This window comes from Streptomyces niveus (genome assembly GCF_001723055.1).
Classification (GTDB): domain Bacteria; phylum Actinomycetota; class Actinomycetes; order Streptomycetales; family Streptomycetaceae; genus Streptomyces; species Streptomyces niveus.
Genome location: NZ_MDCR01000009.1, coordinates 1 through 55,891, shown reverse-complemented (window position 1 = coordinate 55,891; position 55,891 = coordinate 1). Strand labels below are relative to the sequence as shown.

Below are 55,891 nucleotides of genomic sequence, written 5' to 3'. Positions count from 1 at the left end.
GCGGCGAGCGCGCAGGCGACGTTCGACTCGGCGCCGCCGATGGTGCGGGTGAAGGCCGGGACGTCGGCGAGGCGGCCGGGGTGCGAGGGCAGGAAGGTGACCATCGACTCGCCGAGGCAGACAACCTCCGTGGGGCGTGTCGGGTCCGCTGCTACCGGTGCGGGCACTCGGGGCTCCTCGTTCGTCTGTCGGCCGGAGGCGCCGGGGCTCATCATTGACCCGGCAACGGCTCGGATGTTAGACAGCGTCAAGCGATATGCGCAATGGGTGTTGCACATGTTGCAACGGGATCGATGCGAGACAGATGACAGACGGAGGAAGCCCTATGGCGGTCGGCGGACGGCTCGGCGAAGAGCACCTGAGGGACGAACGTCTCGACCACCGTTTCAAGGGGCTGCCCCCCGACGCCGACGGCCGCACCGTCGCCGAGCTGGCCGCCGAGCGCCGCTCCCTGTTCACCGGCGGGTTCACCACCCCGGTGCTCGCCCTCTCCGCCGAGTCCCTGACCCACAACCTCGCGCTCCTGGAGACGTACTCCGAGCGCCACGGCCTGGCGTTCGCCCCGCACGGCAAGACGTCCATGTCCCCGCAGCTCTTCGCGCGCCAACTCGACCACGGGGCCTGGGGGATCACCGCCGCGCTCCCCCACCAGGTGCGTGTCTACCGGGCGTTCGGCATCCAGCGGATCTTCCTCGCCAACGAGGTCGTCGACGCGGTCGCGCTGCGCTGGCTCTCCGCCGAGCTGGACGCGGACCCGGGCTTCCGCTTCATCTGTTACGTCGACTCGGTGCGCGGTGTCGAGCTGATGGACGAGGCGCTGCGCGCCGCGGGCGGCACGCGCCCCGTGGACGTCGTCGTGGAGCTGGGCGCGGGCGACGGCGCGCGGACCGGTGTCCGCAAGGAGGCCGAGTGCGCGCTGGTCGCCGACGCCGTCGCCGCCACCGGGACGCTGCGGCTGGTGGGCGTCGCCGGTTACGAGGGCGAGGTGCCGCACGCCGACAACGACAACGTGCGCGCCTGGCTGCGCCGGCTGACAGCGCTGGCGGCCGAGTTCGACGCGGCGGGCCGGTTCTCCGGCACCGTGGACGAGATCGTGGTGAGCGCGGGCGGCAGCGCGTGGTTCGACGCTGTGGCGGACGTGTTCGCCGAGATCCCGGTGCTGTCCCGCCCCGTACTGAAGCTGCTGCGCTCGGGGGCGTACGTCTCGCACGACGACGGGCACTACAAGCGGCTGACGCCCTTCAACCGGGTCCCGGCCGAGGGCGCCCTTCAGCCGGCCTTCCGGCTCTGGGCGCAGGTGATCTCGCGCCCGTCGCCGGAGCAGGCGTTCGTGAACGCGGGCAAGCGGGACGCGGCGTACGACCTCGACCTGCCGGAGGCGCAGGTGGTGCGCGACGCGCGCACCGGTGAGATCCGTCCGGCGCGCGGCATCACGGTGACCGGTCTCTCCGACCAGCACGGCAAGCTGCACACCTCGCCCGACGCGGTGATCGAGGTCGGTGACTGGGTGGGCTTCGGTCTGTCGCATCCGTGCACGTCGTTCGACAAGTGGCAGCTGATCCCGCTGGTCGACGCGGACGGCACGGTCACCGATCTCATCCGTACGTTCTTCTAGGACCGGTACAGGAGCTGTTGAGCCATGGATCTCGTCATACGGGACGTGAGCGTCGTCGACGGCACGGGGCAGGACTCCTACCGGGCCGACGTCGGCGTCACCGGCGGCCGGATCGACACGATCCGCCGGCACGGGCCGGGCGCGGGCGCGCCGCTCTCCGGGGCGCGCGTCCTGGACGCCGGCGGCCTCGCGCTCGCCCCCGGTTTCATCGACATGCACGCGCACAGCGATCTCGCGCTGCTGCGCGACCCCGACCACTCGGCGAAGGCCGCGCAGGGGGTGACCCTTGAGGTGATCGGGCAGGACGGCCTGTCGTACGCGCCCGTCGACGACACCACGCTCGCCGAGGTCCGCAGGGCGATCACCGGCTGGAACGGGGGCGGGCCGGGCGACACGTCGGTCGACTTCGACTGGCGGACGGTGGGCGAGTATCTGGACCGGCTCGACCACGGCTTCGACGGCCGGGGCATCGCCGTCAACGCGGCGTATCTCGTCCCGCAGGGCACGGTCCGGATGTACGCGGTCGGCCAGGACGACCGCCCGGCGACCCCGGCCGAGCTGGACCGGATGCGCCAACTGGTCGCCGAATCAATGGAGCAGGGCGCCGTCGGCATGTCGTCGGGGCTGACGTACACCCCCGGCATGTACGCGGACGACGCCGAACTCACGGAGCTGTGCCGGGTGGTGGCGCGCCACGACGGCTACTACTGCCCGCACCACCGCAGTTACGGCGCGGGCGCCCTGCGCGCGTACGAGGAGATGGTCGACCTCACGCGGACCGCAGGCTGCGCGCTCCATCTCGCCCACGCCACCATGAACTTCGGCGTGAACAAGGGCAAGGCCCCTGATCTGATCGCCCTGCTGGACAAGGCGCTGGACACCGGCGCGGACATCTCGCTCGACACCTATCCGTACACGCCGGGCTGTACGACGCTGGTGGCGATGCTGCCCAGCTGGGCGAGCGCGGGCGGCCAGGACGCGATCCTGGAGCGGCTGCGGGACGCGTCGACGGCGGAGAAGATCCGGCACCACATGGAGGAGATCGGCGCGGACGGCTGCCACGGGGTGCCCATCGAGTGGGACACCATCGAGATCTCCGGGGTCGCCGACCCCGCTCTCACCGCGTACGTCGGCCGGACGATCGCCGAGACGGCGCGGCTGCGCGGCGAGAGCGGCTGGCTGACCGCCCGCAAGCTGCTGATCGACGACCGGCTCGGCTCGACGATCCTCCAGCATGTCGGGCACGAGGAGAACGTGCGGGAGATCATGCGCCACCGCGTGCACACGGGCGGCAGCGACGGCATCCTCCAGGGCGCGAAGCCGCATCCGCGCGCGTACGGCACGTTCCCCCAGTATCTGGGGCGGTACGTACGGGAGTTGGGCGTCCTGTCGCTGGAGGAGTGCGTGGCCCATCTGACCTCGCGCCCGGCGGCCCGGCTGCGCCTCACGGACCGGGGTCTGGTCCGTGAGGGCTACCGCGCGGACCTGGTGCTCTTCGACCCGGCGACGGTCGCGGCGGGCTCGACCTTCGCGTCCCCGCGCACGCTGCCGGTGGGTGTTCCGCACGTACTGATCGACGGCCGCTTCGTGATCGAGGACGGCCGGCGCACGGACGTACTGGCGGGGCGGTCGGTACGGCGTACCGACCGCCCCTGATCCCCGGCGGCCGGGTGTCTAGCCGACCCGGTAGATCGACGTCGTACCGCTGACCTCGTTGCCGACGACCAGCAGCGCGTCACCCGTCGGGCTGTCCTTCGCCGCGACGAACAGCACGCCCTCCGGGCCCAGGTCACCGGCCGTGCCGGCCTCCGGGTCGCCCTCGAAATCACGGGAGTTGACGTACCCGGCGGCCTTCGGGCGGCGCGGGTCGCTCAGGTCGTACGCGGCGATGCCGCCGATCCGCTCCAGGCCGACGAAGGCGTACGTCGTGCCGCGCACGGATCCGGTGGTGATGCCCTCCGGCTCCGGGCCCTTGTTGTCGCTGCGGCTGTCGGGGGCGTTCTCGGCGTGGTCGGTGTTGAAGTTCTTGCCGAACGCCTTGGCCGTGAGCTGCTCAAGGTCGTCCCCGGAGTCCCAGACGAGCCGGCCGCGCTCGTCGCGTACGGAGATCGAGCGACCGCCCAGCGAGTTCAGCTCGGTGACCCGGCCCTGGCTGTCGGTGGGCGAGGTGGTGGTGATGTTGAGGCGGCCGAGCGCGTCGTCCTTCTGGAGCGCGGCGGCGTCGGGGAACGCCTTCGGGTTCAGCTCGACGTCCTTGACGCGCACCTCCTCCGCGTAGCAGTCCCAGTCGCGGGCGTCGCCCTCGTTGGCGCTGACGGTGTACTCGCCGCCGCGCGCGGTGAAGGCGTGGATCCCGTCGGGCTTGTAGAGGCCCTTGACCGGCCAGGTGCGGATGTTGGCGCCGCCGTCCTTGTCGGAGGCGTCGAGGCCGTTGCCGGGCTTGGAGTGGTCCTTCTTGCCGAGCGGGACGATCTTCTCGACCTCGGCGCGGCGCAGGTCGACGAGCGCGAGCGCGTTGTTCTCCTGGAGCGTGACCCAGGCGGTGCGGCCGTCCTTGGACACCGCCACGTACTCGGGCTCGATGTCCTGGCTGACGGAGGCGTTCGGGCCGTAGATCAGTACGCCGTCCCGTGTCAGCTCGTCCTTCTTGCGGTCCCACTTCTCGAAGCCGGCGGTGCGCGCGGTGGCGCGGCGCAGGTCGCCGCCCCGGCCCCGGTCCAGGTCGATGACGCTGACGGAGCCGACGGGGTCGACACCGGCGGGCTCCTCGCCGCCGGGCGGGCAGTACGAGTCGGGCTCGCCCTCGTTCGCGACGACGACGCGGTCACCCTTGGGGGTGAACGTCACCATGTCGGGCAGGGCGCCGACCCGTACCTCCTTCAGCTTGCGTCCGTCGGAGGCGCGGAAGAACGCGACCGTGCCCCGGTCGGTCTTGGCCTCGGCCTGCTGGGCGACGGCGACCAGGCCGTCGTGGATGCTGACGCTGTTGGCGCCGGGCGTGGCCAGCTGGCCGGTCTTGCGGGGCTTGGCGGGGTTCCGGATGTCGAGGATGTCGACGGTGCCGGCCTGCGCGTTGATCGTGAAGACCTTGCGGGTCTTCGAGTCGTACGCGGTGATCTCCGCACCGCCCTCGTCGTACTTGCCGCTCTCGTAGCGGCCGAGGAAGGTGAGGTCGAGCTTGCCGCCCTGGCCGGGCTTGGTGTGCGAGCCGGTGGCGAGCGCCGACGGCAGCAGAGCGGTGGTGGCGGCCATGACCGTGACGGTGGCCAGGGCGAGGAGTGTGCTGCGCTTCTTCATGAGCGCCCAGCGTTGTGGGAACCTCCGCTGGCCGGGTGAACTGTCCGGGCCTCCGAAGTGAACACTGCCTCAACAAAATGCGCGCGCCGCCGCCGGAATCCCGGGGCCGCCCGTCTCACACTCCGGACGACGTGGTCAAAAACACCAGGCGTCCCGCTGAACCCGGCCGTAAGCTCGCCGTCATGCAGGTCATCCAGTCAACCAAGCTCGCCAATGTCTGTTACGAGATCCGGGGCCCCGTCCTCGACGAGGCGATGCGGCTGGAGGCAGCAGGCCACCGCATCCTCAAGCTCAACACGGGGAATCCGGCGGCGTTCGGCTTCGAGTGCCCGCCCGAGATCCTGGAGGACGTCCTCCGCAATCTCGGCGACGCGCACGGTTACGGCGACGCGAAGGGCCTGCTCTCCGCCCGGCGCGCGGTGATGCAGCACTACCAGACCAAGAACATCGACCTGGACGTCGAGGACATCTACCTCGGCAACGGCGTCTCCGAGCTGATCCAGATGTCGATGCAGGCGCTGCTCGACGACGGCGACGAGGTCCTCGTACCGGCGCCGGACTATCCGCTGTGGACCGCGTCCGTCTCCCTGGCCGGCGGTACGGCCGTGCACTACCGCTGCGACGAGCAGGCGGAGTGGATGCCGGACCTGGCCGACGTCGAGCGCAAGATCACCGACCGCACCAAGGCGATCGTGATCATCAACCCGAACAATCCGACCGGCGCCGTGTACAGCGACGAGATGCTGCGCGGGCTGACCGAGATCGCGCGCCGGCACAGCCTGATCGTCTGCTCGGACGAGATCTACGACCGGATCCTGTACGACGGCGCGACCCACACCCCGACAGCCGCCATCGCGCCGGATCTGCTGACCCTCACGTTCAACGGCCTGTCGAAGAACTACCGCGTCGCGGGCTTCCGCTCCGGCTGGCTGGCGGTCTGCGGCCCGAAGACGCACGCGTCCTCGTACATCGAGGGCCTGACGATCCTGGCCAACATGCGGCTGTGCGCGAACATGCCCTCGCAGCACGCGGTGGCGACGGCGCTGGGCGGCCGGCAGTCGATCCAGGACCTGGTCCTGCCGGGCGGGCGCATCCTGGAGCAGCGGAACACGGCGTACGACCTGCTGACGCGGATCCCGGGTGTCACCTGCGTGAAGCCGAAGGGCGCGCTGTATCTCTTCCCGCGGCTCGACCCGAAGGTCTACAAGATCAAGGACGACCGGCAGCTGGTCCTCGACCTGCTGGCCCGCGAGAAGATCATGGTCGTGCACGGGACGGGCTTCAACTGGCCGGAGCCCGATCACTTCCGCATCGTGACGCTCCCGGCGGCGCAGGAGCTGGCGGACGCGGTGACGCGGATCGGGAACTTCCTGGACGGCTACTCGCAGCCGTAAAGCACAGTTCGACCGGACTCAACTTTAGACTGATTCCAATGTAGGATGGTCTCCTGACGACGGCAGGAGGCCATTCCCATGTACGAGCCGATCCGCACCAAGTCGGTCCACTCCATGGCCGGCGCCGACGCGGACACCGACTTCCCGCACCGCACCCGCGAGGAGGAGCTGGACATCCAGCTCGCCGGGCACCTCGCGGCGCTGCTCGCCGTCACCGACGACCTCGGGCTCGACCACGAGGCGGACCGGATCGCCCACGAGGTGACCCGGCTGCGCGGCAGCGCGCCGCCCCGCACCTCCGCGTCGGCCGACTCCCCCGCGGACCTGCACCGCCGCGCACTCGCCCTGGCGGGCCGGGCGCTGGTCGTCGCCGCCTCGCGGGCGGACACGGCGGCGGCGATCCTCGCGGCCGAACGGATGGACGCGCACACGGCGGCGCTGCACGAGCAGCGGCTCGTGGACGCCGGCTGACGGTCCGCGTGCGTCAGATCGGCAGGTCCCAGCTTGGGCCGTGGTGGGTGCCGAGCCACACTCGCTGACCTGCGGCCGAGACGGTGATGCCGAATTCCCGCTGGTGTGGTTCGCCGGCGTCCTGCCACAGCCGCATGGCCCGCTCGACTCGATCCCACAGGGGGACGGGCCCACGCTGCACGACGCTCCATCCTCCGTTGGTGTCGGGCGCCGTGCGGGCCTGCGAACCGGTGGACACGTCCCAAAGGAAGTACCAGTCACCGCAGGCGGTTACGGCGAAGTCGAACGCGCCATAGATCAAACGAAGTTCAGCGAGGTAGACCATCACCGCACACGCCACTCGGGAACCTCGACCGGTGTGCACGTCATGAGGTTCTGGCGGTGGCGCCAGTCGATGTCGGGGCTGTCGATCCGGACCCCGAACAGCCGGTCGCCCACGGCGGTCACCCGCACGTCGAAAGCCTTGTCCACCTTGGCTTGGAACATGTGGGGGCACACGGACACGGCGTCGGTGATCTCGGGCCCGTACACCTCCCGGACCCAGACGCTGTGCGGTTGGTCGTCAACGCGGTAGGGCGTGTTCCACAACGGCTTGTAGACCACTCCGCCGGGTTGGAACGTAACGAACTCCCGTGCTTCTTGAGGGTCGTTGGTAACCACCGTACTGGGCACCAGGAATCCGCAGCGTTGTGCGGTGAAAAGCTGAGACGGCTTGAACTCGGCAGCCCGGTTGTTCCACGGATGATTGAGATAGCTCGCTCCGGTCAGGGACGCGAGGATGCCCCCAGCGCCCCACAGCGACTGCTCTGCCGCAAACCTGCGGTCTTGGCCGGCCAGCGCGGGTGGACCCCCATACGGCGAGGGCCTGCGCACCCAGACCGACCGAACCCGGGTGGTGTCGAGTTCCCGGCTCGCCGTGCGCAGGGTGCCCCACTGCTTGCCCGCGCGGTACGTGGCGGTGAGCGAAGCACCCGCGTGCAGGTCGGCGCCGGGATCGAGACGGACCGCGGAAAGGCGGCGTTCAGCGAGAAGCCGCAACACCACGTCCGCCGTCACGTCGCAGGGATTGGTCAGCACCAGTACCGACCTGCGGCCCTCCATCAACCGGAACTCCGGTCCTGGTCGTAGGACTCGGTGCTGTCCGCGTCGGTCGCACCCCCGGGGCCGGACCCGTCACCGGGGGTGGTCGTGGTGGGCGTCAGACCGCTGGTGCTGGTGCCGTGACTGCCCAGCTCGACCGTACGACCGTGCTCGTCCTCGATCAGCGCGATCTGTGTGTCGGGGTCAATCACGGGCCTGTACTGCTGGACCGTGGTGGTGGCCGCGTACGACCCCATTCGCCGCGTGCCCCACGGTGCGGGTGTCTGCGTCATTCTTCCTCCTTGGTCTGTTCTGCGGTCCCACGGGGTTCCGCGGGGACTTCGCTCACGCTGACCTGCGCCAACCGCCTTAACCCGGCCTCCAGTTCCCGTAGGACCGCGGCGCTCGGCGTCGCGTATCCGTCGCGGGGGACCCACTCGGGAGCCAGGCGCCAGAATGCGCCCGCGTCGATGAGGGCTTCCATTTCGGCGGTGGTGCCCGATCCCCCCTGCTCACGTGTACGTCGCGGCAGAGTCACCGGTGCGATGAACCGGAGCCGCGTGGGATCCTCGGCGATCCACTCACCGGGACCCTGCACCGGCCGAAGTACGTAGTCGCCTCGGCGGACGTCGGTGAGGATCGCCAGCCGCCCCGAGACTTCGTCGCGTACGTGGTCGCCAACCCAGGGCTTCACCTCCGTCACTCGCCGGCCTCGCACTTCAGGTCGCCCCAGACTCGTTTCCCCTCAGAGAGAAGCTCCGTGCCCCACCGCCAGGTCAGCGCGTCGATGATGGCGAGCCCCCGCCCGGTCTCGTGGTGGTCGCCGGTCGTCGTCCGAAGCGTCGGGATTGTTTTCGAGTTGTCCGCCACCGCGATACGCACGAACGTCTCGCTGGGCCGGGAAACGGTCACGCGGATCGAGTAAGTACGCGTGTGTGCCACAGAGTTGGACACCAACTCCGTCACGACCAGAGCCCCTGTGTCAGCTAGGTGTTTCAGGCCCCAGGCCTCCAGCGTGGTGCGGACGAGCGATCGGGCCGGAAGGGCACTCCTTGCCATGCACGGCAGGATCTGGGTGTAGCCGGGATGCTCGGTGCGTGTGGGGCGAGCGGTAGTGGTCACAGGCATCAGGACCTCGGGTCGGTGAGCGGACAAGTACGGGCGGCCTGACTCAGTGAACGACTCTCCGACACAGAGCGTGAGGAAAAGAGGGTGCTGCGTGAATCGCTCAGAACCGGAAACTTTCGGGGAAGTCGGTTCTCTGCGGGCGAATCGCGTAGCTACGTTGATCCTGTGGAGGACAACCAGAGCCTCAAGCGACGTATGGCAGAAGCGGGCTTCACCCAGGCAGAGTTGGCCGAAGCGGTGAACGCCGATCTGCGAGCGGCGGGCTACGAGGGCTCCGTCAGTGACCGGACGGTCCGCAACTGGCTGACCGGAAAAACCCGGTGGCCGCACCGTCGGCAACGGGCGGCGCTGGAGGCAGTATTCAACTGCCCCGCCGTTGAGCTGGGCTTCGTCCCCCGGAGGGGAGAACCCTCCTCCTCGGGTATGGCATCACCGGAGGATGCAGTGCTTCGCCGCCATTTCATCAGCGTCGCAACCGGCACGGCGCTGGCTTCTGTAGCGCAGAAGCGCGTAGGAGCCAGCGATGTACAGCGGTTGCTGTCCAAGTTCGCGGCCCTGGTCTCCAGCGACGTCCGGTACGGCAGCAGGCTCGCCATCGAGAGCCAGGCGTCCGCTCTCGCCGGACAGGCCCTGGCCCTCCAGGCGCGTGGAGGTGCCAGCCAGCGGGTGCGTGAGGCCCTGTACGGATGTGCCGCGTCGTTCACGTCCAGCGCGATGTGGGCTGCCATCGACTGCCGTCGCTTCGACACCGCCCAGCGCCACTTCGACCGGGCATCGAGCTTGGCGACCATGTCCGGAGATCCGACCATCCAGTTCCGTATCTGGTCCCACGCCGGGAGTCTCTACCGCCACATCGGACGACCGGCGGACGCCCTCGCGGCGAACGACGTCGCGCGCAACCTGCCCCTCGCCCGCCGTGACCCGATGTTCGCGTCCCTCGGGCACGCCCGCCACGCGGCCGTCTTCGCCCTCATCGGCGACTCACGAGCCACCCGCCAGGCTCTCGCCCATGCACGTGACGCGTACGGGCGGGCAGACCCCGACATCCCACGCCCGCTGTGGATGACCGCAGTCTGCGACCAAGCGGAACTCGAAGAGCTGTCCCTTTCCGCGCACCTCAGCCTCGGCAACTACGCTGACGCCGAGGCCCACGCCCACAAGAGCCTGGCCTTCCTCCGCCCGTACATGCAGCGCGACCGCGCCATCGTCACCGCGCGCCTCGCCCACGCGCAGCTCGGGCAGGGCGACGCGGAGGCCGCTGTGGCGACCGCACTGTCGGTTCCCGCCGACCTGACCAGCCGGCATCCGCGCGTCAGCGGCGTACTGCTGGATTTCGGCAAAGCGCTCCGCGCGACGGCTCCGGCCAGCCCGTTCACCCGCAGTTGGGAAGAGCGCAGCAGTAACTCCCAATGCTCTTGAGTGACATCGCGCTCCCAACACCTGCCCGACCAGCCCTACCGTGACATGCCGACGGCCCGGCCCACGCCAATACCAGCTCCACCAGCCCCACAACTCGGTGGAGCGATACGGGGAACGACTGGCCAGACACGGATCCGAACCCGGCTGGGAAGCCGTCATCGGATTCGAAGGCGACAGCCCGGTCGGCTATGCCTACGTCAACACCCTCGCGACGGATGACCGTTGGTGGCAGCGGATGTCGCCACCCCTCGCAGAGACATACACGAACACCCCCACCGTGGCCTTGAAAGAAATCATGCTCCGCGTGCCATGGCGTGGCAGCGGGACCTCCAAGCGCATCCATGACGAACTGCTCTCCATCCGTCAGGAGAAGCAGGTCTCACTCCTGGTGAATCCACTGGCAGGAAACGGCAAGGTCAAAGCGCTGTACGAAGCTTGGGGATACGAGCAAGTCAGCCAGCAGCAACCCACGCCGGACGGCCCGGTACTCGCCGCGATGCTCCGCTCTGTGTGAGCCAGTGAAGGTCATACTCAAATACATGTCGAACCCAGAGCTGGCGGCAGAGATCGAGCACTTCTACTCGCACGTCATCGACGAGGGTGACCGACTGTGCGTGTCGGCGGACGGTCGGCTCGAACTGCTGCGAACGCGGGAACTCCTGCGGCGCTTCCTCCCGCCCGCGCCGGCTCGCGTGCTGGATGTCGGGGGTGGCACGGGCGTCCATGCCCGGTGGCTGGTCGAGGACGGGTATCACGTCGACCTGGTTGATCCAGTCGCCCGGCATGTCGGACAAGCGGCTTCGGTCTGCCCCTCATCGCTGGGTGACGCTCGCGCGCTTGAGGCTGCGGATGCGAGCTACGACGTGGTGCAGGTGCTGGGCCCCCTCTACCACCTTCCCGACCGGGCCGACCGGCGTCAGGCACTGTCCGAAGCGCTGCGTGTGGTGCGGCCCGGCGGGCTCGTGGCCGCCGGGGCCATCAACAGGTATTCCTCGCTCTTCGAGCACACCGCCCTCGCACACCTGCATGCCGACCGGATGCGGACGGCGATCTCCACGATCCTCCGCACGGCTGTTCACGATGGCAAGCGCGGCTTCACCCTGGCTTACTTCCACCGCGCCGAGGAACTCGCCGATGAATTGCGCGACGTCGGCCTTGTGGATGTGGCGGTGTTCGGGATCGAGGGACCGGCGTGGTCCATCCTCAAGGCCGTGGAGCAGCACGCCGGTCCGGAGCCGAGCGAAGATCTCTTCGAGTCCGTTCTGGCAGCGGCGCGTCTGGCCGAGCCCTACCCTGAACTCCTCGCGTCCAGCTCCCACTTGCTGGCAGTCGGGAAGGCGCCCGCGTAACAGAGCGTTGATTCACAGATTGTTCAAGTAGAAGTCGACGAGCCGGTCGACGGCGGCGTCGACGTACTCGGGCTCGTCGTACATCTCGTAGTGGCCCGCGCCGTCGATCACCATGAGGTCGACCGGGTTGGGTGCCAGCTTCCACAACTGCATGCCGGACTCGTAGGAGCCGGTGTTGCCGATTCGTCCGGCGAGGATGACCTGCAGCGGTTGGGTCAAGAGCTGGTCGACCAGGTGGTACGCGTCGTAGCCCAGCAGCAGCGAATCGCCGCGCGAGAGGCGGCGGTTCGTGGAGTGTTCGTTCCCGCCCCGCCCGGTGCGGTAGTAGGTGACCGCCTGAGTCGTGTCGATGTCGGTCAGGCCTGCCTCAGTGGCTTCTTCCAAGGTGTCGGGCAGCCAGTTCACGCGGGTCAGCTCGCCGGAGCGGGATTCTTCGGTGCGTGCGTCGGCCATGGCGTCGAGCGCGGCGACCGCGCCGTCCGGCTGGAAGCCGCGGAAGGACGTGCCCATGTTGCCCGGGACGACCGTGCCGACCGCCTTGATGCGGTGGTCCGTGCGGGCGGTGTGCACCGCGTAGCCTCCGCCGGCGCAGATGCCCAGGACGCCGATGCGGTCCGGGGCGATGCCGGGGATCACGCTGAGCGCGTCGATCGCGTAGGAGATGTCCTCGCCGCGGCGGTAGGGGTCTTCGAGGTCGCGGGGCTCTCCGCCGCTCTGACCTTGATGGGCGGGGTCGAACACGAGCGCCGCGACGCCGCGGGCCGCGAGGCGGGAAGCGTAGTTGGCGCCGATCTGCTCCTTCACGCTGCTGCCGGGCGTGGAGAGCACCACGGCGCGAAGTGGCGCCGCTTGGTCGAAGCTGTCGGGCAGGTGGAGGTCGGCTGCGAGATCGATCGGTCCGCGCGGGATCGTGATGTGCTCAAGCATCAGATGGCGCCTTTCGAGTCGGCGTTTGTTCCATGGTCGGCCAGTACGAAGACCGCTGTGGTACAGTTTGGAACTAATTCAAGACTGTACCACCTGGCTGGACGGAGGGGCTCGCGTGGCGGTTGACGGGGCGCAGCTGTGGACGCTGAACCAGCGTCTGCTCAGCGTCGTCATGGACGCGTGCAGCACCGAACTGGGAGAAATCGGGCTGGAGACGAAGGAGTTCTTCGTGCTGGCCGAGGTGGCCGCGTCGCCGTATCCCGCCGAACTCGCCGCGGCACTGATGATCCCTAAGGCGAGCGTCACGGTCTACGTACGCAACCTCGTCGCAAAGGGGTTCATGCGGCGCGAGATCGACGACGAGGACCTGCGGCGGCATCGGCTCATACTGACCGACGCGGGTGAGGCAGCGCGGGACCGCGCGCTCTCGGCGCTCGCGGCGGAGTTCGACCGCAGGCTGGCGAGGATCACCCCGCAGGACCGCACCGAGCTGCGGCGCATCCTTCTGGAGATGCTCAAGTCGCCGCAATGAGGCCATGATGACGAGCGGTCGGCCTTCGGGAATTACCCCGTCCCGTTCCGCAACGGGACGGCCCCTTCACCTCCCGCACACCTGACTCATCGCGGAACAGGTTCGGAGATGCGGAGGCCCGCCGCCAGGAATCCCTCACCCACTACCCGACGGTATGGCGCGGGCCCGGCCCGTGCCGGCTACGTGTTCCGGGTGTTGTCGGAGATCTTGTCGAGGTCGCGCATCACCTCGGCGTGGGAGCTCATCCGGGCGGTCACGCTGCCGGTCGTGAAGAGCCCCACACCGACGACGGACAGCGGCACGGAGAGCCCGAGCACGGCCAGGGCCTCGGGCCAGTCGCGTTCGTTCTGGCACCAATCGCCGTTCCCGAGGCCGTCGTTGGCCGTGCCGAATTCGGTCAGCAGCCGCGACTCGCACTCCTCGGGGTGCTCGTCGTCGGGCTCGGTGTCGACCGAGTACGGCGTGAGCAGCAACACGGCGCACCATGTCCACAGGATCGCCGCCCCCGCCAGGAGGCCGATGCCCCAGGCGCGTATTCGCCGGGCCTTGGTGCGGAAGTCGTAGTCGTACTCGCGTGATCGCATCGCGCACGAATCTAACAGCGCCCCATCCGTCGGATAGCGTCGCGGGCACTCGGCGACAGGGGGAGACATGACCATGGCGGAGCGTGCGGTGCCGGAGCGGGTGGTGGCCGCCGAGCGGATCGCCTCCGAGGCCGGGTTCGGCAAGAGCTGTATCCGTGAGGTGGGCAGGCTGCTCAGGCTCGCCGCCGCCGCGAAGCCCGGCGGGGTCGTCGCGGAGAGCGGTACCGGGGCGGGGGTGGGGACCGCCTGGCTGCACAGTGGGCTCGCCGGCGGTGCGCGGCTGATCAGCGTCGAGCGGGACGAGGAGCTGGCGCGGCGGGCGGCCGGGCTCTTCGTGGACGACGAACGGGTCAGCGTGCTCACCGGGGACTGGCGGCTGCTGGAGCGGCACGCGCCGTTCGATGTCTTCTTCTGCGACGGGGGCGGCAAGCGCGACGACCCGCGGCGGGTCGTCGAGCTGCTCGCCCCCGGCGGGCTGCTCATCCTGGACGACTTCACCCCGTCGTCCCAGTGGCCGCCCCGCTTCGAGGGCGAGGTGGACGAACTGCGCCACTTCTATCTCACGCATCCGGACCTGGATGCCACGGACGTGCTCACCACACCGGACAGTTCGGCGGTGGTGGCGGCCCGCCGCCCCTGAGCGTTCAACCGGGAGGCCTTCGCGCAGACGCCTGCCGGACAACCAAGTTAAATCCGGCGAACAGTCGGGAAACACTTGGTATTTCCTGCCCACAGCCTCTTGTTGCCGTTCTATCTACGCGCGTATCTTGAGCCGATTTCCCGGGTCCTCACACTTCGTGCACATGTCATACGACGCACGTGTACCTCCCCGTCGCATCCGCAAGAAGACGCAAGAAAGAGCTCACCGTGTCCCCATCCATACCCCCGGCCCTGCGTGGCCGGCGTGCCAAGGCGATCGCCGTGGCACTCCCCGTCGGCCTGGCCGCATCGCTGATCGCGCTGCCGTTCACCGCGCAGGCGACGCCGTCCCCCGACGCCGTCATCTCCGAGGTGTTCGGCGGTGGGGGCAACTCCGGTGCCGCCCTCACCAACGACTTCATCGAGCTGGGCAACGCCGGCGACGGTCCCTTCGACCTCACCGGCTGGTCCGTCCAGTACCTGAGCGGCTCACCCAGCCCCACGTCCAAGTGGCAGGTCACCGAGATCAAGGGCGCCATCCCCGCGGGTGGCAGCTATCTCGTGGAGGAGGCCAAGGGCTCCGGCGGCGACACCCCGCTGCCCGCCCCCGACGCGGCCGGCACCATCGCCATGTCGGCGAGCAGCGGCACCGTCGCGCTCGTCCGCTCGACCACCCCGCTGACCTGTGTCACCGCCGCCGACTGCGCGGCCGACACGAACATCAAGGACCTGGTCGGCTTCGGCACCGCCACCGTCCGGGAGAGCGCGCCCGCGACCGGCACCGACAACACCCACTCGGTGGCCCGAAACGCGGCGCTCACCGACACGGACGACAACTCGGCCGACTTCAGCGGCGCGACGCCCTCGCCCCGTAACAGCGCGGGCGCGGGCGACGGCGGCGGCGAGCCGACCCCCACCCCCTCGCCCACCGACACCACCCCCGGCGAGCTGCGGATCCACGACATCCAGGGCAGCACCCGGATCTCCCCGCAGGCCGGGAAGTCCGTCACCAACGTGCCGGGTGTGGTCACCGCGGTCCGCGTGAGCGGCTCCCGCGGCTTCTGGATCCAGGACACCGAGCCGGACAACGACCCGGCCACCAGCGAGGGCGTGTTCGTCTTCACCGGTTCGTCCGCCCCTCAGGTGAAGGCCGGCGACTCGGTCCTGGTCAGCGCCAAGGTCACCGAGTACTACCCGGGCGGCCAGAGTTCCGGCTCGCAGTCGCTCACCGAGCTGACCGCCCCGACGACCGTCGTCCTCTCCTCCGGCAACCCGCTGCCGAAGGCCGAGACGATCGACGCCACGTCGGTGCCCGAGGCCTACGCGCCGGACGCGAAGGGGCTCAGCATCGAGTCGCTCGCGCTGAAGCCGGCCGGCTACGCGCTGGACTGGTTCGAGTCCCGTGAGGGCATGCTCGTCCAGATCGGCGACAGCCGCGTGGTGGGCGCCTCCAACTCGTACGGCGAGACCTGGGTCACCACCAAGCCCAAGCAGAACCCGACCCCGCGCGGCGGCACCGTCTACCCCTCGTACGACCAGCTGAACTCGGGCCGTCTGCTGCTCGGTTCGCTGACCGGCGAGAAGGTCACGGCGAACGTGGGCGACACCCTCGCCGGTACGACCACCGGCCCGGTGGACTACGGCAACTTCGGTGGATACAGCCTCCAGGCGACCACCCTGGGCACGGTCAAGTCGGGCGGTCTCAAGCCCGAGGTGGCGAAGAAGGGCAAGTCCGACGAGCTGTCGGTCGCCACGTACAACGTCGAGAACCTCGACCCGACCGACCCGCAGGCCAAGTTCGACCGGCTCGCCGAGGGCATCGTCAAGAACCTCGCCACCCCGGACATCGTGAGCCTGGAGGAGATCCAGGACAACAACGGCGCCAAGGACGACGGCACGGTCGCCGCGGACAAGACCCTCGCGCAGTTCGTCGCCGCGATCCAGGCGGCCGGCGGCCCGGCGTACGACTGGCGCTCCGTCGACCCGGCGGACAAGACCGACGGCGGTGAGCCGGGCGGCAACATCCGTAACGTCCTGCTCTTCAACCCGAAGCGCGTGGACTTCGTGGACCGGCCCGGAGGCGACGCCACCACCGCCACCGAGGTCGTCACCACCGGCAAGCACGGCAAGGACATCACGCTGTCCGCGTCCCCGGGCCGGATCAACCCGACCTCGGACGCCTGGAAGAGCAGCCGCAAGCCGCTGGTCGGCGAGTTCACCTTCCGCGGCGAGCAGGTCTTCGTGATCGGCAACCACTTCAACTCCAAGGGCGGCGACCAGCCCACGCACGGCGTCTTCCAGCCGCCGACGCTCGGCTCCGAGACCCAGCGGCTGACGCAGGCGCAGGAGGTCCACGACTTCGTCGCCGGTCTGCTCGCCAAGGACAAGAAGGCCAAGGTCGTCGTCCTCGGTGACCTGAACGACTACCAGTTCTCCAAGCCGGTCACCACCCTCACCCGGGGCGGGATCCTGACCGACCTGATGGACAAGCTGCCGAAGAACGAGCGCTACAGCTACGTCTACGACGGCAACTCGCAGACCCTGGACCACATCCTGGTCAGCCCCGGTGTCAAGAAACCGGAGTACGACGTGGTGCACATCAACGCGGAGTTCGCCGACCAGGCGAGCGACCACGACCCGCAGGTCGTCCGCGTCAAGTAGGACCCCGGAAAGCCGAGAGGCCCCCGGAGCCGTGAGGGATGGGCTCCGGGGGCCGTTCTCCGGGGGTGGTCGGGGCAGCCGGTCAGCCGAGGCGCTTCACCAGGGCGTGGTACTCGTCCCACAGCTCCGGCGGCGTGTGCGTGCCGAAGGTGTTGAGGTGGGCCGGGACCAGGGACGCCTCCTCGCGCCAGACCTCCTTGTCGACCGTGAGCAGGAAGTCCAGGTCCGCCTCGGAGAGGTCGAGGCCGGCCGTGTCCAGCGCGCCCTTCGCCGGGAGGACGCCGATCGGGGACTCGACGCCCTCGCCCTTGCCCTCCAGGCGCTCCACGATCCACTTCAGTACGCGGCCGTTCTCGCCGAAGCCGGGCCAGACGAACTCGCCCGCGTCGTTCTTGCGGAACCAGTTGACGTAGTAGATCTTCGGGAGCTTCGACTCGTCGCCCTTGGCGGTCGCCGTGGCGCCGACCTTGACCCAGTGGGCCATGTAGTCGCCCATGTTGTAGCCGCAGAACGGCAGCATCGCGAACGGGTCGCGGCGCAGCTCGCCCACCTTGCCCTCGGCGGCGGCGGTCTTCTCGGAGGCGACGTTCGCGCCGAGGAAGACGCCGTGCTGCCAGTTGAACGACTCCGTCACCAGCGGTACGGCGGAGGCGCGGCGTCCGCCGAAGAGGATCGCGGAGATCGGGACGCCCTTGGGGTCCTCCCACTCGGGCGCGATGATCGGGCACTGGCCGGCGGGCACGGTGAAGCGGGCGTTGGGGTGGGCGGCCGGGGTCCCGGACTCCGGGGTCCAGTCGTTGCCCTTCCAGTCCGTGAGGTGCGCGGGCGGCTCCTCGGTCATGCCCTCCCACCACACGTCGCCGTCGTCGGTGAGCGCGACGTTCGTGAAGACGGAGTTGCCCCACATCGTCTTCATGGCGTTGGCGTTGGTGTGCTCACCGGTGCCGGGCGCGACGCCGAAGAAGCCCGCCTCCGGGTTGATCGCGTACAGCCTGCCGTCCTCGCCGAACCGCATCCACGCGATGTCGTCGCCGATCGTCTCGACGGTCCAGCCGGAGATGGTGGGCTCCAGCATCGCGAGGTTGGTCTTGCCGCAGGCCGAAGGGAAGGCGGCGGCCACGTACTTGGACTCCCCGCGCGGCGGCGTGAGCTTGAGGATCAGCATGTGCTCGGCGAGCCAGCCCTCGTCGCGTGCCATGACGGAGGCGATGCGCAGCGCGTAACACTTCTTGCCCAGCAGCGCGTTGCCGCCGTAGCCGGAGCCGTACGACCAGATCTCGCGGTCCTCGGGGAAGTGCGAGATGTACTTGGTGGTGTTGCACGGCCACGGCACATCCGCCTGGCCCGCTTCGAGGGGCGCGCCCAGCGTGTGGACGGCCTTGACGAAGAAGCCGTCGTCGCCGAGTTCGTCGAGGACGTGCTGCCCCATGCGCGTCATGGTGCGCATGGAGACCGCGACGTACGCGGAGTCGGTGATCTCGACGCCGATCGCGGAGAGCGGTGAGCCGACGGGGCCCATGCAGAACGGGACGACGTACATCGTCCGGCCGCGCATCGAGCCGCGGAAGACGCCCTGCTCACCGGTGAAGATGTCGCGCATCTCCGCCGGGGCCTTCCACTTGTTCGTGGGGCCCGCGTCCTCCTCCTTCTCGGAGCAGATGAAGGTGCGGTCCTCGACGCGCGCCACGTCGGTGGGGTCGGAGGCCGCGTAGTACGAGTTGGGGCGCTTGATCGGGTCGAGCTTCGTGAACGTGCCCTTGGCCACGAGCTCCCCGCACAGGCGCTCGTACTCGGCTTCCGAACCGTCGCACCAGATCACCCGGTCCGGCTGGGTCAGAGCCGCGATCTCGTCGACCCAGGAGATCAGCTCCTGGTGTCGGGTCGGGGCGGTGGGAGCCTCGGGATTGAGGGGGTCTCCGCTGGAAAGCCCTGTGTCGCGCGCCACGGTTACTCCTTGGTGAGGGTTTGTAGGTGTATGCCCCGTGGGGGCTGCGACCCGGACGCTTCGTTACCGCTCATCCGGTGCCGACCGCACTCATTTGATCATCCGACTCCCGCGCCCATCTGTCCAGAGGGCCGCCCACGTGAGCATCACCACTCCCGCCCGCGCTCCTGCCGGTGCGCGGGCAGCCCAAGCAGCCGTTCCTATCCGGAACCTACGGTCCCGTAGGTAGCATGAGCGCATGACTTCTCCCGCGTCCGACTCGCTCGCGAACCCCCGACAACCCGAAGGGGGACCGACCGAGATCCAGCTGCCCGTCCCGGCCAAGCCGATGATGCGCGGCTGGCTCCACATGGGGATGTTCCCGGCCGTCGTGATCTCGGGAATCGTGCTGATCGTCCTGGCCGACACCACCAAGGCGCGGGTGGCCTGCGCGATCTACGCCGTCACCGCCTGCCTGCTCTTCGGCGTCAGCGGCGTGTACCACCGGGGCAATTGGGGCCCGCGCGGAGAAGCGATCCTGCGCCGGCTCGACCACGCCAACATCTTTCTGATCATCGCGGGCACCTACACCCCGCTGACCATGCTGCTGCTGCCGGACTCCACCGGCCGGACGCTCCTCTGGGCGGTCTGGGGCGCGGCGGTGGCGGGCATCGCGTTCCGGGTCTTCTGGGTCGGCGCCCCGCGCTGGCTCTACACCCCCTGCTACATCGCCATGGGCTGGGCCGCGGTCTTCTTCCTGCCCGACTTCATGCGTACGGGCGGGATCGTCGTCCTCGTACTGATCATCGTCGGCGGGCTGCTCTACAGCGCGGGCGGTGTGATCTACGGGCTGAAGCGCCCCAACCCGTCACCACGCTGGTTCGGTTTCCACGAGGTCTTCCACTCACTCACGCTCGCCGCGTTCGTCGTGCACTACATCGGGATCTCGCTGGTGGCGTACCAGCAGCCCTGACGGGCGAGAGCGAGGGAACCGGCACGGAAGTGGTGAGCCCACCGGCGGATGCCCGACAATAAGCGGCATGGCCGCCTCCGCACCCCTCCCCTCCGACGACGCGCAGCAGCCCCGGCTGGGTCTGCGCGAACGGAAGAAGCTCAAGACCCGCGTCGCGATCCGCGAGGCGACGTACCGGCTCATCACCGATCAGGGCTACGAGGCGACCACCGTCGAGCAGATCGCGGCGGCGGCCGAGGTCTCCCCCTCCACCGTCTTCCGCTACTTCCCGACGAAGGAAGACATCGTCCTCACCGACGAGTTCGACGACCCGGTGATGGAGGCGGCCATCCGTGCCCGGCCCGCCGACGAGCCGCCGCTGGAGTCGCTGCGCGCCGTGCTGCGGCAGGCGGTGGAGGCGATCCTCGCCGACCAGCCCGAGGAGCTGCTCCAGCGCAGCAAGCTGATGCTGGAGATCCCCGCCGTACGGGCCAGGATGACCGAGACGATGGCGGAGACCGCGCTCCTGCTGTCCCGCGCGGTCGCGGACCGTACGGGGCGCGACGAGGGCGACCTGGAGGTACGGGTCTTCACCGCCTCGGTGATGGCGGCGCTGCGCGAGGTCACGATCTACTGGGCCGAGCACGACCAGAAGGAGAATCTGGCCGTGCTCGTCGACCGCGCGCTCGACTCGCTCGAAGGCGGGCTGTCCCTCTGACCGGGGCTTTCTGTCAGAGGGGTCGTCTCAGCCGCACGCCCGCCCGTTGCGGTCCGGGTCCAGCCGCAGGGGATCGTCCTTCCCGTTGACCTTCAGCACGCCGTAGCCGTTCGCGGCGAGCCAGTCGCAGCGCGCCCGCGTGAGCGACTTCGTCCCCGTCTTGGTCCCTGCCGTGCCTTTCGTCGCCCGCACCGTCTCCGGGAAGACCGTCGGGACGCAGACGTCCGCCGAGCCGTAGTGCCGGTCGCAGCCCGAGATCTGCGGGCTCACCGGCGCCGAAGTCCGCTTCTTCGCGGGCTTCTTGGCCGGCTTCCCCAACTCCCCCGCGAAATCGTGGACATGGGCGGACGCCGACGGCGCCGACCTGTCGGCCAACGCCGCCGGGCCGCTCAGCCTCACCCACTCGGCCACCGACGGCACGCCGTTCGCGTCAACGGCGAAGAGCATGTACCACCCGGGCGGCGCGATGTTCGGATTGCCCGTCACATTCAGATCGACGGTGAGTCCGTTCCCCTCGACCGTCAACGGCAGGTCCACGAACCGCTGGTTGGGGTCCGACGAGTGCGTCACGGCCGCGGGCCGGATCAACTCGGCCTTGGCGATGGGCCGGTCGACCGTGATCCGCTGCGTGTCGCCGTACGTCCACTCCGGGTCGGGCAGCGAAGTGATCTCCGGCCGGGGCCCCTTGAAGAGATACGACGGGGTGTAGAGCGACACCTGGTGGTTCCAGGAGCCGTTGCCCGGGTTGTCGCCCGTCGCCATGACCCGCCCGTCGGGCAGCAGGAACGCCGACGAGTGGTAGCCGCGCGCCTGAGGGTCGGTGGCCACCTTGTCGTACGTCTCCGTCACCGGGTCGAAGACCGACGCCGAGAAGACCGGATCGGCCCGGTTGTGCAGCGCGCCGCCCGTCTCCAGCACCGTGCCGTCCGGCAGCAGCACTGCGGAGCCGTACATCTTGCCCTGCCCGCCGGTCTGCGGCTGCGGCCCGCCGGGGCCCCCGAGGTCCACGGTGCCCTGCGGCAGCGGCGGACCCGCCCGGTAGCGGGGGCTCGGCTCCTTCAGATCGATGATGTCGGTGAGGCGGTTGGCCTCCGGGTTGCTGTCGATGTTCCCGCCGCCGATGGTCAGCACCCGCTGGTCCTGGGCCGGTGGCAGCAGCACGCTCGCCGACTGGTCGCGCTCGTCCTTGTTCCGCAGTCCGGGCACGTCGGTGATCGTGTTGGCGTCGTAGTCGTAGATGGAGGCGCCGGTGCCTGGCGTGCCGTTGCCGAAGGTGTGGCTGCCGGAGTAGAAGAGCCGGCCGTCCTGCATCAGCACCATCGACGGGTACAGACCCCAGTACGACCAGGTCTGGTTGACCTCGCCGAGCGGCAGCCACTTCTCCTCGGCGGCCGACCAGCGTTCGGTCGTCACGGAGCCGGACGAGTCCTCGCGCAGCCCCCCGAGGGACAGCACGTCGCCGTTGCCCATGACCGTGGCGGACGGATACCAGTGCCCGTCGTTCATGTCGTTCGTCTTCGTGTACGTCTCGGTGGCCGGGTCGAAGAGGTACGAGTCCTTGTAGCCCTGGTAGCCGACCGTGCCGTCCGCCGACGGATAGCCCTTGTTGCCGCTCATCACCAGCACGCGGCCGTCGGACAGCTGGACGTGGCCCGAGCAGAACATGTCGTCGGGCGTGGGGATCGTCTCGTACGTCCCGTCCTCGGGGTCGTACACCGCCGAGGTGAACGTCCCCGCCTCGAACCGCTCCGGGTCGTTGCCGGACCCGGCGATCAGCAGCACCTTGCCGTTGTTGAGGACCACCGAGTGCATGGAACGCACCGGATTCTCCGTCTCCAGCACCTCCCAGCGGCCGTCGGCGCAGTCCGCGGCCGTGCCCGTGCAGTCCGGGTCGGGCGCGGGGACGGTGACCTCCTCCATGCCGTAGTCGTCGGTGGTGACGCTGCCGGTGCCGAAGACGGAGACACCCCAGCTGATCCGGTCGGTGCCGGGCGGTACGACGGGGGTGCGGACCTCCGCGCGTACGTAACCGGCGCTCAGGTCAAGGGTCTTGAGGTCGGTCCAGTACTGCCAGCCGGCCACGGTGTCGTGCCGGAAGAGCGTGATCGCGGTGTCCGGTGTCGTCGACTTGTACCAGAGGGAGAGGTCGTACTGCTTCGCCGGCTGTACGGCGGGGGCGCACGCCGCCGACTCGGTGACCAGCGCCTTGCGGTCGCCGTCGACGCGCCGGGTCAGCTCGACCCTGAGCGCCTTGGTGCCGCTGTGCGCGTCGGCGACGGTGGCGAAGGTGAAGTCGTTGTCGCCCCAGCCTGACTGCGACCAGCAGTCCGGCATCGCGGCGCCGCCCCCAACGCCGGGGGTCTCGAAGCCGGGATTCTTCACAAGGTTGGGACCGGCGGTCGCGGGCTGCTGGAAGCTGACGCTGAGCAGCAGTCCGGCGGTGAGCGCGGTGACGGAGAGCAGCGCGGTACGGCGCCGGCGCCGGGCGGGTGGCCTGCGGAACGGTGTCATGGCCTGCCGCTCCTCTCCCGAGGAGCGGAACGGGCCGGACGGGTCGCGTCCGCGCTCCCGCGCCGCCATCTCCCCTTCGGCAGATACACCAGCGTCTCCGTCCCCGCGAACCGCAGCACGAACGTCGCCAGCATCGCCAGCGCCGTCGCCGGCAGCACCTCCATCCCCAACTCCCCCACGAACAGGGCGATCAGCGGTATCCGCAGCAGCAGATCGGCGTTGGCGAGCAGCGCGAAGCGCCCCACCCGGTCCGCCCAGTGCCGGTGTTCGCGCCGGTTGCGGAACAGCAGCAGCTCGATGAGGAGGAAGTTCCACGCCACACCGAACTGATTGGCGACGATCTCGGCCGGCAGATAGTGCATCCCGGCGCCCGTCAGGCCGTACAGCGCGAGCAGGTTCGGTACGAAGCCGGTCAGCCCGATCAGTCCGAAGGCCATCATCCGGGCCGGCGCGGACGCCGTACGCAGCTCGACGAGATGCCGCAGGAACCGGCCCCCTTCCCTGGCCGTCGACTTGGACTCGCCCGCGAACCGGTCGCGGAAGACGAACGGCACCTCCGCGACCTGCTGAGGCCGGCACCGTACGGCCAGCTCCAGCAGGATCTTGTAGCCCAGCGGGCGCAGCCCGTCGGCGTCGGCCGTGACCGCGCCGCGCCGGATCGCGAAGAAGCCGCTCATCGGGTCGCTGATGCCGCGCAGCCGGCGCGGGAACAGGCCCTTGGTCAGCCAGGTGGCGGCGCGGGAGACGGCGACGCGGTAGCCGCCGGCGAGTCCGGCCCGGCTGCCGCCGTCGACGTACCGGCTGGCGACCACGAGGTCGGCCGTCGTCCGTTCGCCCGCGGCGACCAACTCCGGTACCAGGGACGGCGGATGCTGGAGGTCGGCGTCCATGACGACGATCCACTCGGACCCGGCGGTGCGCAGTCCTTCGACGACGGCGCCGCCGAGACCGCCGACCGGTTCGTCGCGGTGGATGACGGCGACGGGGAACGGGCAGTCCTGCGCGGCCTCCGCGATCGCCGCCGGGGTGCCGTCGGTCGAGTCGTCCACGAACAGGACCTCGCACGGCAGCCTGGACGGTACGGACTCGGTGAGCTGCCGCAGCAACTCCCGTACGTTCGCGGCCTCGTTGAAGGTCGGAATGATGACGGTGACGGCGCCGGGCTCGGCGACCGCCGTGGACTCCAGCTCCGCGTCGCCGAGTTCACCGTCCCCGGTCCTGCGGGGAGGTACCGGAAGAATGCTCATCGTTCGTCTCCCGTGGCGTCCGTGGTCCGGCGGATCTCCACCCGGTCCTCGCCGTCCCCGAAGACGGCGACGGCGGTCGAATGCGTGAGCGCGTCGCGCACGCGCGGCAGATCGGCGGCGTCGCGCCGGACGGTCGGTGACGCCACGACGTAGTCGATGTCGCGCCAGCCGCCGGGCATCGTCTTGGTGACGGCCGGGTCCAGGTCGGCCTTGTAGAACCAGATGGCGCCGAGCCCCGGCCGGTATCCGGCGTGCACCAGGTCCAGCCACATCGCGTCGTCCACCAGGACCCGGGTGCCGGCCGGGTCGGGCACCTCGGTCGCCATCCAGGAGACGGCCGCCCGGTAGGGGGCGTTGGCGTCGGCGGTGAGCGCGGTGCGGTTGCCGTCGTACCAGCGGGGTGCGACGTACGCGACGGAGGCCGCGACCAGCACGGCGAGGGCGGTCCACCGTACGGCGGTCAGGCCCCGGCGCTCGTCGGGCCGGCGTCCCCGGCGCAGCAGCGCGTGCGTGACGCTGGCCGCGCCGCCCGCGAGCATCAGGGCCAGGAACGGCAGCCCCTGGATGACGTACATCGCCGGGAGGTAGCCGGAGGGGCGCAGCGCGACGGCGGTGAGGATCGCGACGGCGAGCGCGGGTCCGGCGAGCGCCCGCGCGGTGACGGACCAGCGGACGGTGAGGAGCAGCAGGAGCGCGCCCGCGACACCGCCGAACAGCAGCACCCGGTCGTAGTAGAGCCACGACTGGAACACACCGTGCGACCCGGATCCCGGGTCGAGGAGGAAGCCGGATCCGGGTCTGCTCATCTGGTACGTGACGCCGTCCCAGAGCGACACATGTCCGTCGCCGGGCAGCAACTCGCCCTTGAGCAGGGCGAAGAGAGGGTACGAGAGCCCGATCAGCGCGCAGGCGGTGATGGCTCCGGTGACCGCGAACTTACGGGTGTCGGCGTGCCCGTGCCGCCACATCGTCACCAGCACGGCGGGCAGCACGATGAGCATCGTCTCTTTCGTCAGCACCCCGACCGCCGCCGCGAGTCCGGCGGCGAAGTGGTGCCACAGATGCCGGTTGGGCGAGGCGGCGAGGCAGAAGGCGAGGAGCATCCACATCACGGCGATGTTGTCGAGGAAGATCTCCCGTTGCAGCACGACCGAGAGCGGGGAGAGCCCGAACAGCGCCATCGCGAGGCCAGCGGCCCAGCGCGGCAGCCACAGGCGCCGGGCGAGTACGTAGAGCAGCACCGCGCTGGCTGCGCTGACCAGCAGCATCGCGAAGCGCATCGTGCCGACGGTCATGGATTCGGGTGCGATCAGCGAGGGCAGCCAGGTGAGCGCGGCTATCTGGAGCCAGCCGAGCGGCGGGTGGTCGTACCAGTAGGTGTAGTGGGCGAGTCCCTCGCCCTGCTGGACGGCCCACGCCTGGGCGAGGTAGGTGCCCTCGTCGTCGCTGAGGGTCGGGTAGTGCTGGATGTTCCAGCCCTGGACGGTCATGATCACCAGGAGCAGGGCGGCGCAGAGGAGCAGATCGGCGCGGGAGGTACGGAAGCGGACGACGGGCCGTATCAGCAACTGCCGCTTGTCGAGCCGCCGTTGGGCGGTCCCGGCGACCGGGCCCGGGGGGCTCGGGGCAGGGCTGAGCTGCGCGGGGGCGGTTTCGGTGGTCCGGCCGGTGGCCGTCTCCGTCGCCTCCACGGGGAGGGTCGAGGTCACGCGTGGACGTCCTCTCGGGTGTCTCGGCTGTCGCGGCTGTCGCGGTTGTCGCGGCTGTCTCCGGTGAGATGCGCGCCGACATGACTGGTCAGCTCCCAGTCACGGCGGCCACGCTGCTCGCGCCACACGGCACGGACGGCCGCGCCGGCGAGGAGCACCTGGTAGAAGGGGCCGCCGACGACGAGCTTGAGATAGTGCGTGAGCCGGACCTTGAGTCCGTACTGTCTGCCGAAGTCATGGAGTCCGACCAGCTCGAACACGAAGGTGACGAGCGCGGTGACGGCCGGCAGGAAGGTGATGAAGGCGATCCCGACGGGCACGTCGAGGAAGAGCGCGATGGCCACGTTGAGCGGGATGACGACACCGGTGATCGCCTGGAAAAAGGGTGTCATCAGCGTGTAGCGGGCGAGCAACCGCTGTCCGGGCGTGGGCAGTTGGCGCCAGTCGTTCTTCCGGTAGACCTGGAGGAAACCCTGGTTCCAGCGGGTGCGCTGCTTCAGCAGCGACATCAGCGAGCCGGGCGTCTCCTCGCGGGTGACCATGTCGGAGTCGTACGCGACGACGACCTTCTTGCCGCTGCTGGACAGCCGTACACCCAGGTCGCAGTCCTCGGCGAGGCAGTCGGGGTCCCAGCCGCCCGCGTCGCGCAGGACATCGGTGCGGACGAAGACGGTGTTGCCGCCCAGCGGGATGAACCCTTTCTGCGCGTGCAGGTGCAGCCGGCTGCGGAACCAGAAGAAGTACTCCAGGCAGTTGCGCAGGCTGTACCAGCTGGAGTGGAAGTTGATCAGCTGGACGCCGCCCTGGACGACGTCGGCGCCGGTGGAGCGGAAGGCGTGGTCGACATGGGTGAGCAGTTCCGGGTGGACCTGGTCCTCGGCGTCGAAGACCCCGACCACCTCGCCGTTGCAGTGCGGCAGCGCCGTGTTGAGCGCCTTGGGCTTGTTCTTGGACAGATGGGTGTCGACGACGACCCGGACCCGGGCGGGATCGCGGGCGGCGGCCCGCTCGGCGACCTCCGCGGTCTCGGGGTCGTCGTGTCCGACGATGACGATGATCTCGAAACGGGAGTGGCTGGATTCCAGCAGCCGCTCGATGGTGTGCTCAAGAACGGCCTGTTCATGACGGGCGGGCAGCAGCAGCGAGAACGAACGCGCCGGTCCCCCGTCCGGCCGGTCGAATCGTGTCGCCGCCAGCGTCTCCGGCGTACGCCAGGCGTGCATCTGCCACCAGAGCGTGAACGCCGCCATCCAGAACAGCGCCAGCGAAACGGCAGCGATGAATACGGACGTGACCACATGGCCCCCCTTGGCCGCGGGTGAACCGCGGCAAGGCCCCCCCGGCCGCCGGTCCCCCGATTACGTGTCCTTCGTGATGAAGATAGGGGGGAAGTGTGACGACAGAGGGCCCAATTCGGTGAACTCTGCGATTACGTCCGATTTTGCATGCTTCACAAAGCCGTCAACCTGTGCATCCGGCGGGCCCGTTGCTACACGCGTACGCCCAACTCCCGCTTCAGCACGTCCACTTCACCGGTAGGCGCAGAACAGACGAAGCCCCGGCACACATACGCCGCAGCCCGGCCACCCACCAGGGGCCGCCCGGCGAGGAGCGGAAACTCCGCCTCGCCGTCGGCCTGTTGGCCGACGGCGACCACGGCGCCGGGCGCCGTCCCCAGCAGCGCCGTACGGTGCAGCGCGACGGTCGCCGGATCGCCGGGCGGCCCCACGACGGCGACCTCGCGCGGCCCGTCCAGCAGCGCCTCGGCGACGGCGAGGCCCCATCCGATGAACCGCGGCGCGCGCGGCCCGAGCGCCTTGACGACACCGAGCGCGCCCTCGGCGGCCGTACGGTGCGGCTCGGAGCCGGTGTGGGCGGCGTAACTCAGCAGCGCCCCGGCGGCCGAGGTCCAGCCTGACGGGGTGGCGTTGTCGGTCGGGTCCTGGGGCCTGCGGATCAGCGGCTCGGCGTCGTGCGCGGTGTCGTACAGCGCCCCGCCCTCGCCGGTGAACTGGGCGAGGACGGTGTCGAGCAGGAATCCGGCGAAGTCCAGCCACACGCCCTCGCCGGTCACCCCGGCGAGCGCGAGGAAGCCCTCGGCGACGTCGCCGTAGTCCTCCAGCACGCCGGCGTTGGCGCCGACCCGGCCGTCCCTGGAGGTACGGGCCAGGCGCGCCGTCTCGTCCATGTGCACCCGCACCAGCAGATCGGCGGCCTCGGTCGCGCGTTCGACGAGATCCGGCCGTTCGAAGTACGCGCCGGTCTCCGCGAGTGCGGCGATCGCGAGACCGTTCCACGCGGCGACGACCTTGTCGTCCCGCCCCGGCCGATGCCGCAGATCCCGCGCCTCGAACAACCGCCGCCGCACGGACTCGACCCGCCCGGCGTCCACCACGCCTTCCCCTTGCGGGAGTTGCAGAACGGAGGCCCCTTCCTCGAAGGTCCCCTCCTCGGTCACCCCGAAGTACCGGGCGGCGAACTCCGCGTCGTCCGCCCCGAGTACGTCCCCGAGCTGCTGCGGCGTCCAGACGTAGTACGCCCCCTCGACGTGCTTCCCGCCCCCGTCGTCACTGTCGGCATCCAGCGCGGAGGCGAACCCGCCCTCGGCGGTGCGCAGTTCCCGCACCATGAAGGCGGCGGTCTCCAGCGCGACGCGCCGCGCCAGATCGGATCCGGTGGCGCGCCACAGCCGCGCGTACGTGCGGCAGAGCAGCGCGTTGTCGTAGAGCATCTTCTCGAAGTGCGGCACCAAAGTCCCATTGGACTGCTGGCGCAGTACGTACCGGTGGAAGCCCCCGCCCAACTGGTCGAAGAGGCTCGAACGCGCCATGGCGTCGCACATCCCCTCCGCCATCTCAAGAGCACCCTCGGACTCCGTGCGCGCGTGGTGCCGGAGCAGGAACTCGATCACCATGCTCGCCGGGAACCTCGTATCCCCGCCACCGAGCCAGCCACTTGCCGGGTCGTACTCCCGCGTCAGCCCGAGCAACGCCGCATGGAGTTCTGACTCGCGGGGCGGTCCCTCACCCCCATGCGCCAGGGACCGCCCCGCGAGCTCCCCCACGATCCGCCCGGCGACCTCCCCGACCTCCGCCCGCCGGTCGGTCCAGGCGGAGTTGACACCTTCGAGCACCTGCCGGAAGGACGGCATCCCGTGCCGGGGCGCGGGCGGGAAGTACGTACCGAAGTAGAACGGCTCCCCCTCCGCGTTGAGGAAGACGGTCATGGGCCACCCGCCCTGCCCGGTCGCCGCCTGCACGGCCTCCATGTACACGGCGTCGACGTCGGGCCGCTCCTCGCGGTCCACCTTCACGGACACGAAGTGCTCGTTGAGATACGCGGCGGTCGCCTCGTCCTCGAAGGACTCATGGGCCATCACATGACACCAGTGACAGGCGGAATACCCGACGGACAACAACACGGGCACATCCCGCCGCCGCGCCTCCGCGAAGGCCTCGGCCCCCCACGGCCACCAGTCGACCGGATTCTCCGCGTGCTGCAACAAATAAGGCGAGGTCACACCAGCCAACCGGTTCATACCGGCCAGCCTCTCACAGGGCCGTGCCCCGACCGGCAGCCATCGGGCTCTTCCGAATCGGGCGTCCGGCAGTGCAAGGGACGGCGAGATGTCCACCGGCGTGATCAAGGCCGCCGCGCCCTTCTCGGTCACTGTGGACCTGGGAATCATCTGACGCCCCCGGCCCGAACAGGCTGCTCCCTCGCCCCCGTGCGCGAGGGAGCAACCTACGAGTGTCCGTACGGGAGGGGCGGGGGTGGGGTCAGCAGCCGCCGCAGTTGTAGAAGGTCACGTCCCAGTGGTTGACCTCGTTGTAGTAGATGTTGCCGGCGCCCGACTGCCACTTGCTGCCACCGATGGAGGTGAAGTTGCGGGTGACGTAGTTGGTCAGGCAGCTCGTCATGGAGAAGTCGAGCTTGTAGCCGTTCCAGTGGCTGTAGGTGCCCGAGGCGTGGCCGGTCTCCGTGCCGCCGGTGACGGTCAGGCCGCAGCCGCTGGCGTTCTTGAGGGTGATCGCGCCCTGGATGGTGGCGGAGTTGACCTGTTCGAGGGACGTACAGGTCGGGTTGTTGCGGTCCGAGCAGCCGCCGCTGGAGCTGATGCCGATGCCGGCGTTGCGGAGCTGGGCGGCGGCGGTGCTGTGGCTCAGCTTGGCGAGCGCGCCGGCCGGGGCCTTGGTGTCGGCGGGGGCGGCCTGGGCCGCCGCCGGGAACGAGAAGAACGCGAGAGCGAGAGCGGAGACACCGATCGCGGTGCTTCTGATGACCTTGTTCACTGTAATTTCCTCTTCGGTGGGGGGGACGGGGAGGTCAACTACGCGCGTAGCACGGCCGATCGGGCACAATCGTACGAAGGTCTCAACTCACGCTGATGGGACGTCAGTTGAGGTTCACGCGGCTGGCACCGTCGGTCACGCAGACAAGATTGCACATCTACGCGCGATGCGTAAGACGCCGCAGCATGTACACCTGGCTCTCCCTACACTCGCGATCATGACGACGATCGACGACTTGGTCCGCCTCGTACCACCGCCCGCCGAACCGCTGGACGCGGCCGGGGACTGGGCGTGGGTCGAGGCCGCGCTGGAGCGTGAACTGCCCGCCGACTTCAAGGCACTTGTCGAGCGCTACGGCCGGGGCCAGTTCACCGACTTCATCACGCCCCTGCACCCGTTCGGCCCGCACGACCTGCTGATACCCATGGCGCGGGGGCTGCTGGAGGACGAGGGCCCGTTCCGCGACACCTACCCCGAGCTGTGCCCCTACCCCTTCTACCCGGAGCCCGGCGGGCTGCTGCCGTGGGCCGGGACGGACAACGGGGACCGGCTGTGCTGGCTGACCGACGGGGCGCCGGACAGCTGGACGGTGGTCGCGTGGAATCCCCGGGGCTCGTACTACTCCGCGCACGAGCAGGGCGCGGTGGCGTTCCTGCACGGGTGGCTGACCGGGCGGATCCACACCCCGGTCTTCGGCGGGCCGGTGGAGCCGACGCCCTGGTTCGATCCGTTCCTGGAGCGCGTCCATGTCTATGTCCGGCTGTCCGATGGGGAGTTGCCGTACGCCGAGCGGCTGCGCATCCTGCGCGAGGCCCTCGCGCCGACGGCCGACCGCGGCTCGTACCACGACGAGGAGGACGGGGACGAGGCCCGGCAGGATCACTTCTCCGCGACCGCTCTCGACTGGCGGCTGACCTACGAGACCGCGTACGGCCACCAGATCCGCGTCGCCTACCCGCCCGGCGACGGGCCCCGCGCCCGGGAGGCGCTGTTCGACGCGGCGCGGCGCATGGGCTGCGAGGTCCTGTCGACGTCGGCGGACCGCGGCGGACCGGCCCCGGAGGGCTGGCAGTAGCGGCGCTCTGCGGTGAGCAGATCTCCGCACGGCAGAATCACTCGCCCGCACCGGAGCCGGGTCCGCAGGGTGGAGTGGACCGGCCGAGGCGGGTGAGCGCCCGCCGTCGGGGGCCGGTCATGGAGGAAACATGCTCTCGACCGTTCCACGGCGGGCGGTGACGGCGCGCGCCGAGGCCGCCCCGGTGCCGTTCGACGACCAGATCGCCGGGCGCCTGCAGCACGGCAGGATCGTGGTGCTCGGTGAACAGGTGGACGACGGCATCGCGAACCGGATCTGCGCGCAGTTGCTGCTCCTGTCGCAGGAGGACCCCAAGAGCGACATCGTCCTGATCGTGAACAGCCCGGGCGGTTCCGTCCTCGCGGGGATGGCCGTCTACGACACGATGCGCTTCATCCCGAACGACGTCGCCACGCTGGCGATGGGCTTCGCGGCGAGCATGGGCCAGTTCCTGCTCTGCGCCGGGGCACCCGGCAAGCGCTACGCCCTGCCGAACGCGCGGATCATGATGCACCAGCCGTCCGGCGGGATCGGCGGTACGGCGGCCGACATCGCCGTACAGGCCGAGAACATGGCGTACACCAAGCTGACCATGCAGAAGCTGATCGCGGAGCACTGCGGCCAGAGCCTGGAGACGGTCGCGGCGGACCAGCGGCGGGACCGGTGGTTCACGGCGGAGCAGGCGAGGGAGTACGGCTTCGTGGACCGCGTCGTACACAGCGCCGCGGAGCTGGGTGGCGACGCGGCGGGCGGGTTCGGCTTCGGGTTCGGCTCCGGCGCCTCGGGCAAGGGGGCGGCGGCATGAGCGGGCAGTACACCGTCCCGATCGTCGTGGAGCGCACCTCGAACGGCGAACGCTCCTACGACGTCTTCAGCCGGCTGCTCTCCGAGCGGATCATCTTCCTCGGTACGTCGATCGACGACGGCGTCGCGAACGTGATCATGGCCCAGATGCTCCATCTCGACCATGTGAGCAGCGAGTTGGACATCCATCTCTACATCAACTCCCCCGGCGGCTCGGCGACCGGGCTGACCGCGATCTACGACACGATGCAGTTCGTCCGCGCGGACGTCGCGACCGTCTGCCTCGGCCAGGCGGGCTCGGGCGCCGCCGTACTCCTCGCGGCGGGCGCGCCCGGCAAGCGCACCGCGCTCCAGCACTCACGGGTGCTGCTGCACCAGCCGTCCACCCAGGGACAGGGCGAGGCGGCGGACCTGGAGATCCAGGCGGCGGAGGTGCTGCGGACGCGGGCCGAGATCGAGTCCATCCTGGCGCATCACACGGGCCAGAGCCCGGAGCGGCTGCGCGAGGACACGGACCGGGACAAGTACTTCACGGCCGCGCAGGCGAAGGAGTACGGCCTGGTGGACGGCGTGATCACGACCCGGCAACTGACGGAGAGCACGGCCTGAGCCGCGTACGGTGCGGGGCCCGGCACGGGGGTCCGGGCCCCGCACCGCCCCGCACCGTCCCGCCCCGAACCACGAATGTCAGGCGGCGAGCAGCGTGAGATTCGCCTGTCCGCCCCGGCGCGGCCGGCCCCACTTCGCCGTCGTCGTCGCCGTCGACGCCACGGACACGGTCGTCCTCGACGTCAGGTCGATGTGCAACGCGCCCACCAGGTCCGCGAGTCGCAGCCCGAGCGCACCGCAGACGGCGGCCAGCACCTCGGACGACGCCTCCTTGCGCCCGCGCTCGATCTCCGACAGATACGGCAGCGAGACCCGCGCCTGATCGGCGACGTCCCGCAGCGTCCGCCCCTGCCGCAGCCGTGCCCGCCGCAGCGCGGCCCCCACGAGATCCCGCAGCAGCGGCTCGTCGGCCTCGCCGTCCCGGCCGGGGCCCGGACCGGGAACGGCACGCAGAACGCCTTCACCCATGATTCCTCCGTAGCTGTGGAACGGCACCGGCACCCGCCATCCTGAGCCTAACCCGGCGCACCACTGACCTGGCTCTTTCCGCCGCGGGCGTAACAGCGGCCCCGGGCGGGCAAGACGTACGGGCACAGTGACGCGTGAGTGACGCGCGTGGGCACCCGGCGCGGAGCGGTGGCAAAGACCGTCGCGGGCCCGGCAGGCCGCCTCGCGCTCGCGCGCCCCGCGGAGCACACTGGCGCGGGGCACACCGAAGCACCGGATGCTCTCGGAGGGGGATGCATATGCGGGACAGCCATCGGGGCGAGGCCGAGAGGCTGTTGGTACGCGCCGTCGAGGAAGAGGTGCGGCGCTCGGGCGGGCGGATCGACGGAAAAGTGCTTCTGGCGCGCGGGCGGGGCGCGTTGGAGGCGATAGCGGAGTCCGCCAAGGACGAGTACGCGCTGTACGAGGCGGAGCTCGACCGGGCCGACGCCGAGCGGCGCACCCTGAGCGAGCGCCTCGGCGGAGGTGCGCTGCGAACACCCCTGCTGGTGGCGGGTGTTGCCGCCGCGTCCGCCGTCGTCGCCGACGTCGGGCTCGGTACGGGGACGGGGACGGCCGTCGGTACGGGTGTGATCGTGGCGGTCGTCGGTACGGCGACGGGTGTCGCCAAGGTGGCGTCGACGGGCCGGCCCGCCGGACGGGCCGGGGCGGCCGGACAGGCCCGGGACGTCGAGCAGTTGCGGCTCCAGTGGCTGACGGCGCTGGAGGTACGCGGCATCCGCCCGTATCTGGACCAGCAGCGCGTCCTGACGCAGGCGACGCGGCGTACGACCAAGAAACCCACCGTCGTACCGCAGTTGCGCGGATCGGACCGCAGTGCCGCGGCCCGCAGACGCAGTGTCCTCGAACAGTCCTTCGGCCATCTCCCGGACTCCTCAGGCCCGTTCGCGGGCCGCCGCGAGGCCATCGGGCAGATCGCCCGCTGGGTGCACGCGGCCCGCGCGTCGACGGAGACCAAGCCGACCGTCGTCGTGCTGTACGGCGTGCCCGGCTCCGGCCGGACCACGCTCGCCGTGCGGGCGGCGCACCAGCTGCGGGACCAGTTCCGCGGGGCGTGCGTCGTGGACCTGCGGGGCGGCGACGCGGGCGAGGCGCCCCTGTCGACGCGGGACGCGCTGCTGCATCTGCTGAACCGGCTCGGCGCGCCCCGCGAGCAACTGCTGTTCCGTGAGAGGTCGTCGGCCGAGCAGCAGGTGCGGCGGCTGAGCGAGCTGTACCACCAGCATCTGACGGGCCTGCCGGTCACGATCGTCCTGGACGACGCGTCCGACGCCGAGCAGATCCGCACCCTGGTCCCCGAACGTTCCGACAGTCTCGTCCTGGTGACGGCCCGTCAGCCGGTCGAGCTGTCGCCGGACACCCCCGCGTGGGTGCACCAGCTGCCGGTCGAGGCGCTGGACGGGGCGGGCTGCGAGGAGCTGCTGAAGACCGCGGGCGACGAGCCGGTGGGCGGGCCGTACGACGCCCAGACCATCGACAGGATCGGCGAGCTGTGCGGCGGTCTGCCGCTGGCGCTGCGCATCGCGGGCTCGTCGCTCGGCGCGCGTACGTCGATGCAACTGGCCACGGACCTGGAGGCGTACGGCCCGGTCGACCCGGCCGAGCGCGCCATGTGGCTGCGCTACACCGACCAGAGCGACCAGGCGCGCAGGCTGCTGCGGCGGCTCGCGCTCGCGGGGCGTGCCTCGCTCGGCGCCGCTGCCGCCGCCGCGCTGCTGGCCACCGACGAGCAGGAGGCCGAGCGGCTGCTGACGGTGCTGTCGCGGGCGGGTCTGCTCGACCACGTACGCGCCAGCCGCTACCGGCTCCACGACGTCGTACGGAACTTCGCGCACGCCCGGCTGCTGGACGAGGAGCAGCCCGCCGACCGCACGGCCGCGCAGGAGCGGCTGATCCAGAACTACTCGGAGCTGGCCGACTCCGTGATCCGGCTGGTCGACGGCAAGACGTCCACGCGCGCCGACCAGTTCGGCGGGCACGGCTTCTCCTCGCTCGACGCCGCGCTGCGCTGGCTGGACGACGAGTCGAGCTTCATCACCGCCGCGCTGCGGCACGCGGAGGGGGTCGACCAGGCGGCCGTGCTTGCCCTGCTGGGCGCGCTCTGCGACTACTGCCTGCTGCGCGGGGACCTCTACCGGCTCGGTGAGATCAGCGAGTTGACGCAGGCCGTCGACCAGGGGCTGCTGGCGCGCTCGGTGCAGTGGCGTACGGGCATCGCGGCCCGGCAGCTCGGCGAGCTGGACAAGGCCAAGTCGACGCTGACGTCGGTGGTCGACCTCTACCGCGAGGCGCACCACGACGCGGGCGTGGCCCGCGCGCTCTGCTCGCTGGGCATCACGCTGCACCACCAGGGCAATCTCACCGAGGCTTCGGCGAAGCTGCGCGAGGCGCTGGAGCTCCAGGCCCCGGCCGAACTCGGCGCCGACCGCGCGTGGACGCTGCACGCCCTGGCGGCGGTGGAGCGGGACCGGGCCAATCTCACCGAGGCGGTCGCGCTGCTGTCGACGGCGCTCGTCCTGCACCGGGAGGGCGAGTCGCTGCACGGCGAGGCGTGGACGCACTTCCAGCTCGGGCAGGTCTGTCTGCGGATGGGTGATGTGCCGCGCGCCGAGCGGGAGTTGGGCCAGGCGATGGATCTGTACGGCCGCACCCGGGACGGTCGCGGCGAGGCGTGGGCGCTGACGCAGCTGGCGCGGGCCCGGCTGGTCGACGGTGAGCAGGAGTCGGCGGCCGACCAGCTCCGCCAGGCCCTGGCCCGGCACCGGGACAACGAGGACGCGCGCGGCGAGGCGTGGACGCTGTACTACCTGGGCCAGGCGCTGGAGGAGTGCGGCGACGCCGCCCAGGCCGTACGCGAACTGGAGCGGGCGCGCTCGATGTTCTCCCGGATGCGCGACGTGTACGGGCTGGCCTGCGCCCGGCACCACTCGGGCCGGGTCACCCGCGACCAGCGGGCCGTCCAGACCGGGAATCTGCGCAACTCGGGCTTCGCGCGGCAGTTGCTCGTCGACGCCCGCGCGGACTTCCGCCGGATCGGCGTGGCCCACGGCGAGGCCTGGACCTGTCTGGAGCTGGCGATCATCGACGCGGGCAACAGCAAGGCGGCCCAGGCGCTGGCGCTGTGCGACGAGGCGGCGGCGCTGTTCTTCTCGTACGGCGACCATCGGGGCGCCGACTGGGCCCGCTTCCTGCGCTGCACGCTGCTGCCGTACGCCTCGGCGGGCGGCGTCGAGGTCGGGTCGGTGGTGGCGGAGCAGGAGCTGGCCGAGCTGGTGGCGGCGCGGCACCCGTCACGCGACGGCAAGCTGAACGACTGCGCGGAGACGTTCTCCGTGATGCTGGAGCGCGGCGTCGCGCTGGAGGACGGCTGGCAGGCGTGGCGCCTGGGCATGGTGCCGAACCGGCACGCGCGCGAGGTGATGGGCGTACCGGTGGAGGCGGTCGGGGCCTGAGACGCCGTACGGAGGCCACGCCGGGCGGGTCCTGGACCGGGCCGACCAGGAACCGCTGGTCGGCCTGGGGGGTGTCGTGCCTACCCGACTCCACCGCCGACGCGGAGAGCGTGCGTGCCAGGGACCGCGAGCCCGGCGTGATCGGCAAGCACTCCCCGGGCCCTGTCCCGCGGACAGCACCCCGCCCCCGGACACGCGAGCACTCCCGCTGACCGTGCGCCCTTGAGGGCGGCCGGCGGGAGCGCGAAGGCGCGTACCGCGTGAGCGCGTACGCCTTATGTCGTCGGTCGGCCGGCCGCCGGGGCCGCGGGCGTCTTCGCCTCGTCCGCCGGCTTCCCCTCGTCGAACGAGACCTTGCCCATGTGGCGGTTCATCGACTTCATCAAGAGCCACACGGCGCACGCCATCACGGCGAAGACGACGAAGCCGAGCACGCCGGGCGTCACCTTGTTCTCGTCCAGCTCCTTGGCGAGCGGGACGAGCTGCGTCACTGCCTGGGTCGCATACATATCAGGCATTGTCGCGGATGCCCGCGAAGAGGTCGTCCTCGGGGAGGGAGGTATCGACGAGCGACTTCACCAGCTCGTACTCCTCCGTCGGCCAGACCTCCCGCTGGATGTCCATCGGAACGCGGAACCAGCCGCCGTCGGGGTCGATCTGCGTGGCGTGCGCGACGAGCGCCTTGTCGCGGATCTCGTAGAAGTCGGCGCACGGGACATGCGTGGTCAGCGTCCGCTCCTCGCGCCCGAACTCCTTCCAGCGCTCCAGCCACTCGCCGTACGGGGACTCCAGACCGCGCGCCAGCAGGGCCTCGTGCAGCGCGACCGTACGGGGACGGTTGAACCCCTGGTTGAAGTACAGCTTCTGCGGCTGCCACACCGGCCCGAACTCGGCCTCGGGGTACTTCTCGGCGTCGGCCGCCGACTCGAAGGCCACCATCGAGATCTTGTGGGTCATGATGTGGTCGGGGTGCGGGTAGCCGCCGTTCTCGTCGTACGTCGTCACCACCTGCGGGCGCTGCTCGCGGATCATCCGCACGAGCCGGCCGGCCGCCTCGTCGACGTCCTCCAGGGCGAAGCAGCCCTCGGGGAGCGGCGGCAGCGGGTCGCCCTCGGGCAGACCCGAGTCCACGTAACCGAGCCACGCCTGTCTGATGCCGAGGATCTCGCGGGCCTCGTCCATCTCCTTCTTGCGGACCTCGTGGATGTGCTCCTCGATATAGGTGTCCCCCTGGAGCTTGGGGTTGAGGATGGAGCCGCGCTCGCCTCCTGTGCAGGTCACGACCAGCACGTCCACCCCCTCGGATACGTACTTGGCCATGGTGGCCGCGCCCTTGCTCGACTCGTCGTCGGGGTGGGCGTGCACGGCCATCAAACGCAGCTGGTCAGTCAAGACTCGGTCCTCAGTGATATGTCGCATCGGGCGGCTTCTATAGTGACGGAATCGAGAGACGGAAAATTCCGGGGAGGAATGTTCATGACGGCGGTACGTCCACCGGCTCTTCCCGAGGACCGTTACGGCCGCTCGTCGGACGAGCGTGCGGACCGCAAGCTCAAGATCGTCGGCTCGGTGCTCGGCGTCGGCCTGCTCGCACTCGTCGGCTGGTTCGGTTACGACTACGTGGCAGGCCAGAGTGTCTCGGGCGAGCTCATCAAATTCAAGCGGGTATCGGCCTCCGAGGTCGAGGTGCATCTGGAGGTCCGCAAGGACGCGGACGCGGCCGGCACGTGCACGCTCCGTTCGCGTGCCGAGGACGGCGCCGAGGTGGGCCGCAAGGACGTCCGCTTCGAGGGGTCCGAGACTCGGATCGACCGGGTCGTCACCGTCCGTACGACCGGCGAGGCCACGAGCGCGGAGCTGGTCGGCTGTACGGCCGACGGAAGCTGACCGGCGGCCGGAGCGCGTGGTTCCTGTCCGAGCGCGTCTGATCCGGCTCTGACCCTCCCCGGCATTGGTCCGGGTTCACGTCGCTGACCTGCGACGATGTAATTCTGATGCCTTTCGTCCTGCCCTGGCGCCGCGGAATTGTTAGGCTCGTGGTTTCGCCCACCCGAGAAGGCACATGCTTCTGGGTAGGGCGTTGCTTTGTATTCCCAGTACCTACGAGGAGCACCTGTGACCCAGACCAGCGAGAACGTCACCTGGCTCACCCAGGCGGCGTACAACCAGCTCAGGGCCGAGCTGGATCACCTGTCTGGTCCCGCGCGCGTCGAGATCGCCCAGAAGATCGAGGCCGCCCGCGAGGAGGGGGACCTGAAGGAGAACGGCGGGTACCACGCGGCCAAGGAGGAGCAGGGCAAGCAGGAGCTGCGGGTGCGCCAGCTGACCCAGCTCCTGCAGAACGCGAAGGTGGGCGAGGCTCCCGAGGACAACGGGATCGTCGAGCCGGGCATGGTCGTGACGATCGCGTTCGACGGCGACGAGGACGACACCCTCACGTTCCTCATGGCCTCCCGCGAGTACGCGAGCACCGACATCGAGACGTACTCGCCGCAGTCGCCGCTCGGCGCGGGCGTGAACGGCAAGAAGGTCGGCGACGACGCGGAGTACGAGCTGCCGAACGGCAAGACGGCCATGGTCAAGATCCTGGCCGCCAAGCCGTACCAGGGCTAGCCCGGGCTGGAAGGTCTCTGTCCTGATCCACCGGCACCCCCGTGGCCGGTGGATCAGGACAGGATGACGAGGGGGAGCTACGCGGTGGCGGAGCGGTAGCGCCGTACCGCCAGCGTGCGGAAGACCACGATGATCAGGACCGACCAGATCAGCGAGGCCCAGACCGGGTGCTCCATCGGCCAGGCGCCGGTCACCGAGGCCTCCCGGCCCGGGATCGTGTTGCCGAACAGCTCACGCGCCGCCTGCACGGTCGCGCTGAACGGATTCCACTCCGCGACGTGCTGAAGGAACGAGGGCATCCCGTTGACCGGCACGAACGCGTTGGAGATGAAGGTCAGCGGGAAGAGCCAGATCAGCCCGCCGGACGTGGCGGCCTCCGGCGTACGGACGATGAGCCCGATCAGCGCGCCGATCCAGGAGAACGCGTAGCCGAGGAAGAGCAGCAGCCCGAAGCCGGCGAGGACGCTGCCGATGTTCTCGTGGGTGCGCCAGCCGATGATCAGGGCGACGGCCGCGAGGACGACGAGCGTCAGGGCGGTCTGTACGAGGTCGGCGAGCGTACGTCCGGTGAGGACCGCGCCGCGCGCCATCGGCAGTGAGCGGAACCGGTCGATGAGCCCCTTGTGCATGTCGTCGGCGATGCCGGCGCCGGCGCCCGCCGTCGCGAAGGTCACCGTCTGCGCGAAGATGCCCGCCATCAGGAACTCGCGGTAGGCCTGGGCGCTGCCGGACGGGGCGCCGGGGATGTTGATGGAGCCGCCGAAGACGTAGGTGAAGAGCACCACGAACATGATGGGCTGGATCAGTCCGAAGATGATCATCTCCGGGATGCGCATCATGCGGATCAGATTGCGCTTGGCCACGACGAGCGAGTCGCGGACGGACTGGACGACGCCGCCGCGCGGCGGTGGGGCGAGGGCCTTGGGCGAGGCCTCGGTTACGGCGCTCACTTGGCGCTCTCCTTCGGGTCCGTGATCGTGTCGGACGGCCTGGCCGACTTGGCCGCTGTCGTGCCGTCCCCCGGGCCGTCGCCGTTCGCCCGGCCCTCCTCGGCCGCGTGGCCGGTGAGCGAGATGAAGACGTCGTCGAGGGTGGGGCGGCGCAGGCCGATGTCGTCGATCTCGACGCCGCGGGCGTCGAGTTCCCTGATGATCTCGGCGAGCAGTTTCGCTCCGCCGGTGACCGGGACGGTGAGTTTGCGGGTGTGCTGGGCGACCATCACCTCGCCCTTGCCGAAGCCGGCGAGGACGTCGTGGGTCGGGGTGATCTGGTCGCGCTCGTGGACGACGACCTCGACACGCTCGCCGCCCGTGCGGGCCTTGAGTTCGTCGGCGGTGCCGCGCGCGATGACCTGGCCGTGGTCGATGACGCAGATGTCGTGGGCGAGGTGGTCGGCCTCTTCCAGATACTGGGTGGTGAGCAGCAGCGTCGTACCGCCCGCGACCAACTCCTCGATGATTCCCCAGAGTTGCTGGCGGTTGCGCGGGTCGAGACCGGTCGTCGGCTCGTCCATGAACATCACCGGCGGGGAGACGACGAGCGCCGCGGCGAGGTCGAGGCGCCTGCGCATGCCGCCGGAGTACGTCTTGGTGGTGCGGTCGGCGGCGTCGGTGAGGTTGAAGCGTTCGAGCAGTTCGACGGCCCTGGCCTTCGCGGCCTTGGCGCTCTGCTGGTAGAGCTGGCCGACCATCTGGAGGTTCTCGCGGCCGGTCAGATACTCGTCGACGGCGGCGAACTGGCCGGAGAGGCCGATGTTCCTGCGGACCTCGTTGGGGTGCTTGAGCACGTCGATGCCCGCGACGAAGGCCTTGCCGCTGTCGGGCTGGAGGAGGGTGGTCAGGACGCGGACCGCGGTGGTCTTGCCCGCGCCGTTGGGGCCGAGCAGACCGAGGACCGTGCCTTCGGGGACATCGAGGTCGACGCCGTCCAGTGCTCGTACGTCGCCGAACGTCTTGACCAGGCCTTCGGCGTAGATGGCGCCTGGCATAGAGGTACTCCCGGGTGGTGTCAGATGCGATGAAATGCAATCAAATAGTGCGATCCGTGTCGCTGAAGAGCCTAAGCGGACGGAAGCGGGCCCTGACGCTAACGCGATACATCGCGACAGGCAAGGTAATTAAGTAAGCTCTACGTAAAGGTGCCTGCGCCGGTGATCCGGAAGATGACCGGGAAGGTGACCGGAGATGACGGGAGAAGGCCGGAGAAGGCCGGAGACGACGGGCGGGCTCAGCCGAGGATCGTGTAGCCCGCCTCGCGCAGCGCCGCCGTCACGTCCACGCAGTGCTCGGGGCCCTTGGTCTCCAGATGCAGCTCCACATCCGCCTCGGTCAGCCCGAGCCGCGGATCGGTCCGTACGTGACTCACGTCCAGCACATTGGCGTCGGCCACCGACAGCACCCCGAGCAGCGTCGCGAGCGCGCCCGGCCGGTCGGTGATCCGCAGCCGCAGCCCCAGATAGCGCCCGGCCGCCGCCATCCCGTGGCGCAGGATCCGCTGCATCAGCAGCGGGTCCACGTTGCCGCCGGACAGCACGGCGACCACCGGTCCGCGGAACGCCTTGGGAGTGCTCAGCAGCGCGGCGACCGGGCTCGCCCCGGCCGGCTCCACGACCAGCTTCGCCCGCTCCAGACAGAGCAGCAGCGCGCTGGACAGCTCGTCCTCGGAGACCGTACGCACCTCGTCGACCAGGTCCCTGATCATCGGGAACGTGATCTCGCCCGGCCGGCCCACCTTGATGCCGTCCGCCATCGTCTGCTGCTCGGTGATCGACACCGGCCGCCCGGCGCGCAGCGAGGGCGGATACGCGGCGGCGCCCTCCGCCTGGACGCAGATCACCTTGATGTCCGGGCGCACCGCCTTCACCGCGAGGGCGATGCCCGCGGCGAGCCCGCCGCCGCCGAGACCGACGAGGATCGTGCGTACCTCGGGGCACTGCTCCAGGATCTCCAGGCCCACCGTGCCCTGCCCGGCGATGATGTCCGGGTGGTCGAAGGGGTGGATGAAGACCGCGCCGGTCTCCCGCGCGTACTCCTGCGCGGCGGCCAGGGTCTCGTCCACGACCTGGCCGTGCAGGCGTACCTCGGCGCCGTACTCGCGGGTCGCCGCGACCTTGGGCAGCGGCGCCGCGACCGGCATGAACACGGTGGAGCGCACGCCCAGCAGGGTGGAGGCGAGCGCGACGCCCTGCGCGTGGTTGCCCGCGCTGGCGGCGACGACACCGGCCGCGCGCTCCTCCGGCGAGAGCCCGGCGATCCGCACGTACGCGCCGCGCAGCTTGAACGACCCGGTCCGCTGAAGGTTCTCGCACTTGAGGTGGACCGGGGAGCCGACCAGGTGGGTCAGATGCCTGCTGCCCTCCATCGCGGTCATCCGGGCCACACCGGTGAGCATCTTCTGCGCCCCGCGGATGTCGTCGAGGATGAGGGCGGGCGCGGAGCCACGCACCGAAGCGGAAGTGAATGATCCGGAGGGACGGGACGTACCGAAGGTCATGACCGCCAGTCTCGCAGCTCATGACCGGGTCGGCCGCCCGAGCGCGGGGCCCGATCCGAACGACGGCCCACGGGCGTCCACCGGTTTACACAGGGCTGGTACGGGCAGGGCAGGGGCCGCGTACTCTGTCCCCCACCAACCGACCACCGCACGAGAGAGCCCCAGCCATGCCCCCTACTCAGGACATGACTTCCGCTGTGTCGGCCTCCCCGGGCTCCGGCTCCGAACCCGCAGGTTCCGAACCCTCCGGCTCCGCACCTTTAGAGTCCGCACCGGCACCTTCCGCCGGTACCGAATCCGTCTCCGCCGCTGACGACAGCGCGAGCGACGCCGTACTTCTCGACACGCTCCAGCACCAGGTGGCCGTCTTCGCCCGCCGGGCCGAACAGACCCGCCTCGGCGGTGTCGGCCAGGTGCGCAACTCCATGGACCGCGCCGCCTATCTGTTGCTCAACCGGCTTGATCTGGAAGGCCCGATGGGCGTCAAGGCGCTGGCCGCGGGGATGGGGATCGACTCCTCCACCGTCACCCGGCAGGTCGCGCCGCTGGTCGACACCGGCCTGGTCAAGCGCACGTCTCACCCGGAGGACGGCCGCGCCGTCGTCCTGGAACTCTCCGTGCGCGGGCTGAGCCGCCTCGAAGAGGTCAGATCCTCCCGCCGTGAGCTGATGTCGCAGGTGACGGACGGCTGGACGGAGGCGGAGCGGGAATCGTTCTGCACCCTCCTCACCCGCTTCAACTCCGCGCTGTCCGCACGGCAGTCGGGCCCCGCGCCGGCCGAACCGCCACCGCACCGGACCCCGGTGGACGACCCCTCCGGCACGGAGCCGCCGCCGGCCTCTTGACCTGGGCCCGGGTCTGTCCTCATATGAGGTGTGCGAGAGCGACGGCAGGCCGGTGCGGATCGCCGTCGCGCCCGGGAGTTCGAGGCGTTCGTCGCGGGCGCGGCAGGCCGGCTGCTGCACGTCGCCACGCTGTTGACGGGAGAGCCCGCCGGCGCCACACCCCACGCGGAGCGGTTGCTGACGGCCGCCCTGGCCCGTGCGTACGCGGACTGGGACCGGCTGCGTGACGCGGACCCGTACGACCGCGTCCGTACGGAGCTGGCCACCCGTTACGCGCGGGGCGCCTGGCGGCTCCCCCGGTCGGGTGAGGGTCTGCTCGGCCGGCTCGGTCCGCGGGAGCGGCTCATTCTGGTGCTGCGGCTGTACGAGGGCGTGGCCGAGGAGCAGACGGCGGCACTGCTGGGGCTGCCGGTCGAGCGGGTCCGGGCGATCTGCGCGCGGGCGGTCACCGCGATGCGCCGGCCCGCACCGGCCCGCCGCCCGGCGCCGCACTGGCCGCTGTCGCTGCTGTCGCCGCACTCCCGGCAGGCCGCGCGATGAGCGGCCACAGCCGTAAGGAGGACGAGGTCCGCCGGATGCTCGATCTGCCGCATCCGAAGGTCCCCGTCGATCTGACGGCCCGCGCGAGTGCTCACGGCACCCGTCTCCTGAACCGCAGGCGCACCTGGCGCCTGCTGCTCTGGCTGCTGGTCACGGTGGCCGTGGTCGCGTTCACGGTGTGGGCGTCGGCGGCGGAGCCGTGGACGGTCCCGCCGTCCGACACGACCCCGCCGCTCGAAGGCTGGTGACAGCCCCGACTTCCGTTACGCGAGGGCCTGCTGAAGGTCCGTCAGCAGATCGTCGCCGGACTCGATGCCGACCGACAGCCGGATCAGGTCGTCCGGCACCTCCAGCGGGGAGCCCGCGGCCGACGCGTGCGTCATCCGTCCCGGGTGCTCGATCAGCGACTCGACACCGCCGAGGGACTCACCCAGCGTGAAGACCTTCGCCTTGCCGCAGACCTCGATCGCCGCCTGCTCGCCGCCGGTGACCTGGAAGGACACCATGCCGCCGAAGGACTTCATCTGCTTGGCGGCGATCTCGTGGCCGGGGTGGTCGGGCAGGCCCGGGTAGTACACCTTGCTGACCTTCGGGTGCCGTTCCAGCATCTCGGCGACGCGCGTCGCGTTCTCGCTGTGCCGGTCCATGCGGACGGCGAGCGTCTTCACGCCGCGCAGCACCAGCCAGGCGTCGAACGGGCCGGAGATCGCGCCCATCGCGTTCTGGTGGTAGGCGAGTTCGTCCCCGAGCGTGTCGTCGGCGGTGATCAGCGCGCCGCCGACCACGTCCGAGTGACCGCCCATGTACTTGGTCGTGGAGTGCACGACGACGTCGGCGCCGAGGGCGAGCGGCTGCTGGAGGTAGGGGCTCGCGAAGGTGTTGTCCACGACGAGCTTCGCGCCGGCGCCGCGGGCGACCTCGGCGAGCGCCACGATGTCGCTGATGCCGAGGAGCGGGTTCGACGGGGTCTCGACCCAGATCGCCTTCGTACGGGGCCGCAGTGCCGCCCGTACCGCCGCCGGGTCCGAGGTGTCGGCCACCGACCACTCCACGCCCCAGCGCGAGACGACCTTCGCGAAGAGCCGGAAGGTGCCGCCGTACGCGTCGTTGGGGATCACCACGTGATCGCCGGGCGCCAGCAGCGTACGGAGCAGGCAGTCCTCGGCGGCGAGGCCCGACGCGAAGGCGAGCCCGCGCCGGCCGCCCTCCAGGGCCGCCAGATTCTCCTCCAGCGCGGAGCGTGTGGGGTTGGCGCTGCGGCTGTACTCGTAGCCGCCGCGCAGTCCGCCGACACCGTCCTGCTTGTACGTGGACACCTGATAGATGGGGGGCACGACCGCGCCGGTGAGGGAATCAGGTGTGTTCCCCGCGTGGATGGCGATGGTCTCGAAGCTGTGCTGGTCGCTCATGAGCCCCGAGGGTAGCGGTGCCGGAGCCCGGCGGAGAGCGTCATCGGCATCCGGGACAATGGAACGCATGGAGATTCTCTGGTTCCTGATCGCGATGGGTCTGGTCGTGGCCGTCCTCGGCCCGGTCATGCGTCGCCGTGCCGGTGGAGGTGGCATCCGCCAGGTCGCGCCCGGCTCGCCGGACGCCGCCGACCCGGACGACTACGAGTTCGTACGGCAGGAGGATCTCGACCTCCGGCTGCCCGGTCCCGACCAGGACCTTCTCGACGTACTCGATGTCGTCCAGCGCACCCAGGACTGGCGCGCGGCGGCGCAGCTGCTCGCCGGGACGCCCAAGGAGAGCGAGGTGCGCTGGCAGCGCGTGCAGGCCTTCGCGGGCGCCGCGTCGCTGGAACTCCAGCAGCGGCCCGGTGTGGGCGGCGCGTGGCTCCGGGCGTGGCGCGCGGACTCGCCGAAGGACGCGGGCGGCGCGCAGGTGCACGCGGAGTTCCTGGTGCAGCAGGCGTGGCGCTCGTCGGCGGTGGGCACGGACGAGTTCCGGATCATCCTGGAGGAGGCCCGCTCGGTCTGCGGCAACGCGGCGCTGCTGGCCCCGGGCGACCCCGTGCCGTACATCGTCGAGCTGGCCGTGGCCCGTGGGCTGGGCTATCCGCACGAGCGGTTCGACCAGCTCTGGGCGAAGGTCATCGACCGCGCGCCGGACCACATGGGCGCGCACCTGGCGGCGCTGCACTACTGGTGCGAGAAGTGGCACGGCTCACGCGAGGAGGCCGACCGCTTCGCGACGGCGTCGGCGGCGCGGGCGCCGAAGGGCTCGCTGCTGGCGGCGCTGCCGCTGTTCGCGCTGTACGAGCACCTGGAGGACGTCACGCTGGTGCGGGACTTCTACGGCAGCGCGGTGGTCTCGAAGGCGATGGAGGGCGCGCTGTACGCGGTGCACGCGGCCCGCCCCGACGACCCGATGCTCGCGCACGTACGGCATCTGCTGATCCATTTCCTGGTGGGCGCCGGCCGCTGGTCGGAGGCCATGCACCAGCTGGTGCGGGTGGACGGCTACATCGGCGCGCTCCCGTGGACGGTCGACGAGGACCCGGCGGCGCTGTACGCGACGTACCGGGCGCTGGCGGTGGCGGGCTACGAGGCGAACGGCGGCAACCCGGCGACGCTGCCCAGGTAGCGGGTGCTCCGTCAGCGTGGCCCGGATCGCCCACGAAAGGCACCATTGCCCCGCTGACCTGCGGTGGTGCATACTCCGCAGAACCCCCACAGCACCGCTGGACCTGTTCTCCGTACCCCTGGGGGCCACCCGATGGCACGCGTACTGCCCTTCGTCCTCTTCGCGTTCGGCGTCTGGTTCTGGCTGAAGGCCCGCCGCAGCGTCTCCTCGCTCGTCGGGACGGAGGCCGAGTTGGGGCTGCTGCCCAGAGACCGGCAGAACACGGAGCTGGCCGGGCCCGACGCCGATCTGGAGCGGGCCCTGGACGAGGCGCGGGCGGGGCGGTGGGAGCCGGTGGCCCGGTTGCTGGCCGCGACCGGCAAGGACCGGGACTGGGAGCGGCGCGCGCTGTACGTCCGGGTGCTGGGCGAGGCGGCGGCGCGGGACGACTCGTGGCTGCGGGCGTGGCGGGCCGCGGGCGATTCGCCGGACGCGGACGCGGAGCTGGTCCAGGCGTCGGCGACGGTCTCGCGCGCGTGGCTGCTGCGGGGCTCGCCGTACGCGAAACACACCACGCCCGAGCAGGCGGACAGCTTCCACGAACTGCTCCCGGCGGCCCGCGCGGACACCGCCCGCGCGGCGGCCCTGGGCCCGGACGACCCGTCGCCGTACATCGTCGAGATCCGTACGGCGCTGGGCGTCGGATACGGCCCGGAGCAGATGCGCGAACTGTGGGCGGAGATCACGGCCCGCACCCCGCACCCCACGTCGGCGCCGCTGTACGGGGCGCACGAGGCGGCGATGCGGTACTGGAGCGCGCGGTGGCACGGCTCGGCTGAACTGGCCGAGGAGTTCGCCACCCAGGCGACGGCCGACGCGCCGCCGGGCACGCTGATGACGGCGTTCCCGCTGATCGCCTGGTACGACCACCACGACGCGTCGGCGGGGCCGCGCGACTACACGAGCCCGTGGCTGACGGCCCTGGTCGACGCGGCGCTGTCGGACACGGCGGCGGCGCCGGCGGACCACCCGCGCCTGCCGGAGCTGCGGCATCTGCTGGCGTACTTCCTGACCCGGCAGGGCCGGCACGAGGAGGCGCTGGAGCAGTTCCGCCTGGTGGACGGCTATGTGCACGCGCTGCCCTGGCGCACCCGCCGCGACCCGGCCGAGTTCTTCACCTCGACGCGCACGACGGCGATCCGCGGGTCGGAGGCACGGGCCCGGATCCGCAAGGGTGTCTGACCGGCCCGCCGGGGCCTGGCATCGTGGGAGGTATGGACGAGACTCCTCTGCCCGGTGGGTTCATCAATCAGGTCGTACGTGTCGGTGACACCGTGCGGCGCTCACGCGACGTGCCGGATCAACGTGCCGCGTACATACGCGAGTTGCTGGGGCTGTTCGAGGAGCGGGGCTGGGACGGGGCGCCCCGGTTCCAGGGAGTGGACGAGCAGGGGCGCGAGGTGCTGGGGCACATCGACGGGGAGGCGGATCTGCCGCTGTCGGACGCGCGGCTGGTGCGGGTGGCGCGGCTGGTGCGGGAGTTCCACGACCTGACGGTCGGCTCGTCGCTCGCCGGGGCGCACGAGGTGGTGTGTCACAACGACCTGTCGCCCAGGAACACCGTCTACGCGGACGGGCTGCCGGTGGCGCTCATCGACTGGGACCTGGCCGCGCCCGGTGAGCGCGTGCACGACGTCGCGCATCTGTGCTGGCAGTTCCTGGATCTCGGCCCGCGTGTGCCGGACGTCGGCGACGCGGCCCGCCGGATCACGCTGGTCTGCGACGCGTACGGGCTGGACGACCGGGACGGCATCGTCCGTACGATCCTGTGGTGGCAGGACCGCACCTGGCGCGGCATCGCCGAGTCCGCCGACCGGGGCGACCCCGCGATGGTGGCGCTGCGCGAGCGGGGTGTGGTGGACGAGGTGCGGGCCGCGTACACCTGGGTGTCCGCCCACGCCTTCGAGCTGGCGTCGAAGCTGTAGGGCCTCTCGTCGCCGGAAATCCGGGGGCGCCGCCTCGCGCCCTTCGGTAGCCTGACCCGCATGGGTTTGTACTCGTACTACTTCTTCCGCTGATTCCGGGCACGGACGCCCCGGCCCAGGTCCTCTGAACGGACCGCCGGCGTCCCGCTTCCACGCGCCCGTCCGACACATCAGCCGGCCCCGCCACGCGCCGACGCGCTTCGACGCGCGCGCTCTCGCGGGCATGTCACTTTCAGGGAAGAAGCAATGCGCGAACGCGCCCAATTGTCGATGAAGGACGTCTCCAAGTCGTACGGCGACCGGACCGTCCTCGATCAGGTGTCGCTCTCCGTACGGCCCGGCGAGAAGGCGGGTGTCATCGGGGAGAACGGCTCCGGGAAGTCCACCCTGCTCCGGCTGCTGGCCGGGGCCGAGGTACCGGACGACGGGGAGGTCACCGTCCGGTTCCCCGGCGGGGTCGGGCATCTCGCCCAGACCCTCGCGCTCGACCTCCGGCTCAGCGTCCAGGCCGCCGTCGACGCCGCGCTCGCGGAGCTGCGGGAGCTGGAGCGCCGTATCCGGGCCGCCGAAGCCTCGCTCGCCGACGCGACGGAGGACGAACTGACCGCGTACGGGGATCTGTTGACCGTGTACGAGGACCGCGGCGGCTACGAGGCGGACGCCCGCGTCGATGCCGCGCTGCACGGGCTCGGGCTCGCGCACGTGGGCCGGGACCGGCCGCTCGGGTCGCTCTCCGGCGGTGAGCGGTCCCGGGTGGCGCTGGCCTGCGTCCTGGCCGCCGCGCCCGAACTGCTGCTGCTCGACGAGCCGACCAACCATCTCGATCTCCGGGCCACCACCTATCTGGAGGAGCGGCTGCGCGCGCACCGCGGCACAGTGGTCGCAGTCACCCACGACCGCGCGTTCCTGGAGCGCGTCGCGACGACGATCCTGGAGGTGGACCGCGACACCCGGGCCGTGACCCGGTACGGCGACGGCTGGGCCGGCTACCGCACCGCCAAGGCCGCCGCCCGCCGCCGCTGGGAGCAGGACCACCAGGAGTGGCTGGCTGATCTGGCCCGTACGAGGGAGCTGGTCGCCGCCGCCGGGCAGCGGCTCGCGGCCACCGGCAAGGACCCGCAGCAGGGCTTCGGCAAGCACCGCCGCTCGCACGAGGCGAAGCTGTCCGGGCAGGTCAGGGCGGCGCGGGTGCGGCTTGAGCGGCTGGAGCGTGAGCCTGTGCCCGCCCCGCCGGAGCCGCTGGAGTTCCGGGGCGCCCCGGCCACCACCGGGGCGGACGGTGTGCTGGCCGAGCTGTCCGGCGTCGCGGTCGGGGACCGGCTGCGGCTGGACTCGCTCCAGGTGAAGGCGGGCGCGCGGCTGCTGGTCGACGGGCCCAACGGCGCGGGCAAGACCACGCTCCTGCGGGTGCTGGCCGGGGATCTCGCACCGGACGCGGGCACGGTGCACCGTACGGCCGAAGTCGGCTATCTGGCACAGGAGTTGGCCCCCGACCCGGCCGACTCGCGGCGCTCGCTCCTGGGGGCGTTCGCGGCGGGCCGCCGGGGGCTGCCGGACGAGCACACCAACGAGTTGCTGGCACTCGGGCTGTTCCGCGAGGAGGATCTGGCGGTGCCGGTGGCCGGGCTCTCGGTGGGGCAGCGGCGCCGGCTCGAACTGGCCCGGCTGCTGACACGGCCCGCCGATCTGCTGATCCTGGACGAGCCGACGAACCATGTGGCGCTGAGCCTGGTGGAGGAGCTGGAGCGGGCGCTGGCCGACTACCCGGGCGCCGTGGTCGTGGTCTCGCACGACCGCCGCTTCCGGGGCGAATTCGCGGGCGAGCGGCTGGTGTTGAGCGCGGGCCGGGTGATGCCGGGGAGCTGACGCGCGGGTCGGGGTCCTAGGGCGTGTCTTGTCGACGAGCCCGGCAAGATCGGCAAGACACCCCCTAAAGCTCGGCCTGGAAGATCCCGGCCGGCCGCTCGCGCCGGTAGCCGAGCGCCGCGTTCACGGCCAGCATCGGCGCGTTGTCGTCGGCGACGCTGGTGCTGATCTCCCGTACTCCGGGGTGGCGTTCGGCGAGCGTGCCCAGCAGATGGCGTTTGACCGCCCGGCCGAGTCCGCGCCCGCGGTGCTCCGGGACGACCACCGTGTCGTACTGGAGCGCCCGGGTGTGCGACGGGTCGCGCAGGACCAGTTCCGTGTACGCGGCGACCCGGTCGGTGCCCCCGCCCGCGCCGTCGGCCGTCGCCAGCACCACCGAGGTGAGGATGACACCGCCCCGGTCGTCGACGAGCCGTGCCGCGCCCCGTACCCGCTCCGCGTCCCAGCGCGGCGTCCGCTCGTCCATGCCACCGGCGGGCGCGTCCCGCATCACGTCGTGGGCCCGCGCGAACTCGTCCGCGAGCGCGTCCGGCACCACGCCGTCCCAGTCCGCGAACCGGTAGCCGTCGGGCAGCCGCGCCGGGGGCAGTTGGGCGTTCGCGTCCGGGACGCGCTGCACGTACCAGGCCAGGGGCAGCACCTTCGCGAAGCCGAGCCGGTCGACGAACGCCTCACCGGCGCCGCCGAGTTCGAGCAGGGTGGAGACCGAACCGCGCCCGTCGGCGGTCAGTTCGGCCCGTATCGCGCCCCACAGTTGGCCGCCCACGCCGCGCCGTCTCGCCTCGGGGCGGACGACCAGGGCGTCCAGGAAGGCCGTGTGCCGGTTGTTCTGCTCGGTGGGCAGGAGCAGCGTGGCGACGCCGTCGTACGACCCGTCGGGGGCGGCCCACACCAGATGGAGCATCCGGGCGTTGGGCGAGCGCACCCGCAGCTTCCCCGCGGTCTCGGTGCGGCCCGGCTCCGGTACCGACGCGGGCACGTCCTGGAGATGTGCGGCGGCGATCACGTCATGCCAGGCGTCCGTCTCCGCCTCCGACGGCGGCGTTCCCAGAGTCAGCAGCATGATCCGAACCTACGCTCACTCCCCGGCCCGCGCCCCTGAGTTGTGCGGGCTTTCCGCGAACATCGCGGCGGCACCCGGACCGGGTGCCGCCGCGATGACGTGAGAAGAGGGATCAGGCGGCCGAACCGGCCTTCCAGTCCGCCCAGTTCAGGTTCCAGCCGTTGAGGCCGTTGTCGGGCGCGATGGTCTTGTCCGGGGAGTTCTTGACGACGACCACGTCACCGACGATGGAGTTGTCGAAGAACCAGGCGCCCGGCTGGTTGGGGTCGTTCGCGCCCTTCGCGTCGTTCAGACCGACACAGCCGTGGCTGGTGTTGGACGAACCGAAGATCGAGTCGTCGCCCCAGTAGTTGCCGTGGATGAAGGTGCCCGACGTGGACAGCCGCATGGCGTGCGGCACGTCCTTGATGTCGTACTCGCCCTTGCCGTCGTCGTCCGTGAAGCCGACCGTCGCACCGTTCATCCGGGTCTCCTTGAACTTCTCGGAGATCACCATCTGACCGTTGTACGTCGGGTTCTCCGGCGAGCCCGCGGAGATCGGGATCGTCTTGATCGTCTTGCCGTCCTGCTGAATGGTCATGGTCTTGGCCTTGGTGTCGACCGTGGAGACCTGGTTACGGCCGATCTTGAAGGTGACCGTCTTCTGCTGGACGCCGAAGACACCGTTCGCGCCCTCGACGCCGTCCAGCGCCAGCTTCAGGGTGACGGTGGAGCCGCCCTGCCAGTACTGCTCGGGGCGGAAGTCGAGGCGCTGCGAGTTGAACCAGTGGCCGACGACCTCCTGGCCGCTGCTGGACGTCACGGTGATCCCGCCCTGTACGGCGGCCTTGTTCGTGATGCCCTTGTCGAAGTTGAGCGAGACCGGCATGCCGACGCCGACGGTCGAGCCGTCCTCGGGCGTGAAGTTGCCGATGAAGCTGTTGTTGGGCGAGACGGTCGTGAAGGACGAGTTCTCGTGGGCCTCGCGGTCCTTGGAGTCCTTCGCCGTCGCGGTGATCTTGTACGTGGTGGAGCGTTCCAGCTGACCGTCCGGCTTCCAGCTCTTCCCGTCGGCGGCCAGCGTGCCCTTGACGGCGGCCCCGTCGGCGGTGGTCATGTCGACCTTGGTGAGCGTGCCCTTGGTGACGGTGACCTTCGCGTCGCTGTTGATGCCCGCGTTGTCGGCGCCGTTCTTGGGCGAGATGGCTATCTGGGCCTCGGAGGTGTCCTTCGCCGCGGCCTCGTCCACCTGCGCCTGCGAATCCTTCGAACGCTCGGCTCCGGAGTCGCCTCCACCGTCGCCACTGCTGCAGGCCGAGAGCACCAGCACCCCGCCGAGCAGTGCGGACGCGGCCGTCAGGCCCTTGCGCCGCATACCGTTCGTCATCACACGCTTCTCCATCGCTGCCGATTCCCTGCCTATGACCTTTAAGAACACGCATACCGGTGCACCCGGTTCCACATCGAACGAAGATGTGTGCAACGCCACTCGCACCCCGGGATGTACACGGCTTACGCGTTTGTAAGCCCCGGGCCGCATTCGACGGCGTCCCGGGGCCAAGGGTGTCACGCTCGTGAGCTAAACCACGCCGGGCCGACCGAGAACGTCTTCCTCGTCCTCTTCGTCAAGGTCCCATTCGACGGCTTCGGGGTCGTAGTCGATCTCCTCGCTGCTCCACGACGCCTGGGCGAGCTCCACCCCGGGCACGTCGCCGACCAGCTCCGACGGCTCGACGAGATACGCGAGGGCCTCGGCCTCGTCCCCGCGCACCGCCGAGCGGGCGTGGTCGCGTTCCTCGTCCGGCATCGAGTCGTCGGAGGCGATACGGGTCAGGGCGGCGGCCGTCAGCTGTTCCGGGTCGCTGATCTCCAGCACCAATTCAACGTGCAGCCGGACATAACGGGAGGTCTCAGGAGTGCTCATAACCGGAGAGTAGGCCCCTTCCCCCGGCCGACTTTCCCGCGACCCGCTGCTTTCACTACCATCGGCGCACCCGGCCAATTCGGCGTTTTCCCAAGGGAGATCGATTACGTGTACGTGCCCGTCGTACGCCGACCGCTGCTGACGGCCATAGCCGCCGGCATCCTGCTCTGCCTCATGTCGTTCGTCCCCTCGGCGAATGCCACGAACGAGCACAGCGCCGGTCAGCAACGGTCCGCCGCAACCGCCCAAGCGGACTCCGCCGAGTCCTCCTGACGCGGCAGCACCACGGAGGGGGCCGCCCGGCAGCCGGGCGGCCCCCTCCGCGTACATCTGCGGCCTCAGGCCAGCGGTCCGGTCACCGGCTCCACCGCGGCCACCAGCCGGCCCTCGTGCACGAACGCGTCCGCAGCCGCGAGATCCGGCGCCAGGAACCGGTCGGGCCCCGGCCCCTCGATCCCCGCCGCGCGCACCGCCTCGATGGCGGCCCGCGACGCGGGCGCGGGCACCAGGCCCGTACGCAGCTCGATCGCGCGGGTCGCCGCGTACATCTCGACGGCCACGACGCGCGTCAGATGCGCGACGGCCGTACGGAGCTTGCGCGCCGCCGACCAGCCCATCGACACGTGGTCCTCCTGCATCGCGGACGACGGGATGGAGTCCACGGACGCCGGTACGGCCAGCCGCTTCATCTCGCTGACCAGCGCCGCCTGCGTGTACTGGGCGATCATCAGGCCCGAGTCGACACCGGGGTCGTCCGCGAGGAAGGCGGGCAGACCGTGCGAACGGTTCTTGTCGAGCAGCCGGTCCGTGCGGCGCTCGGCGATGGAGCCGAGGTCGGCGGCGACGATCGCGAGGAAGTCCAGGACGTACGCGACGGGGGCGCCGTGGAAGTTGCCGTTGGACTCCACACGGCCATCGGGCAGCACGACCGGGTTGTCGACGGCGGAGGCCAGCTCGCGGTCGGCCACGATCCGGGCGTACGCCAGGGTGTCCCGGCCCGCGCCGGCGACCTGCGGGGCGCAGCGCACGGAGTACGCGTCCTGCACCCGCGGCGCGGCGTCCTCCTGGAAGTGCCCGGTCAGCCCGGACCCGGCGAGCACCCGCGCCATGTTGTCGGCGCTGACGCCCTGGCCGGGGTGCGGGCGGATGGCGTGCAGCTCGGGGGCGAGGACCTTGTCCGTACCGAGCAGCGCCTCCAGGGTCAGCGCGGCGGTGATGTCGGCGGAGGTGTAGAGCCGCTGGAGGTCGGCGAGGGCCATGACCAGCATGCCGAGCATGCCGTCGGTGCCGTTGAGCAGCGCGAGACCCTCCTTCTCCCGCAGCTCGACGGGCACGATGCCGTGCGCTTCGAGCAGCTCGCCGGCGGGCCGCAGCGTGCCGTCGGGGCCCTCGGCGTCGCCCTCGCCCATGAGCGTCAGCGCGCAGTGCGAGAGCGGCGCGAGGTCGCCGGAGCAGCCGAGGGAGCCGTACTCGTGCACGACGGGCGTGATCCCGGCGTTCAGCACGTCCACGATGGTCTGCGCGACCTCGGGGCGTACGCCGGTGTGCCCGGAGGCGAGGGTCTTGAGCCGCAGAAACATCAGCGCCCGCACGACCTCCCGCTCGACACGGGGCCCCATCCCGGCGGCGTGCGACCGCACGATGTTCCGCTGCAGCCGCCCCCGCAGGTCGTGCCCGATGTGCCGGCTGGCGAGCGCCCCGAACCCGGTGGAGACGCCGTACACGGGCTCGGGCTTGGCGGCGAGCGCGTCAACGATCTCGCGGGCGGCGGCGAGCGCGGCGAGGGCGTCTCCGGAGAGCTCGACACGGGCGTTGCCGCGGGCGACGGCGACGACGTCTTCGGCGGTGGTGCCGGCCGTTCCCACGACGACAGTGTGCATATTCATATTCAGGAGCGTACGTACTGAAACTCAACGTGTCACTAGCCAACCGGCTTTGCGCCTGCGGCGGGCTGGGGTGGTTGGGGTGGTTGCCGGGTGCCGCTCCGGGGTCATGGCCGGACGGCGTGACTTACGCCGCGTGCGGGGTTGCCGGACTCGCTGTGGCCTCGTTGTCCACGCGGCACAAGTCAGCCTGAGTGTCCGACCACGACCCCTGCGCGTCCCCCTTCCCATCCCGCGGAC

The 55,891-nt window shown here is 70.5% G+C and carries 51 protein-coding genes and 2 pseudogenes (1 of these 53 cut by a window edge); 27 read left to right on the top strand and 26 right to left on the bottom strand.

Translation table 11 applies throughout. The features are described from left to right. Nucleotides 1-104, bottom strand: the beginning of a protein-coding gene (locus BHU15_RS01300) for a sugar kinase (RefSeq protein WP_435897042.1). The gene continues 928 nt to the left of window position 1, outside the view; only the first 104 of its 1,032 coding nucleotides appear in the window; the start codon lies at nt 102-104; its stop codon lies beyond the left edge, outside the window. Nucleotides 105-325: 221 nt separating this feature from the next. Here BHU15_RS01300 and BHU15_RS01295 point away from each other — a divergent pair, with 221 nt between their 5' ends. Then, entirely contained in the window at nt 326-1,615 is a 1,290-nt protein-coding gene (locus BHU15_RS01295) for an amino acid deaminase (RefSeq protein WP_069625459.1), read from the top strand. A gap of 24 nt (nt 1,616-1,639) precedes the next feature. Continuing rightward, nucleotides 1,640-3,271 carry an N-acyl-D-amino-acid deacylase family protein gene (locus BHU15_RS01290; RefSeq protein ID WP_069625458.1) on the top strand — a complete coding sequence of 544 codons (1,632 nt, stop codon included), beginning with the start codon at nt 1,640-1,642 and terminating at the stop codon, nt 3,269-3,271. Nucleotides 3,272-3,289: 18 nt separating this feature from the next. Here BHU15_RS01290 and BHU15_RS01285 read toward each other — a convergent pair whose 3' ends face one another. Further along, nucleotides 3,290-4,912: a choice-of-anchor I family protein gene (locus BHU15_RS01285; RefSeq protein WP_069625457.1), complete on the bottom strand. Its 1,623-nt coding sequence runs from the start codon at nt 4,910-4,912 to the stop codon at nt 3,290-3,292. 182 nt (nt 4,913-5,094) lie between these two features. On the opposite strand from BHU15_RS01285, the gene BHU15_RS01280 reads away from it, so the two are divergent. Together BHU15_RS01280 and BHU15_RS01275 are read left to right on the top strand one after the other, a co-directional pair. Continuing rightward, nucleotides 5,095-6,306: a pyridoxal phosphate-dependent aminotransferase gene (locus BHU15_RS01280; RefSeq protein WP_069625456.1), complete on the top strand. Its 1,212-nt coding sequence runs from the start codon at nt 5,095-5,097 to the stop codon at nt 6,304-6,306. Nucleotides 6,307-6,384: 78 nt separating this feature from the next. Beyond that, nucleotides 6,385-6,777 carry an SCO4983 family protein gene (locus BHU15_RS01275; protein ID WP_069625455.1) on the top strand — a complete coding sequence of 131 codons (393 nt, stop codon included), beginning with the start codon at nt 6,385-6,387 and terminating at the stop codon, nt 6,775-6,777. Nucleotides 6,778-6,790: 13 nt separating this feature from the next. Here BHU15_RS01275 and BHU15_RS01270 read toward each other — a convergent pair. From BHU15_RS01270 to BHU15_RS01255, 4 genes and pseudogenes are all read right to left on the bottom strand, one after another. Beyond that, nucleotides 6,791-7,878: pseudogene (locus tag BHU15_RS01270) on the bottom strand (MvdC/MvdD family ATP grasp protein). After that, nucleotides 7,878-8,150: a putative ATP-grasp-modified RiPP gene (gene tgmA, locus BHU15_RS01265; protein ID WP_069625454.1), complete on the bottom strand. Its 273-nt coding sequence runs from the start codon at nt 8,148-8,150 to the stop codon at nt 7,878-7,880. Before tgmA ends, BHU15_RS01270 begins: the two are co-directional and overlap by 1 nt. Beyond that, nucleotides 8,147-8,551: a hypothetical protein gene (locus BHU15_RS01260; RefSeq protein WP_171908291.1), complete on the bottom strand. Its 405-nt coding sequence runs from the start codon at nt 8,549-8,551 to the stop codon at nt 8,147-8,149. The genes tgmA and BHU15_RS01260 overlap by 4 nt, the downstream gene beginning before the upstream one ends. A 5-nt stretch (nt 8,552-8,556) precedes the next feature. Further along, a complete protein-coding gene (locus tag BHU15_RS01255; RefSeq protein WP_255292995.1) occupies nt 8,557-8,916 on the bottom strand; it encodes an ATP-binding protein in 360 nt (119 codons plus the stop codon). Nucleotides 8,917-9,150: 234 nt separating this feature from the next. On the opposite strand from BHU15_RS01255, the gene BHU15_RS01250 reads away from it, so the two are divergent. From BHU15_RS01250 to BHU15_RS01240, 3 genes are all read left to right on the top strand, one after another. After that, nucleotides 9,151-10,404, top strand: a complete 1,254-nt coding sequence (locus tag BHU15_RS01250) for a helix-turn-helix domain-containing protein (RefSeq protein ID WP_079127797.1) — start codon at nt 9,151-9,153, stop codon at nt 10,402-10,404. Nucleotides 10,405-10,501: 97 nt separating this feature from the next. Continuing rightward, on the top strand, nt 10,502-10,918 hold the full coding sequence (locus BHU15_RS01245) for a GNAT family N-acetyltransferase (RefSeq protein ID WP_255292994.1): 417 nt from the start codon (nt 10,502-10,504) through the stop codon (nt 10,916-10,918). Nucleotides 10,919-10,943: 25 nt separating this feature from the next. After that, nucleotides 10,944-11,753 (top strand): class I SAM-dependent methyltransferase, encoded by an 810-nt coding sequence (locus BHU15_RS01240; RefSeq protein WP_069625449.1) that lies wholly within the window; start codon nt 10,944-10,946, stop codon nt 11,751-11,753. A gap of 12 nt (nt 11,754-11,765) precedes the next feature. On the opposite strand, the gene BHU15_RS01235 is transcribed toward BHU15_RS01240, so the two are convergent. Further along, complete coding sequence (locus BHU15_RS01235; RefSeq protein ID WP_069625448.1) at nt 11,766-12,680, bottom strand: alpha/beta hydrolase; 915 nt, start codon at nt 12,678-12,680, stop codon at nt 11,766-11,768. 115 nt (nt 12,681-12,795) lie between these two features. Between BHU15_RS01235 and BHU15_RS01230 the strand changes: the two genes are divergently transcribed. After that, nucleotides 12,796-13,212 (top strand): MarR family winged helix-turn-helix transcriptional regulator, encoded by a 417-nt coding sequence (locus tag BHU15_RS01230; RefSeq protein WP_069625447.1) that lies wholly within the window; start codon nt 12,796-12,798, stop codon nt 13,210-13,212. A gap of 179 nt (nt 13,213-13,391) precedes the next feature. On the opposite strand, the gene BHU15_RS01225 is transcribed toward BHU15_RS01230, so the two are convergent. Next, on the bottom strand, nt 13,392-13,796 hold the full coding sequence (locus tag BHU15_RS01225; RefSeq protein WP_069625446.1) for a hypothetical protein: 405 nt from the start codon (nt 13,794-13,796) through the stop codon (nt 13,392-13,394). A gap of 67 nt (nt 13,797-13,863) precedes the next feature. On the opposite strand from BHU15_RS01225, the gene BHU15_RS01220 reads away from it, so the two are divergent. Next, entirely contained in the window at nt 13,864-14,436 is a 573-nt protein-coding gene (locus tag BHU15_RS01220) for an O-methyltransferase (RefSeq protein ID WP_069625445.1), read from the top strand. 251 nt (nt 14,437-14,687) lie between these two features. Further along, nucleotides 14,688-17,096, top strand: coding sequence for a DUF8508 domain-containing protein (locus BHU15_RS01215; protein WP_069625482.1), 2,409 nt, complete (start codon nt 14,688-14,690; stop codon nt 17,094-17,096). An 82-nt stretch (nt 17,097-17,178) separates the two neighbouring features. Here the strand turns inward: BHU15_RS01215 and BHU15_RS01210 are convergent, their stop codons facing one another. Further along, nucleotides 17,179-19,041, bottom strand: a complete 1,863-nt coding sequence (locus BHU15_RS01210) for a phosphoenolpyruvate carboxykinase (GTP) (protein ID WP_069625444.1) — start codon at nt 19,039-19,041, stop codon at nt 17,179-17,181. Between the two features lie 238 nt (nt 19,042-19,279). Between BHU15_RS01210 and trhA the strand changes: the two genes are divergently transcribed. Next, a complete protein-coding gene (trhA, locus tag BHU15_RS01205) occupies nt 19,280-19,993 on the top strand; it encodes a PAQR family membrane homeostasis protein TrhA (RefSeq protein WP_069625443.1) in 714 nt (237 codons plus the stop codon). Between the two features lie 67 nt (nt 19,994-20,060). Next, nucleotides 20,061-20,690: a TetR/AcrR family transcriptional regulator gene (locus BHU15_RS01200; protein ID WP_069625442.1), complete on the top strand. Its 630-nt coding sequence runs from the start codon at nt 20,061-20,063 to the stop codon at nt 20,688-20,690. 27 nt (nt 20,691-20,717) lie between these two features. On the opposite strand, the gene BHU15_RS01195 is transcribed toward BHU15_RS01200, so the two are convergent. The 5 genes from BHU15_RS01195 to BHU15_RS01175 all read right to left on the bottom strand — a co-directional run bounded on the left by BHU15_RS01195 (nt 20,718) and on the right by BHU15_RS01175 (nt 29,695). Then, nucleotides 20,718-23,201, bottom strand: a complete 2,484-nt coding sequence (locus BHU15_RS01195; RefSeq protein ID WP_079127804.1) for a galactose oxidase family protein — start codon at nt 23,199-23,201, stop codon at nt 20,718-20,720. Further along, nucleotides 23,198-24,448: a glycosyltransferase gene (locus tag BHU15_RS01190; RefSeq protein ID WP_069625441.1), complete on the bottom strand. Its 1,251-nt coding sequence runs from the start codon at nt 24,446-24,448 to the stop codon at nt 23,198-23,200. Before BHU15_RS01190 ends, BHU15_RS01195 begins: the two co-directional genes overlap by 4 nt. After that, nucleotides 24,445-26,157, bottom strand: coding sequence for an ArnT family glycosyltransferase (locus BHU15_RS01185; protein ID WP_438284950.1), 1,713 nt, complete (start codon nt 26,155-26,157; stop codon nt 24,445-24,447). Before BHU15_RS01185 ends, BHU15_RS01190 begins: the two co-directional genes overlap by 4 nt. Further along, the gene (locus BHU15_RS01180; protein WP_069625440.1) at nt 26,154-27,455 is read right to left on the bottom strand and encodes a glycosyltransferase; all 1,302 of its coding nucleotides are present in this window, start codon (nt 27,453-27,455) and stop codon (nt 26,154-26,156) included. The genes BHU15_RS01185 and BHU15_RS01180 overlap by 4 nt, the downstream gene beginning before the upstream one ends. A 191-nt stretch (nt 27,456-27,646) precedes the next feature. Continuing rightward, the gene (locus tag BHU15_RS01175; RefSeq protein ID WP_069625479.1) at nt 27,647-29,695 is read right to left on the bottom strand and encodes a thioredoxin domain-containing protein; all 2,049 of its coding nucleotides are present in this window, start codon (nt 29,693-29,695) and stop codon (nt 27,647-27,649) included. 76 nt (nt 29,696-29,771) lie between these two features. On the opposite strand from BHU15_RS01175, the pseudogene BHU15_RS42235 reads away from it, so the two are divergent. Then, nucleotides 29,772-29,849 (top strand): annotated as a pseudogene (locus tag BHU15_RS42235) (Uma2 family endonuclease); the annotation flags it as partial. An 87-nt stretch (nt 29,850-29,936) separates the two neighbouring features. Here the strand turns inward: BHU15_RS42235 and BHU15_RS01170 are convergent. Further along, nucleotides 29,937-30,449 (bottom strand): hypothetical protein, encoded by a 513-nt coding sequence (locus tag BHU15_RS01170; protein ID WP_023539051.1) that lies wholly within the window; start codon nt 30,447-30,449, stop codon nt 29,937-29,939. Between the two features lie 217 nt (nt 30,450-30,666). Here BHU15_RS01170 and BHU15_RS01165 point away from each other — a divergent pair, with 217 nt between their 5' ends. The 3 genes from BHU15_RS01165 (at nt 30,667) to BHU15_RS01155 (ending at nt 32,937) form a co-directional block, all read left to right on the top strand. After that, nucleotides 30,667-31,524 (top strand): SMI1/KNR4 family protein, encoded by an 858-nt coding sequence (locus BHU15_RS01165; protein WP_069625439.1) that lies wholly within the window; start codon nt 30,667-30,669, stop codon nt 31,522-31,524. Nucleotides 31,525-31,654: 130 nt separating this feature from the next. Continuing rightward, the gene (locus tag BHU15_RS01160; protein WP_069625438.1) at nt 31,655-32,329 is read left to right on the top strand and encodes a ClpP family protease; all 675 of its coding nucleotides are present in this window, start codon (nt 31,655-31,657) and stop codon (nt 32,327-32,329) included. Next, nucleotides 32,326-32,937: an ATP-dependent Clp protease proteolytic subunit gene (locus BHU15_RS01155; protein ID WP_069625437.1), complete on the top strand. Its 612-nt coding sequence runs from the start codon at nt 32,326-32,328 to the stop codon at nt 32,935-32,937. Before BHU15_RS01160 ends, BHU15_RS01155 begins: the two co-directional genes overlap by 4 nt. A 78-nt stretch (nt 32,938-33,015) precedes the next feature. On the opposite strand, the gene BHU15_RS01150 is transcribed toward BHU15_RS01155, so the two are convergent. Further along, complete coding sequence (locus tag BHU15_RS01150) at nt 33,016-33,405, bottom strand: helix-turn-helix domain-containing protein (RefSeq protein ID WP_079127802.1); 390 nt, start codon at nt 33,403-33,405, stop codon at nt 33,016-33,018. Nucleotides 33,406-33,683: 278 nt separating this feature from the next. Here BHU15_RS01150 and BHU15_RS01145 point away from each other — a divergent pair, with 278 nt between their 5' ends. Next, a complete protein-coding gene (locus tag BHU15_RS01145; RefSeq protein WP_079127795.1) occupies nt 33,684-36,896 on the top strand; it encodes a tetratricopeptide repeat protein in 3,213 nt (1,070 codons plus the stop codon). 275 nt (nt 36,897-37,171) lie between these two features. Here the strand turns inward: BHU15_RS01145 and BHU15_RS01140 are convergent, their stop codons facing one another. Then, nucleotides 37,172-37,414, bottom strand: a complete 243-nt coding sequence (locus BHU15_RS01140) for a hypothetical protein (RefSeq protein WP_079127794.1) — start codon at nt 37,412-37,414, stop codon at nt 37,172-37,174. After that, nucleotides 37,407-38,288: a mycothiol conjugate amidase Mca gene (gene mca, locus BHU15_RS01135; protein WP_069625434.1), complete on the bottom strand. Its 882-nt coding sequence runs from the start codon at nt 38,286-38,288 to the stop codon at nt 37,407-37,409. The genes BHU15_RS01140 and mca overlap by 8 nt, the downstream gene beginning before the upstream one ends. 84 nt (nt 38,289-38,372) lie before the next feature. Between mca and BHU15_RS01130 the strand changes: the two genes are divergently transcribed. Next, nucleotides 38,373-38,783, top strand: coding sequence for a DUF4307 domain-containing protein (locus BHU15_RS01130; protein ID WP_031229821.1), 411 nt, complete (start codon nt 38,373-38,375; stop codon nt 38,781-38,783). A 228-nt stretch (nt 38,784-39,011) separates the two neighbouring features. After that, nucleotides 39,012-39,509 carry a transcription elongation factor GreA gene (gene greA / locus BHU15_RS01125; RefSeq protein ID WP_023539060.1) on the top strand — a complete coding sequence of 166 codons (498 nt, stop codon included), beginning with the start codon at nt 39,012-39,014 and terminating at the stop codon, nt 39,507-39,509. 77 nt (nt 39,510-39,586) lie between these two features. Here greA and BHU15_RS01120 read toward each other — a convergent pair whose 3' ends face one another. The 3 genes from BHU15_RS01120 to ilvA form a co-directional block, all read right to left on the bottom strand. Beyond that, the gene (locus BHU15_RS01120) at nt 39,587-40,459 is read right to left on the bottom strand and encodes an ABC transporter permease (protein ID WP_069625433.1); all 873 of its coding nucleotides are present in this window, start codon (nt 40,457-40,459) and stop codon (nt 39,587-39,589) included. Beyond that, the gene (locus BHU15_RS01115; protein WP_069625432.1) at nt 40,456-41,496 is read right to left on the bottom strand and encodes an ATP-binding cassette domain-containing protein; all 1,041 of its coding nucleotides are present in this window, start codon (nt 41,494-41,496) and stop codon (nt 40,456-40,458) included. Before BHU15_RS01115 ends, BHU15_RS01120 begins: the two co-directional genes overlap by 4 nt. 239 nt (nt 41,497-41,735) lie before the next feature. Further along, on the bottom strand, nt 41,736-42,899 hold the full coding sequence (gene ilvA, locus BHU15_RS01110) for a threonine ammonia-lyase (protein WP_245685964.1): 1,164 nt from the start codon (nt 42,897-42,899) through the stop codon (nt 41,736-41,738). Between the two features lie 287 nt (nt 42,900-43,186). Between ilvA and BHU15_RS01105 the strand changes: the two genes are divergently transcribed. Genes BHU15_RS01105 through BHU15_RS01095 form a run of 3 tightly spaced genes read left to right on the top strand, consistent with a single transcriptional unit; the run spans nt 43,187 to nt 44,634 of the window. Next, complete coding sequence (locus BHU15_RS01105) at nt 43,187-43,846, top strand: MarR family winged helix-turn-helix transcriptional regulator (protein WP_247748512.1); 660 nt, start codon at nt 43,187-43,189, stop codon at nt 43,844-43,846. Nucleotides 43,847-43,876: 30 nt separating this feature from the next. Beyond that, nucleotides 43,877-44,386 carry a sigma factor-like helix-turn-helix DNA-binding protein gene (locus BHU15_RS01100; RefSeq protein ID WP_069625431.1) on the top strand — a complete coding sequence of 170 codons (510 nt, stop codon included), beginning with the start codon at nt 43,877-43,879 and terminating at the stop codon, nt 44,384-44,386. Further along, nucleotides 44,383-44,634 carry a hypothetical protein gene (locus BHU15_RS01095; RefSeq protein ID WP_069625430.1) on the top strand — a complete coding sequence of 84 codons (252 nt, stop codon included), beginning with the start codon at nt 44,383-44,385 and terminating at the stop codon, nt 44,632-44,634. Before BHU15_RS01100 ends, BHU15_RS01095 begins: the two co-directional genes overlap by 4 nt. A 15-nt stretch (nt 44,635-44,649) precedes the next feature. On the opposite strand, the gene BHU15_RS01090 is transcribed toward BHU15_RS01095, so the two are convergent. Then, entirely contained in the window at nt 44,650-45,795 is a 1,146-nt protein-coding gene (locus BHU15_RS01090; RefSeq protein WP_069625429.1) for a cystathionine gamma-synthase, read from the bottom strand. 67 nt (nt 45,796-45,862) lie between these two features. Here BHU15_RS01090 and BHU15_RS01085 point away from each other — a divergent pair, with 67 nt between their 5' ends. From BHU15_RS01085 to abc-f, 4 genes are all read left to right on the top strand, one after another. Next, a complete protein-coding gene (locus tag BHU15_RS01085) occupies nt 45,863-46,972 on the top strand; it encodes a hypothetical protein (RefSeq protein WP_023539068.1) in 1,110 nt (369 codons plus the stop codon). Nucleotides 46,973-47,104: 132 nt separating this feature from the next. After that, on the top strand, nt 47,105-48,193 hold the full coding sequence (locus BHU15_RS01080; RefSeq protein ID WP_069625428.1) for a hypothetical protein: 1,089 nt from the start codon (nt 47,105-47,107) through the stop codon (nt 48,191-48,193). Nucleotides 48,194-48,225: 32 nt separating this feature from the next. Beyond that, nucleotides 48,226-48,936, top strand: a complete 711-nt coding sequence (locus BHU15_RS01075) for a phosphotransferase (protein WP_069625427.1) — start codon at nt 48,226-48,228, stop codon at nt 48,934-48,936. Nucleotides 48,937-49,182: 246 nt separating this feature from the next. Continuing rightward, nucleotides 49,183-50,802 (top strand): ribosomal protection-like ABC-F family protein, encoded by a 1,620-nt coding sequence (gene abc-f, locus BHU15_RS01070; protein WP_069625426.1) that lies wholly within the window; start codon nt 49,183-49,185, stop codon nt 50,800-50,802. A 64-nt stretch (nt 50,803-50,866) separates the two neighbouring features. On the opposite strand, the gene BHU15_RS01065 is transcribed toward abc-f, so the two are convergent. From BHU15_RS01065 to BHU15_RS01055, 3 genes are all read right to left on the bottom strand, one after another. Then, nucleotides 50,867-51,865, bottom strand: coding sequence for a GNAT family N-acetyltransferase (locus tag BHU15_RS01065; protein ID WP_079127793.1), 999 nt, complete (start codon nt 51,863-51,865; stop codon nt 50,867-50,869). Nucleotides 51,866-51,977: 112 nt separating this feature from the next. Continuing rightward, nucleotides 51,978-53,246 (bottom strand): L,D-transpeptidase, encoded by a 1,269-nt coding sequence (locus BHU15_RS01060; protein WP_069625425.1) that lies wholly within the window; start codon nt 53,244-53,246, stop codon nt 51,978-51,980. Between the two features lie 177 nt (nt 53,247-53,423). Then, nucleotides 53,424-53,768 carry a hypothetical protein gene (locus tag BHU15_RS01055; RefSeq protein WP_079127792.1) on the bottom strand — a complete coding sequence of 115 codons (345 nt, stop codon included), beginning with the start codon at nt 53,766-53,768 and terminating at the stop codon, nt 53,424-53,426. 108 nt (nt 53,769-53,876) lie between these two features. Between BHU15_RS01055 and BHU15_RS39940 the strand changes: the two genes are divergently transcribed. Next, on the top strand, nt 53,877-54,041 hold the full coding sequence (locus tag BHU15_RS39940) for a hypothetical protein (protein ID WP_167756125.1): 165 nt from the start codon (nt 53,877-53,879) through the stop codon (nt 54,039-54,041). A gap of 65 nt (nt 54,042-54,106) precedes the next feature. Here BHU15_RS39940 and hutH read toward each other — a convergent pair whose 3' ends face one another. Further along, nucleotides 54,107-55,648, bottom strand: a complete 1,542-nt coding sequence (hutH, locus tag BHU15_RS01050; RefSeq protein WP_069625423.1) for a histidine ammonia-lyase — start codon at nt 55,646-55,648, stop codon at nt 54,107-54,109. Nucleotides 55,649-55,891 lie beyond the last annotated feature (243 nt).

Excerpts from the sequence above, each read along its gene's own strand:
- BHU15_RS01235 (WP_069625448.1), bottom strand. The coding sequence starts at position 12,680 with ATGCTTGAGCACATCACGATCCCGCGCGGACCGATCGATCTCGCAGCC.
- BHU15_RS01130 (WP_031229821.1), top strand. The coding sequence starts at position 38,373 with ATGACGGCGGTACGTCCACCGGCTCTTCCCGAGGACCGTTACGGCCGC.
- BHU15_RS01220 (WP_069625445.1), top strand. The coding sequence starts at position 13,864 with ATGACCATGGCGGAGCGTGCGGTGCCGGAGCGGGTGGTGGCCGCCGAG.
- BHU15_RS01190 (WP_069625441.1), bottom strand. The coding sequence starts at position 24,448 with ATGAGCATTCTTCCGGTACCTCCCCGCAGGACCGGGGACGGTGAACTC.
- BHU15_RS01255 (WP_255292995.1), bottom strand. The coding sequence starts at position 8,916 with ATGGCAAGGAGTGCCCTTCCGGCCCGATCGCTCGTCCGCACCACGCTG.
- BHU15_RS01200 (WP_069625442.1), top strand. The coding sequence starts at position 20,061 with ATGGCCGCCTCCGCACCCCTCCCCTCCGACGACGCGCAGCAGCCCCGG.
- BHU15_RS01275 (WP_069625455.1), top strand. The coding sequence starts at position 6,385 with ATGTACGAGCCGATCCGCACCAAGTCGGTCCACTCCATGGCCGGCGCC.
- BHU15_RS01290 (WP_069625458.1), top strand. The coding sequence starts at position 1,640 with ATGGATCTCGTCATACGGGACGTGAGCGTCGTCGACGGCACGGGGCAG.
- BHU15_RS01080 (WP_069625428.1), top strand. The coding sequence starts at position 47,105 with ATGGCACGCGTACTGCCCTTCGTCCTCTTCGCGTTCGGCGTCTGGTTC.
- BHU15_RS01295 (WP_069625459.1), top strand. The coding sequence starts at position 326 with ATGGCGGTCGGCGGACGGCTCGGCGAAGAGCACCTGAGGGACGAACGT.
- BHU15_RS01240 (WP_069625449.1), top strand. The coding sequence starts at position 10,944 with ATGTCGAACCCAGAGCTGGCGGCAGAGATCGAGCACTTCTACTCGCAC.
- tgmA (WP_069625454.1), bottom strand. The coding sequence starts at position 8,150 with ATGACGCAGACACCCGCACCGTGGGGCACGCGGCGAATGGGGTCGTAC.
- ilvA (WP_245685964.1), bottom strand. The coding sequence starts at position 42,899 with ATGCTCACCGGTGTGGCCCGGATGACCGCGATGGAGGGCAGCAGGCAT.
- BHU15_RS01145 (WP_079127795.1), top strand. The coding sequence starts at position 33,684 with ATGCGGGACAGCCATCGGGGCGAGGCCGAGAGGCTGTTGGTACGCGCC.
- BHU15_RS01115 (WP_069625432.1), bottom strand. The coding sequence starts at position 41,496 with ATGCCAGGCGCCATCTACGCCGAAGGCCTGGTCAAGACGTTCGGCGAC.
- BHU15_RS01105 (WP_247748512.1), top strand. The coding sequence starts at position 43,187 with ATGACTTCCGCTGTGTCGGCCTCCCCGGGCTCCGGCTCCGAACCCGCA.
- BHU15_RS01140 (WP_079127794.1), bottom strand. The coding sequence starts at position 37,414 with ATGCCTGATATGTATGCGACCCAGGCAGTGACGCAGCTCGTCCCGCTC.
- BHU15_RS01155 (WP_069625437.1), top strand. The coding sequence starts at position 32,326 with ATGAGCGGGCAGTACACCGTCCCGATCGTCGTGGAGCGCACCTCGAAC.
- BHU15_RS01285 (WP_069625457.1), bottom strand. The coding sequence starts at position 4,912 with ATGAAGAAGCGCAGCACACTCCTCGCCCTGGCCACCGTCACGGTCATG.
- BHU15_RS01225 (WP_069625446.1), bottom strand. The coding sequence starts at position 13,796 with ATGCGATCACGCGAGTACGACTACGACTTCCGCACCAAGGCCCGGCGA.
- trhA (WP_069625443.1), top strand. The coding sequence starts at position 19,280 with ATGACTTCTCCCGCGTCCGACTCGCTCGCGAACCCCCGACAACCCGAA.
- BHU15_RS01195 (WP_079127804.1), bottom strand. The coding sequence starts at position 23,201 with ATGACACCGTTCCGCAGGCCACCCGCCCGGCGCCGGCGCCGTACCGCG.
- BHU15_RS01060 (WP_069625425.1), bottom strand. The coding sequence starts at position 53,246 with ATGGAGAAGCGTGTGATGACGAACGGTATGCGGCGCAAGGGCCTGACG.
- BHU15_RS01075 (WP_069625427.1), top strand. The coding sequence starts at position 48,226 with ATGGACGAGACTCCTCTGCCCGGTGGGTTCATCAATCAGGTCGTACGT.
- BHU15_RS01175 (WP_069625479.1), bottom strand. The coding sequence starts at position 29,695 with ATGAACCGGTTGGCTGGTGTGACCTCGCCTTATTTGTTGCAGCACGCG.
- BHU15_RS01160 (WP_069625438.1), top strand. The coding sequence starts at position 31,655 with ATGCTCTCGACCGTTCCACGGCGGGCGGTGACGGCGCGCGCCGAGGCC.
- abc-f (WP_069625426.1), top strand. The coding sequence starts at position 49,183 with ATGCGCGAACGCGCCCAATTGTCGATGAAGGACGTCTCCAAGTCGTAC.
- BHU15_RS01150 (WP_079127802.1), bottom strand. The coding sequence starts at position 33,405 with ATGGGTGAAGGCGTTCTGCGTGCCGTTCCCGGTCCGGGCCCCGGCCGG.
- BHU15_RS01280 (WP_069625456.1), top strand. The coding sequence starts at position 5,095 with ATGCAGGTCATCCAGTCAACCAAGCTCGCCAATGTCTGTTACGAGATC.
- BHU15_RS01165 (WP_069625439.1), top strand. The coding sequence starts at position 30,667 with ATGACGACGATCGACGACTTGGTCCGCCTCGTACCACCGCCCGCCGAA.
- BHU15_RS01085 (WP_023539068.1), top strand. The coding sequence starts at position 45,863 with ATGGAGATTCTCTGGTTCCTGATCGCGATGGGTCTGGTCGTGGCCGTC.
- BHU15_RS01055 (WP_079127792.1), bottom strand. The coding sequence starts at position 53,768 with ATGAGCACTCCTGAGACCTCCCGTTATGTCCGGCTGCACGTTGAATTG.
- BHU15_RS01090 (WP_069625429.1), bottom strand. The coding sequence starts at position 45,795 with ATGAGCGACCAGCACAGCTTCGAGACCATCGCCATCCACGCGGGGAAC.
- hutH (WP_069625423.1), bottom strand. The coding sequence starts at position 55,648 with ATGCACACTGTCGTCGTGGGAACGGCCGGCACCACCGCCGAAGACGTC.
- BHU15_RS01095 (WP_069625430.1), top strand. The coding sequence starts at position 44,383 with ATGAGCGGCCACAGCCGTAAGGAGGACGAGGTCCGCCGGATGCTCGAT.
- BHU15_RS01065 (WP_079127793.1), bottom strand. The coding sequence starts at position 51,865 with ATGCTGCTGACTCTGGGAACGCCGCCGTCGGAGGCGGAGACGGACGCC.